Here is a 56788-nt window from a genome sequence, read left to right on the forward strand (position 1 = left end):
CCCCCAGGTCAACAACATGCAGCTGCTGCTCGGCGGCGCCACGGATTTCAGCATGAGCTACAGCCTGCAGGCCCTGAACGCGGTCAAGCAGGGCTTGCCGCTGGTGACCGTGGCGGCTTTCTTTCAGAAAGACCCGCAGTCGCTGATGGTCCACGAAGGGCAGGGCTATGACCAGATAGCCGACCTCAAGGGCGCCGGCATCCGCGTGCCCACCGCCGGCCGGGTGGCCTACTGGCCCTGGCTGAAGGCGGAGTACGGTTTCAGCGACGATCAGCTGCGCCCCTACGACTACACCATCGGCCCGTTCATCGCCGACCCCACCATCGCCCAGCAGGGCTACATCACCAACGACGGTTATTTCCTGGCCAAGGAAAACGTGGCCGCCAAGAGCCTGCTGCTGGCGGACGCCGGTTGGGGGGCCTATTCCGCCACCCTGGTGACCACCCGGGAGATGATCGATGACCACCCGGAGGTGGTGCAGGCCATGGTGGACGCCACCGCCGAAGGTTGGGCCGCTTACTTCGAGAATCCGGCGCCGGCCAATGAACTGATCAAGAAGGACAACCCGGAAATGCAGGACGAGCTGATCGCCTATTCAATCGGGGAGATGAAGGAGCAGGGCATTCTGTTGTCGGATGCCGCCAAGGACGGAGCCTACGGCATGATGACCGATCAGCGCTGGCAGTCGTTTTACCAGGACATGGTCGAGGCCGGCACCCTGCCCGAAGGGCTGGATTACCGGAAGGCCTACGACCTGAGCTTTATTCAGGAAACCTGGGAGGACTGATCGTCCTCTTCCCGGGGCGCCCGGCGCTCCAGGTAGTTCTGTGAGGTGCGGTGGGCGCTGAGCACGTGATCGCGGATCTGTTCCGCGGCGTGCTCGCTCTCGCCGCGCACGATGGCCATGACGATGCCGCTGTGCTCGGCGAAGGACGTGGACAGCCGGTCGCCCACGGTGAACTGCACGCGGCGGTAGGCCAGTACCCGGGAGCGGGCGGCCATGGCGGCCTCGAACAGATAACTGTTGTGGCAGCCGCGGAACAGCCGCTCGTGGAAGCGCAGGTTGGCGGCGTCGTAGGCGTCCACGTCCTCGTTGACCACGTGCACATGGCTGTCCAGATGCACCGCCAGCAACTCCTCGCGCTCCGCCCGGCTCATCTTGGTGGCCGCCATGCGCGCGCACACCGCTTCCATCTCCGCCGCGTACTCGAACATTTCGGTCAGCCGCTGGTCGGGGATTTCGATCACGAACACGCCACGCCGGTGCTGGTGCTCCACCAGGCCGGCGGAGGCCATCTCCCGCAGGGCTTCACGCACCGGGGTGCGCGATACGTCGAAACGACGGGCCAGGGCAATCTCGTCAAGGCGGGTGCCCGGTGGCAGGGCGCCACCGAGAATTTCGTCGGACAGTGCCCGGCGGATCTGTTCCGCCAGGGGGCGGTCGGTGTCCACCGCCATCTGCACGGGAGACGACTGTTCGTTCATTATTTTTAGCCCTCATCCATGAACGATACATGGGCGGCCACGACGCGCCAGCCTTCGGGCCGTCGCGCCCACACCTGGCTCTGGCGCCCGGTGCGGGGGTTCCCCGGCCGGGTGAATTCCGTCCAGACCGTGGCCAGATCACGACCGTGGGTCGTGATACAAGTGTTATGCAGGGTACGGGCCAGATTGTTGCCCGGCCGGGCCGCGCGGAACGCCTGTATCTGATCGTAGCCGTACAGGTTTTCGCCGGCGCCGTAGCGCACCACCCTGGAATCCTCCCAGAATAACCGATCCAGCACCGCCACGTCGTTATTGACCAGCGCGTTTTCGTATTCCTCGAAGGCGGCGCGCACTTCCGCCACCACCTCCGGCAAATCCAGTTCCCGGGTCATTGTGATTGCTCCCATTTGACCGCCAGTTCAAGCAACGCCTGATCACTGCCCGGCGGGCCGATCAGCGACAGCCCCACCGGGCCCCGGGCATCGTGCAGCAGCGGCAGGCTCAACTGCGGCAGGCCTGAGGTGCCGGCCACGGCGGTCATGCACAGGGTGCGCAGGCGCACCTGGTCCACCTCCTGGTCGCTGGCGTTGAGGGGAATCGCCGAGGTGGGCGTGGTGGGCAGGCACAGCACGGTGTGTTCCCCAACCAGCTCCCGGACCCGCTGGCGCAGCGCGTCGCAGGCGGCGCGGGCCTCGGCGGCGCGGGCCGGGGTGATGGCGGCGGCGGCGGCGAAGCGCTCACGGACGCCGGGTCCGAATTGCGGATTATGGGTGGTGATCCAGTCGCCGAAATACTGCCAGGCTTCGAACGCCTGGGCCGGGCGGAACGCCTCGAAAAAAGCGTCCAGCGGGCCCACCGAGGCCTCCTGTTCCAAGGTCAGCCCGGCGAAGCCGTCCCCGGTCAGGGCACGCAGCTGCTCCGCCGGCTCGGCGCCGGCCATGTCCAGGGCTTCGCTCAACCAGCGTATCCCGGTGAGCGCCGGGGCGCTGGCCGCTGGCAGCAGCAGGCGGCCCACCGCCGCCATGGTGGCGGCGTCGCGGGCGAACCAGCCCAGCGTGTCGAAGCTCTTGGCCAGGTGGGCGGTGTGGCGGTCGTCCACCAGGCCGTGGGTGGGGCGCAGGCCGTAGATGCCGCAGTAGCTGGCCGGCACCCGCACCGAGCCGCCGGTGTCGCTGCCCAGGGCGAAGTCCACCAGACCGGCGGCCACCACCGAGGCGGAGCCGCTGGAGGAACCGCCGGGAATGCCGTCCGGCACCGCCGGGTTGGGCGGCGTGCCGTAGTGGGCGTTCTGCCCGGCCAGGCTGTAGGTGAGTTCGTCGGTGTGGGTCTTGCCCACCAGCTCGGCGCCGGCGGCCAGCAGGGTGTCCACCAGCGGCGAGGTATGTTCGGCGGGGGAGTGGGTTTGCCGATAAAGAGGATGACCGATGCCGGTGACGGTGCCGGCGATGTCGTACACGTCCTTGACCGCGAAGCGCAGGCCGTCCAACGGCCCCCGGCCGGTGGGCGCAAGCTGTACGGGGTCGAAATCCAGAAAGCCGTTTTCCAGTGTCACGGGAGTCTCCATTGTCGATTACATGCCCGACACCACGGTGCGGGGCAACCACAGGCTGATTTCCGGGAACAGATTCACGATCAGCAGCGCGATCAGCGCCAGCCATACCAGCGGCAGCGCGCCGCGCACCGCTTCCGAGTAGCGCACCTCGCCCAGGCCGCTGGCCACGAACAGGTTCATGCCGAACGGTGGGGTGAACATGCCGATGGCGCAGTTCACGCACAGGATCACGCCCAGATGCACCAGATCGATGCCCACCGTGCGGGCGACGGTGACGATCAGGGGTACCAGGATAATCACGATCGAGTTGGGGTCCAGGAACATGCCGGCGATCAGCACCACCAGGTTGATCAGCAGCAGCAGGGTCCAGGGGTTGTCGCTGAGCGCCAGCAGACCGCTGGCGATGGTTTCGGTGATGCCGCTGGTGGTCAGGTACCAGGAGAACGCCGCCGCCGCCGAAATGATGATCATCACCTGGGCGGTGACCACGGCGCTGTCCACGCATACCTTCCACAGCGACGACAGGTCCAGCTCCCGGTACACGAACAGGCCGACGAAGGCGGCGTAGGCCACCGCCACCGCCGCCGCCTCGGTGGGCGTGAACACGCCGCCGTAGATGCCGCCCAGGATCAGCACCGGAATCGCCAGCCCCCAGGAAGCTTCGCCCAGGGCGGAAAGAAGTTCTTCCAGGCCCGGCCAGGGCTGCGGCTCCAGGCCATCGCGGCGGGCCCGGTAGAAGCAGTAGCCGAAGAACACCGCGCCATAGACCAGGCCGGCGCCCACCCCGGCCATGAACAGGGCGCCGATGGACACCCCGGCCACGGCGCCGTAGACGATCATGAAGATGCTCGGCGGAATAATGATGCCCAGGGCGCCGGTGGCCATCAGCAGCCCGAGGGTGAATTTCTTATCGTAGCCCTGCGCGGTCATGGTCGGCAGCATCATGCGGCCGATGGACACCACGGTGGCCGGGCTGGAGCCGGAAATGGCGCCGAAGAACATGGAGCCGGTAACGGTGGTCATCGCCAGCCCGCCGCGCATGGGACCCACCAGCAGCATGGCCACGCGCAGAATGCGCTGGGACAGGCCGCCGGTGCTCATCAGGTTGCCGGCCAGAATAAACAGGGGAATGGCCATCAGCGGAAAGCTGTCCAGGCCGGAGAACATGCGCTGGATGATCAGCATCAACGGCGTGCCGTTTTCCAGGTGCAGGCCGATGAACACCGCCAGCAGCAGCGCCACGAAGATCGGCAGGCCCACGGTGAGCAGGCCGGATACCATGAAAAAGAAGCTCGCGCCCATATCGTTACCCCGCCAGCACCGGCGCCGGTTCCCGGACCGGCCGCCGGCGCAGTATGCGCACCAGGGATTCCGCCAGGCGGATCAGCATCAGCACGCCGCTAACCGGAATCGCCAGGTAGAACCAGTACATCGGCGCCTCCATGGCCGGTGACACCTGCCCGAAGCGGTACAGGGTCTGGACCATGGCGGTGCCGTACCACACCAGCAACCCGGCCAGCACCGCGCACACCAGGGTGATCAGCAGTTCCAGGACGGTGCGGGCGCGGCCGGGCAGAATCTGGCGCAGCACATCAATGCTGATATGGGCGTCCTTGCGGAACGCCAGCCCGCAGGACAGGAACACCATCCAGATGATGGCATAGCGCACGCTTTCCTCCGCCCAGCTGAAGGAGGTGTTGAACAGGGCGCGGGCGGTGATCTGCACGCACAGCATACCGGCGGCGAACAGGATCAGACTGCCCACCGCCGCCGCCTCCACCTTGGCCAGCCCGCGGCTGAATCGTTGCCACATGATGATGCTCCCCGGCCGCCGTTACTGGCCGGCGCTCAGACGGTCCAGTTCCTGGCGGGTGGCCTGCATCAGGTCCTCGCCGAGAACGCCGCCGAACTCTTCATAGACCGGCTCCATGGCGTCGCGGAAGTCCTGCTTCTGCGCGTCGCTAAGCTCGATCACCTCGGTGCCGCCGGCGGCCTTGATGCCGTCCAGGTAGCCCTGCTCACGGGCAGCGGAACGCTGGCGCTGGTACTGGCCGGCCTCGCGGGCGGCTTTGGTCAGGATCTGCTGCTGCTCCTTGGGCAGGCCGTCGAACCACACCTTGCTGAAGATAAAGGCGGTGCCCAGGTAGCCGTGGTTGGAGAGCATCAGGTAGTCCTGCACCTCGTAGAACTTCATCTGCGAGATCGACACCAGCGGGTTCTCCTGGCAGTCCACCACGCCCTGCTGCAGGGCGGTGTAGGTTTCGGAGAAGGCGATCGGTACCGGGTTGGCGCCCACCGCCTTGTACTGGGCGATCAGCAGCGGGCTCTCCATGACCCGGAACTTGGTGCCTTTCAGGTCGGCGGGCTCGTGCACCGGCTTGTCGCAGGTCATCTGCTTGAAGCCGCTCTCCCAGAAACCGGCGGGCTCGAAGCCGGCGGCGCGCAGGCCGGCCAGCACCTGTTCGCCCACAGGGCCGTCCAGGAATTCATAGGCCACCTCCCGGGAGGGGAACAGGAACGGCAGGTCGATCAGCTGAAGCTGCTTGTTGAAGCCGCTCAGTTTGGCGGTGGGGATGGGTGCCGCCTGCACCGCGCCGAACTGCATTTGCTGGGCCACCTGCACGTCGTCGCCGAGGGCGTTGTTGGCGTAGATCTTGACCTGGATGGCGCCGCCGCTGCGCTCCTCCACCAGTTCCTTGAAGCGCTCGGCCCCTTCCTGCTGGGCACTGTCCTCGGGGAGGTCATGGTGCAATTTGACGACGGTGGCGGCCTGGGCGCCCAGGCCGAGCAGGCACAGGGCCAGCACGGCGAGCGAACGGGTAACACGGATCATGGAGCGTCTCCTGCCAGAGTGGGATAAGGACAGGAAGGACAGAGCAGGCTTTGTGCCAAAATCGTTTTTTCTTATGCAACAATGGGTTAGGTATTTATTGAAGACAATAAAAGTCCCCAAACGGTGCACGGTGCCCCGAATGTATACACAGCAGTCGGGTGGGGGGTGTTGTAGGAGCGGCTGGGCGGCACTCCGCTTTAGCCGCGATTTCCTCGGGAGCCACCTTCATCGCGACTGAAGTCGCTCCTACATCCAAGGCACGGAAGGCACCCACGCAGAGCTGCGCCCCGGCTGGAGCGAGATTTCCCGCCGAAGCGCGATGGACCAAAAAAAGGCGACGACCGGGGGGCCGGGCCGTCGCCGAGGGGGTTGCTCTTTAAGGCGGGGCGGGGGCGTCAGAGTGTCGCTACCACCCCGTCGCTGCGCGGATCACTGGCGCCCTCGATCACGCCATCCGGGTGCCGCACCACGGCGCCGGCATGGCCCATGGTGTCGCTGAAGTCCTGGTCCAGCACTTCCACCTGGTGGCCGGCGTCGCGCAGTTGCTGAACCAGCCGCGCCTCGAAGCGGGCTTCCAGTTTCAGGCTGGTGCTCTCATCGCCCCAGGTGCGGCCCAGCAGCCAGCGCGGCGCGGTGACCGCCTGCTGCAGGGGTTGATCGAACAGGCCATAGCGGCTGAACACCGCCGCCTGGGTTTGCGGCTGGCCTTCGCCACCCATGGTGCCGTAGACCATGGTGCGGCCATCGTCGAAGCGGGCCATGGCCGGGTTCAGGGTGTGGAACGGCTTGCGACCCGGTTTCAGGGCCTGGGGCGCGTCCGGGTCCAGGGAGAAGCTGATGCCCCGGTTCTGCCACAGCACCCCGGATGAGGGCAGCACCACGCCGGAGCCGAACTCCCAGTAGATGCTCTGGATAAAGCTGGCGCTGCGGCCCTCGCGGTCGATGCAGCCCATCCAGATGGTGTCGCCGGGCAGCGCCGGCTGCGGCCAGGGCAGGGCGGTGGCCGGGTCGATGCGGGCGGCCCGTTCGGCCAGGTCGGCGTCGGTGAGGAAATCCGCCGGGTCCACATCCATGTAGGCCGGGTCGGTGCAGTGCCGGTCGCGGATCAGGAACGCCTGCTTGGTGGCTTCCACCAGACCGTGCAGATGGTCGAAGCCCTCGCCCTTGGTAACGCCCAGGCGGTCGAACAGGCCCAGGATCATCAGCGACGCCATGCCCTGGGTGGGCGGCGGCTGGTTGTAGAGGGTGGCGTTGCGCAGCCGGGTGGAGAGCGGTTCCACCACCCGGGCGTGATAGGCGGCCAGGTCCTCGCGGCTCACCGGGCTGCCCACCCGGGCCAGGTCCTCGGCCATGGCCGAGGCCAGTTCGCCGCGATAGAAATCGTCCAGCCCGGCCTTGCCGAGCCGGGCCAGGGTGTCGGCCAGGGCGGCCTGGCGCAGGATGCGACCCTCGGCGGGGGCCTGGCCGTCCACCAGGTAGCTGTCGGCGAAGCCGGGCACGTTCCCCAGCTCCGGCAGCTTGGCGGCGGTGAGGGCGGCCTGGCTCGGGGTCACGGCGATGCCGTCCCGGGCATGGCGGTGGGCGTCTTCCAGCAGCCGGGTCAGCGGCAGGCGGCCGCCCCACTGGCTGGCGATTTCCCCGGCCCGCTGCCAGCCGCTGATGGTGCCGGCCACGGTGAGGGCGGCCAGCGGGCCCCGGGAGGGGATCACGTCGTGGCCGCGGCTGCGGTAGAAGTCCACGTCGGCGGCGGCGGCCGCCGGGCCGCAGGCCTCGATGGCGCGGGGCGCCTGGCCGGGCTCCGCCAGCAGCCAGAAGCCATCGCCACCGATGGCGTTCATGTGCGGGTAGACCACGGCGATGGCGGCGGCGGCGGCGATCATCGCCTCGGCGGCGTTACCGCCCTCGCGGAGAACGTCCCGCCCGGCCTGGGCGGCCAGGTGGTGCGGTGCGACGAAGACGCCGCCCAGGGCGCGTTTGGTGTGCAGCATGTCGTTTCCTCAGAGCAGCCCGTAGAACATCCGCAGGGATGTGATGAACAGGAACAGCGCGAACGCCTGACGCAGGCGGGTGGCGTTGATGGCGTGGGCCAGGCGTGCGCCCACCGGGGCCATCAGCATGGTCATCGGCACGATCAGGATAAAGCCGATCAGGTTCACATAGCCCACCGTGAACGGCGGCCGTCCCGGATCGTCCATGCCGTGCAGCAGAAAACCGATGGCGCCGGGCACGCTGATAAACAGCCCGATGGCGGCGGCGGTGCCCACCGCCTTGTGAATCGGATAGTTGAACAGGGTCAGAATCGGCACCGTCAGGGTGCCGCCGCCGATGCCCATGAGCGTGGAGAAGCCACCGATCACGGTGCCGATCAACTGCTTGAACGGCGTCGGTGGAAGATGATCGGCCAGGGCCACGCCCTTGGTGCGGAACGCCATGTTGGCCGCCACCAGCAGGGCCACGGCGGCGAAGATGGCGGTCAGGGCGGTGCCCCCCAGGTAGCCGCTCAGCCAGGTGCCGATCAGCACGCCGACCACCAGCGCCGGGCCCAGGGTCTTGAGCAGGGAGAAATCCAGGTTGCCCTTGGACGCGTGGGCCCGGGACGACATGATCGAGGTGGGGATGATGGTGGCCAGGGAGGTGCCCACCGCCACGTGCATTTTCACTGATTCGTCCACGCCCAGCAGAGTGAACAGGTGGTAGAGCACCGGCACGATGACGATGCCGCCGCCGACCCCCAGCAGACCGGCCATGACACCGGCGATAACACCGGTGGCGAGCAGGGCAACCACCAGGCCCGCCAACCAGGCGGCGCTGTATTGATCCAGGAATTCCAAGAGGTGACTCCTCTGACTGCGTGTTGTTGTGCCGCCCGGTGGTGCCCGCGAGAGGGCCTTCCCCAGGTTGCGGTGGGCGGTTTTAGGGCTTGGAGCAAGTTACGTGCCGTTCTTGTATACACGGGTTTTGGTAGGAAAGTGAAGGGTTTGGGGGTATTCAGGGGGTGAATGTTGGGGCTTCATAAGATTGATGCACTTTTTTGGTGCGAGTTTTGGGGTGGGTGGGTGGTTTGGGGGCAGGTTGGGGTGGTGGTTCCATCGCGTCTTTTGGCGTTGGCGTTGGGATCGGGGTCGAGCGAGCGGTTCTATGGGTGGGAGGTGGCGGGCCGGCGGCGGGAAGGTGGCCGGATCGCTTTTGGCGATTCGGCCATCCCGGCCTTTGGCCGGGACCGTCCCCGCGGGGCGGGGACGTCCTGCGCGAAGCGGTGCTTCGCTTGTCGAACCCGGACTTGGCTCCTCAGCCAGCCGCCTCCACCAAACACAAAAAAGGCCAGCCCGTAGGGCCAGCCTTTTTTGTGTTTGGTGGAGGCGGCGGGAATCGAACCCGCGTCCGCCAGCAATCCGCCTGTGGATCTACATGTTTAGTCTAGTCTATTGATTTAAGTGGCTGCGGCCCGACCGACAGGGCGCAGTCACCGAGTCCCTAAGAGTTTTAACAGCGCCGTCCGGGACGGACTTTGCCGCGAGCCTGTGTAGCGATGCTCGCCGCACTTCCCCACAGGCTGGGTCGTTTGGCGATAAGCGGGGTTTAAGCCGCTAGTGCGTAAGTATCGTCGTTTGCGATTACTTTAGTATGCCACAAGGGATTTACGAGCATTGTGACCCTACTCGACATGCACCACAGGTTTCTATACCGGCGTCGAAGCCATGTCGCCCCCTGTGATCGGGCTATTGTAGGAGATGGGGGCGGTGTGGGGAAAGGCAAGGGGGCGCTCGGGAGGTAAAAAGTTTCAGGAAAAAGAGCGGGTTACCGGCTTTTTGAATCCTTTGTCCTACAATCGGACCCGTTTGCCATCCAATGGTCATTACTTGTGCGCATTATCAAGCTACAGCGAGCCCCCATTCCGATGACAAAGCCGGCCGCTGATCCCGATCGTTCAAGGCCCTGTGCAGGCATACCCACGGGCCCTCAAAAGGAGCATGAGACTATGAAAGCGATCTTTCGATCAGTCGTGGAAGTTGTCGAGAAAAGCCTGGCGCCGGTCACCGCCCATCCGTTGCTGGCCCGTAGCCTGGGGTTGATCCTCACGGTGGCGTTGTACGCCGGCGGTATCGCGGCGGTGCTGGCGGTGAGCGGGGAGGCGCGGATTCCGGCGTTGCTGTTCGGGGTCTACTTCCTGCCGGCGGTGTTGCGCGCCTGGCTGCAGCTGTACTGGCTGGTGCGGGATGACCTGCGCGGCTGGCGGCGGCGCCATGGGCGTACCGGTAAGGCGTTTTAATTGGCACTGCTGAATCGCGGCTGAAGCCGCTCCTACGACAGCTCTGTAGGAGCGGCTTCAGCCGCGATCAATGTCCGCGCCTCAGTGCTGGCGCAGAATCCGCTGCTTCTGCCGGTTCCAGTCGCGTTCCCGCTCGGTGGCGCGCTTGTCGTGCTTCTGCTTGCCCTTGGCCAGGGCGATGTCCAGCTTCACCAGACCCCGTTTCCAATGCAGGTTCACCGGCACGCAGGTGAAGCCCTCTTTCTGCACGCCGCTGAAGACCTTGGCCAGTTCCTTGCGGTGCAGCAGCAGCTTGCGGCTGCGCTGCGGGTCCGGCACGAAGTGGGTGCTGGCGGTGGGCAGGGGCTCGAAGCGGGAGCCGAACAGAAACGCCTCGCCGTCCTTGAGCAGGATATAGGACTCCGTCAGGTTGCCTTTGCCGGCACGCAGGGATTTCACTTCCCAGCCTTCCAGCGCCAGACCTGCTTCGAAGAACTCTTCCAGGTGATAGTCGAAACGCGCCTTGCGGTTCTGTGCGATGGCGCTGTTGGTCGACGTTTGTTTTTTCGCTTTGCCCATGGGGCGGCGATTATAGAGAGAGCCAGGCGTTAAGGCGAGCGTAGCGCCGGCGAAGTTGTTAAACCTGGTCAATGGCGCCAGCGCGGGTGAGTGTTCACCGACCTCTCTTGAGGGGGCCGGGGAAAATCAAGACAATGGCGGCACTGCGTCGAGGGGTTATCCGATGAACGAAACGAGCAAGCCGGTCCATGGCATGTGGACCAGCCGGTGGGTCTTTATCCTGGCGGCCACCGGCTCCGCGGTGGGGCTGGGCAATATCTGGCGGTTCCCGTACATCACCGGGGAGTACGGCGGCGGTGCTTTCGTGCTGCTGTATCTGGCGTGCATCGCCCTGATCGGCGTGCCGATCATGATCGCCGAGGTGACCCTGGGTCGCCGGGGCGGCCTGAGCCCGATCCATTCCATGGGGCGGCTGGCGGAACAGAGCAAGGTGAGCCGGCGCTGGAAGGGCATCGGCTATCTGGGGGCGCTGTCCGGCTTTCTGATCCTGTCGTTCTATTCGGTGGTGGCCAGCTGGGCGCTGATCTATGTGTGGGAAGCGGTCCGTGGCCTGTTCCAGGGCATGACCGCCCTGCAGTCCCAGGGCAATTTCGAGGCCATGCAGGCCAACCCCTGGCTGATGCTGGGCTCGCACAGCCTGTTCATGGTGCTGACCATGGGCGTGGTGGCGCTGGGCGTGAAGCGCGGCCTGGAGCGGGCGGTGGAAGTGCTGATGCCGCTGCTGTTCGTGCTGCTGCTGGTGCTGATCGGCTACGCCGCCACCACCCCGGGCTTCGCCCAAGGGGTGGCTTTCCTGTTCGCCTTTGATTTCTCCAAGCTGTCCGGTGAGGCGGTGGTGATCGCCCTGGGGCAGGCGTTCTTTACCCTGAGCCTGGGCATGGGCGCGATCATGGCCTACGGCGCCTACATGCCCCGCGAGATCAAGAACAAGAAGACCGGCCGCTCCCGGCCGGTGTCCATCGCCTCCTCGGTGGCCATCATCGCCTTGCTGGACACCCTGGTGGCGCTGGGCGCGGGCCTGGCCATGTTCCCGCTGCTGTTCACCGGCAACCTGGAGCCGGCCCAGGGGCCGGGCATGATGTTCGTGACCCTGCCGCTGGCGTTCGGCCAGATGCCCGGTGGCGTGCTGTTCGGTTCCCTGTTTTTCGTGCTGGTGGTGTGCGCCGCCTGGACCTCCTCGATCTCCCTGGGCGAGCCCATGGTGGCCTGGCTGGTGGAGCGGGGCAAAAGCCGCTGGGCCGCGTCGCTGCTGGTGGGCGGCGCCGCCTGGGTGCTGGGCGTGGGGTCGGTGCTGTCGTTCAACCTGTGGAAGGAGCACACCTTCCTGATGGGCACCTTCTTCGACAATATCGAATTCCTCTCCACCAGCATCCTGCTGCCCTTGGGCGGCCTGTTGATCGCCCTGTTCGCCGGCTGGGTCATGAAAGAGACCCAGGTGCGCAAGGAGCTGGCCATGAAGAGCTTCGCGCTGTACATGGTGTGGCGAGCGCTGGTGCGGATCTTCTCGCCGCTGGCGATGATCGCGGTGATCGCCTATGCCCTGTGGTCCGCCACCCGTGGCTGACACCATCCGCGTGGAAGTGGTCCATGCGCTGCCGGACCGGCAGCGCCTGATCGCCCTGGACGTGGCGCCGGGCACCACCATGCTGGAGGCGGCCCGTCAGTCCGGTATCGCCGGGCAGGTCGAGGGGCTGGTGCTGGAGACGGCGCCGATGGGCATTTTCGGCAAGGCCGAGCCGGAGCCGGCGCGGCGGGTGCTGGAGGACGGGGAGCGGGTGGAGATTTACCGGCCGCTTACCGTGGACCCGAAAGCCGCGCGGCGGGCCCGCGCCGAACGGGCCCGCAAGGGCCGCTGACGGCGGGGCCCGCTTCAGGAGCGGGGCGGTGTTTTCTGGCGGCGTTCCAGGAGCGAGGCAGCGGCTTTATGAGCGCGGCAGCGGCGTTCTAGGAGCGAGGCAGCGGCACCGTGGTCGCTTCCGGGGTGCTCTGCGGTGCCGCCGGGTCCGGCTCGGGGTCGCTGAGCGGCTCCTGATCGACGGTACCGCCGTCGCGGCGACGGTCCTCGGCGCGCAGTTCCAGCTCCCGGTCGCGGCGGCCGGAGGTGCGCTGGCGCACATCAGGCAGGGCCTCGCCCTCATAGCGGCTGTACTGGCCACCTTCGAAATACACCACCACCTGCTGTTCCACGGTTTCCGCCTTGCCGGGCTGATAGCGCAGCAGGTAGAACCAGGTGTCGGCGGTGAAGGGGTCGGTGAGAGTGGGCGGCCCCAACACGAAACGTACCTGTTCCGGGGTCATGCCGGGCTCCAGCTCGGCCAGCATATCCTGGGTGACCACGTTCCCCTGGGGGATATCGACGCGGTACACCCCGGGGAAGCGCAGGGAGCTGCAGCCGGCCAGAAGGGCGGCGAAAAGCAGGGAAACGAGAATGATCCTTGGCATGATGTTTCGACTTGGCATAATGTCCGGGCGATAATACAGACTTGTCTAAGGGGAACAAGGTTCCTCGTGGAATCGAGAATCCCCGCTGGCGGCATACGGAGCAATTATTTTGGATAATCAGGATCTTAGGAAAGCGGGCTTGAAGGTGACCCTGCCGCGGATGAAAATTCTGCAGCAGCTGGAATCCTCCAAGGAACGGCATCTCAGCGCCGAGGACATCTACAAGGCACTGATGGACGCCGGCGAGGACGTGGGTCTGGCCACGGTGTACCGGGTGCTCACCCAGTTCGAACAGGCCGGCATCGTGCTGCGGCACAACTTCGAGGGCGGTTCGGCGGTGTTCGAGCTGGCCGACGAGGAGCACCACGATCACATGGTGTGCATGGAGTCCGGCGAGGTGATCGAGTTCCTGGACGAGGAAATCGAGAAGCGCCAGCACCGCATCGCCGAGGAGCACGGTTACGAGATCGTCGACCACTCCCTGGTGCTGTACGTGCGCCCCAAAGCCGGTAGCAAGTAAAGCCGGTAACAGTAACACCGCTTCACCCCAGCCAGCCTTTGCCACGGCCTCCGCCGTGGCACGCCGCCAGCCAAGCCCTTGATCGTCAGCCCGGCCCGCCCTCGCGGTGCGCCGGGCGCTCGGCGTTGGCGCGCCGGTTCAGGCCACCTGCTGGCCCTTGTCCAGCATTTCCCGGGCGTGGGCGCGGGTGGAGGCGGTGATCTCCACGCCGCCCAGCATCCGCGCCACCTCTTCCACCCGGGCGCCCTGGTCCAGGGGCTGGATGCGGGTGTGGGTGGTGTCCTTGCCCTGCAGCTTGTGAACCTGCCAGTGCTGGTGCCCCTGGGCGGCCACCTGGGGCTGGTGGGTGATGCACAGCACCTGGGCGTGCTCGCCCAGTTCGCGCAGCAGGCGGCCAACGATTTCCGCCACGCCGCCGCCCACGCCCACGTCCACTTCATCGAACACCAGGCTGGGCACGGTCAGGTTGCGTGCGCAGATCACCTGGATCGCCAGGCTCACCCGGGACAGCTCGCCGCCGGAGGCCACCTTGGCCAGCGCTCTTGGCGGCTGCCCCGGGTTGGCGGAGAAGCGGAATTCCACTTCCTCCAGGCCGTCCGGTCCCGGCTTGCCTTCCTCGACCACGGTTTCCAGGCGGGCGGCCTTCATGCCCAGCGCCTTGAGCTGCTTCTGCACCTCCCGGGTCAGGGTGGTGGCGGCGTCCCTGCGCCGGCGGCCCAGGGTCTGGGCCTTTTCCATATAGGCATCGCGGGCGCTCTGCTCGGCGCTGGCCAGGGCTTCCAGGTGTTCGTCGAAATGCTCCAGGGTGTCGGCCTCGCCGGCCAGCTTTTGGTGGTGTTCCACCAGCTCCTCCGGGCGCAGCCGGTGCTTGCGGGCCAGGCTGTAGGCCTGGCCCAGGCGCTCTTCCACCTGGCTCAGGCGCTGCGGGTCCAGGTCCAGCTTCTCCAGGTAGTGGCGCAGATCCTCGGCGGCGGCTTCCACCTGCAGGCGGGCGGATTCCACGGTATCCAGCACCCCGGCCAGGGCGTCGTCGCTGGCGCGGGCCTCTTCCACCCAGTGGCTGACCTGGCCCAGGTGATCGTTGACGGTGCCGTCGTCGCCGTCATAGAGGGCGGTGACCGCCTGCTGGCACAGCCGGATCAGGGCCTCGGCGTTACCCAGCCGCTGCTGTTCCTGCTCAAGTTCCGCCAGTTCCCCCTCGGCCAGGGCCAGGGCGTCCAGTTCCTCCAGCTGAAAACGCAGCAGTTCCTGGCGCTCGGTTTGTTCCCGGGCGCTGGCCAGGGCGTCGTCGTGGGCGCGCCGGGCGCGCTGCCAGTGGCGCCAGGTCTCGCGCACCTCGCCGGCCAGCTCGCCGGCCTCCGCCAGGCTGTCGAGCAGGGCGCGGTGGGTTTCCTTGCGCAGCAGGGCCTGGTGTTCGTGCTGACTGTGGATGCTGATCAGGTGGTCGCCCAGGTCGCGCACCTCGGTGAGCGGCGTGGGCGTGCCATTGATATAGGCCCGCGAGCGGCCATCGGCGCGCACCGTGCGGCGCAGCAGGCATTCGTCGCCGTCGTCCAGCTCCCGCTCGGCGAGCCAGGCGCGGGCGGCGGCGTTGTCGCCGAGATGGAAGGTGGCCAGCACCTCGGCGCGCTCGCAGCCCGGGCGCACCACGGCGCTGTCCGCCCGTTCGCCCAGGGTCAGCGACAGGGCGTCGATAATCACCGATTTGCCGGCGCCGGTTTCGCCGCTGATCACGGTCAGCCCGGATTCCGGTTCCAGCTCTAGCTGGTCCACGGTGGCGAAATGGCGAACACTGAGATGGGTCAGCATGGACTGTCCTTCTGGCCAGTATTGTCGGGATAGTAGGCGATTCCCGGCGCCAGTGTAAGCCCCCGGCGGCGGATCGACGCTGCCGGGTGCGTAATGCGCGGCGGGTGCGTAGACTGAACGCCGCGTTATACTGAAACGTCTTTCCTGGTATTTGAAGCATGGCCCGGCTGGAACTGAACGAACGCAAACAACGATTGTTGATGGCTCTGGTGGAGCGCCACATCCGCCACGGCCAACCCGTGGGCTCGAAAAGCCTGGCGGGCGGGGGCGGCCTGCAGGTCAGCCCGGCGACCATCCGCAATATCATGGCGGAGCTGGAAGAGATGGGGCTGCTCACCAGCCCGCACACCTCCGCCGGACGCATTCCCACCGAGCGCGGCTACCGCCTGTACGTGGACACCCTGCTGGCTTCCACCGCCATGGAAAGCCCGGACAATGCCCGCCTGCGTGACGAACTGCGCCAGCTGCTGGCGCCGGATCAGTCGCCCCAGGCGCTGGTCTCCCAGGCCTCCCGCACCCTGGCCGAGCTGACCCGCATGGCCGGGCTGGTGGCGGTGCCGCGCCGCGAGGTGACCACTCTGCGTCAGGTGGAATTTCTGCCCCTGTCCGGCCAACGGGTGCTGGTGGTGCTGGTGGTGAACCGCTCCGAAGTGCAGAACCGCATCATCCAGACCGGCCGCGAGTACGGCGAGATCGAGCTGCGCCAGGCCGCCAACTACATCAACCACACCTATGCCGGCTGCGACCTGGACAGCATCTGCGAGGGGCTTTTGAGCACCATGGACGCGGACCGCGCCCAGCTTGATGAGCTGATGCAGACCACCGTGGACATCGCCGGCAAGGCCCTGCGGCCGGAGAACAAGGACTCGGACTACGTGGTGTCCGGGGAATCCAATCTGCTCGACAGCGCCGAAGCCGGCGGTATCGAGAAATTGCGCGATCTGTTCGAGGCCTTCAACCGCAAGCGCGACATCCTTCATCTGCTGGAACGCAGCGTCAAAGCCGACGGCGTGCAGATTTTCATCGGCCGGGAGTCCGGCTATCAGCCGTTCGAGGAATACTCCCTGGTGTCCGCGCCCTACAAGGTCGATAACGGCCCCATGGGCGTGCTCGCCGTGGTCGGCCCCACCCGCATGGACTACGAGCGGGTGATCCCCACCGTGGACATCACCGCCCGCATTCTGTCCGCCGCCCTGACCCAGCTGTAACACCGGCGCCAGCGCCGGTTCCCGCCACGGCCCTTGAATCCCGCCGTGCCGTTCCCATATCTTTGCTCGCTTTCCCGCAACCGGGGACTTTGGAGTGGATATGAGCGATCAGGACAAACAAAAGCAGGGCCACGATCAGCCCGAGGTGAACGAACAGGCTCCCCGCGAGGAGCCGGAGATCGTCGAGGAAGACGCCGAGGCGCCCACCGCCGAGCAGGAACTGGCCGAGGCCCGTGAGCGCGTGGCCCGCCTGGAGAAGGCGCTGGCCGAGGCGGATTTGCGCGCCCAGGCGGAAATGCAGAACGTGCGTCGCCGCGCCGAGCGGGACGTGGAGAGCGCCCACAAGTTCGCGCTGGAGAAGTTCGCCGGTGATCTGTTGCCGGTGGCCGACAGCCTGGAACGGGGCCTGTCCACCCTGGACGCGAACGACCCGACCCTGCAGCCCGCCCGCGAGGGGCTGGAACTGACCCTCAAGGTGCTGCTCGATGTGTTCGCCAAGTACAACCTGGAGCAGATCGATCCCCAGGGCCAGCCGTTCAACCCGGAACACCATGAGGCCATGACCATGGTGCCGGCGCCGGACGCGGAGCCCAACAGCGTGATCGAAGTGCTCGAAAAGGGCTATCAGCTCAACGGTCGTCTGATCCGCCCGGCACGGGTGGTGGTCAGCAAGGCCGGCTAGGTGTCGCGGGTCCGGCCCCGGCCGGTTCGCGGCACTCTTGAAAAGCGCAAGCCAGCCGCCATATAGCTGGCAAGTCAATAAGGTTCAGCTGTCCGGGCGGCCTGAAGGGGTCCGGACCGTGTGAAGGAGAATGGAACATTATGGGTAAGATCATTGGTATCGACCTTGGCACCACCAACAGCTGTGTCGCTGTCATGGAAGGGGACAAAACCAAGGTAATCGAAAACGCGGAAGGCGCGCGTACCACGCCGTCCATCATCGCCTACACCGAGGACAACGAAATCCTCGTCGGTCAGGCCGCCAAGCGTCAGGCGGTGACCAACCCCACCAACACCCTGTACGCGGTCAAGCGTCTGATCGGCCGTCGTTTTGACGACGACGTGGTGCAGAAGGACATCAAGATGGTGCCCTACAAGATCGCCAAGGCCGACAACGGCGACGCCTGGGTGGAAGTGAAAGGCGAGAAGCAGGCGCCGCCGCAGATTTCCGCGCAGGTCCTCAAGAAAATGAAGAAGACCGCGGAAGACTACCTCGGCGAGGAAGTCACCGAGGCGGTGATCACCGTACCCGCCTACTTCAATGACTCCCAGCGTCAGGCCACCAAGGACGCCGGCCGCATCGCCGGTCTCGAGGTCAAGCGCATCATCAACGAGCCCACCGCCGCGGCCCTGGCCTATGGCCTGGACAAGAAAGGCGGCGACCGCACCATCGCGGTCTACGACCTGGGTGGTGGTACCTTCGACATCTCCATCATCGAGATCGCCGAAGTGGACGGTGAGCATCAGTTCGAGGTGCTGGCCACCAACGGCGACACCTTCCTGGGTGGCGAGGACTTCGACCTGGCGATCATCAACTACCTGGCCGACCAGTTCAAAAAGGACTCCGGCATCGATCTGGGTGGTGACGCCCTGGCCATGCAGCGCCTCAAGGAAGCCGCCGAGAAAGCCAAGATCGAGCTGTCCTCCGCCGAGCAGACCGAGGTCAACCTGCCGTACATCACCGCCGACCAGACCGGTCCCAAGCATTTGGTGGTGAAGCTGACCCGCGCCAAGCTGGAATCCCTGGTTGAGCAGCTGGTGACCCGCTCTTTGGAACCGTGCAAGACCGCGCTCAGCGATGCCGGCGTGAAAGCCGCCGACATCACCGACGTGATCCTGGTGGGCGGTCAGACCCGCATGCCGATGGTGCAGAAGAAAGTGGCCGACTTCTTCGGCAAGGAAGCCCGCAAGGACGTTAACCCGGACGAAGCCGTGGCCATCGGCGCCGCCATTCAGGGCGCGGTGTTGTCCGGCGACGTAAAAGACGTGCTGCTGCTGGACGTGACCCCGCTGACCCTGGGCATCGAGACCATGGGTGGCGTGATGACGCCGCTGATCGAGAAGAACACCACCATCCCGACCAATGCGTCGCAGGTGTTCTCCACCGCCGAGGACAACCAGACCGCGGTGACCGTGCACGTGCTGCAGGGTGAGCGTAAGCAGGCCGGGCAGAACAAGTCCCTGGGTCAGTTCAACCTGGAAGACATTCCGCCGGCACCGCGCGGCGTGCCGCAGATCGAAGTGACCTTCGACATCGACGCCAACGGCATCCTGCACGTGGGCGCCAAGGACAAGGCCACCGGCAAGGAACAGACCATTCAGATCAAGGCGTCTTCCGGCCTGTCCGATGACGAAGTCGATCAGATGGTCAAGGACGCGGAAGCCCACGCCGACGAGGACAAGAAGTTCGAGGAGCTGGTGCAGGCGCGTAACCAGGGCGACCACCTGGTGCACGCCACCCGCAAGACCCTGGAAGAGGCCGGCGACAAGGCCACCGAGGAAGAGAAGGAGGCCATCAACAAGGCCATCGGTGAGCTGGAAGAGGCGCTCAAGGGCAGCGACAAGGACGATATCGAGGCCAAGACCAAGGCGCTCACCGAGGTATCCGGTGCCCTGGCGCAGAAAATGTATGCCGAGGCCCAGCAGGCCAGTGACGGTGCCGCCGACGCCGGCCAGCAGCAGGCCGCCGGTGACGACGTGGTCGACGCCGAGTTCGAGGAAGTCGACGACGATAAGAAGAAGTGATTGAGGCCCCACGCCGGGCGCGTGGCCCTGGACGCTGAAAGGCGACTCCGGGGCCGGCGCCGGGCGTGCGGCGTCAGAGCATATGCATCGCCGGCGGGACACCGCCGGCGTTTCTGCTTCACGGCAAGTTGAATGTCTATGTCCAAACGTGATTATTACGAAGTGCTGGGGGTGGGCAAGGACGCCGGCCCGCAGGACCTGAAAAAAGCCTACCGCCGTCTGGCGATGAAATACCATCCGGACCGCAACCCGGATGACCAGGAGGCGGTGGCCCGATTCAAGGAGGCCAAGGAGGCCTACGAAGTGCTCTCCGATGAGCAGAAGCGGGCCGCCTACGACCAGTTCGGCCACGCCGGCGTCAACGGCCAGGGTGGCTTTGGCGGCGGTGGCGCCGGCGGCTTCGGAGGCGGTGGCTTTGGTGACATCTTCGGCGATATCTTCGGTGACATCTTTGGTGGCGGCGGACGCCGTGGTCCGGCCCGCGGCGCCGACCTGCGCTACACCCTGGAGCTGACCCTGGAGCAGGCGGTACGCGGCTGCGAGGAAAAGATCCGGGTGCCCAGCTGGGACAGCTGTGAAGTGTGCGACGGCAGCGGCGCCCAGGCCGGCGAGCAGCCGATCACCTGCCCGACCTGTAACGGCATGGGCCAGGTGCGCATGCAGCAGGGTTTCTTCACCGTGCAGCAGGCCTGCCCCACCTGTCACGGCGAGGGCCGGGTGGTGGAGAACCCCTGTGGCCACTGCGGCGGCCAGGGCCGGGTACAGACCACCCGCACCCTGTCGGTGAAGATTCCCGCCGGCGTCGATACCGGCGACCGCATCCGTCTGGCCGGCAAGGGCGAGGCGGGCATGAGCGGCGCGCCCCCCGGTGATCTGTATGTGCAGGTGGCGGTCCGTGAGCACGACCTGTTCAAGCGCGACGGCGAGAACCTGCACGTGGAAGTGCCGCTCAGTTTCGTGGACGCGGCCCTGGGCGGCGAGCTGGACGTGCCGACCCTGAATGGCCAGGTGAAGCTGAAAGTGCCGCCGGAAACCCAGACCGGCAAGCTGTTCCGCCTGCGCGGCAAGGGCGTGACCCCGGTACGCGGCGGCCCGCCCGGTGACTTGCTGTGCAAGGTGGTGGTGGAAACCCCGGTCAAGCTGTCCGGCGAGCAGAAAGACCTGCTGCGTGGTTTCCAGGAATCCCTGGAGAAGGGCGGGGAGCGTCACAACCCGCGCCGCACCAGCTGGTTCGAGGGCGTCAAACGCTTCTTCGAGGGGCTTTGAACCCTGATATTTCAACCGCACAACGGGCGACAACCATGAAAGTAGGGATTATCGGCGCCGCCGGGCGCATGGGCCGGATTCTGATGGAGGCCACCCTGGCCAATCCGGACACCGAGCTGACCGCCGCGGTGGACGTGCCCGGCTCCAGCCTGATCGGCGTGGACGCCGGTGAGCTGCTGGGCCAGGCCGCCCTGGGCGTGACCCTGGCGGACGACCTGGAAAAGGTGGTGCGGGACGCGGATGTGTTCATCGACTTCACCGTGCCCGAGGCCACCGTCGGCCATCTGGCGGTGTGCCGGGCCGCCGGTACCCGCCTGGTGATCGGCACCACCGGCCTGGATGACGAGCAGAAGGCGGCCCTGCGCGACGCCAGCGAGGACATCGCCATCTGCTTCGCGCCCAACTATTCCATCGGCGTGAACCTGTGCTTCAAGCTGCTGGAGACCGCCGCCGCCGTGCTCGGCGACGAGGTCGATATCGAGGTGATCGAGGCCCACCACCGGCACAAAATCGATGCGCCCTCCGGTACCGCCCTGCGCATGGGCGAGGTGGTGGCCCAGACCCTGGGCCGGGACCTCAAGGACTGCGCGGTCTACGGCCGCGAGGGCCGCACCGGCGAGCGCGACCGGCGCACCATTGGTTTCGAGACCATCCGCGCCGGCGACATCGTCGGGGACCACACGGTGATGTTCGCCGCCGAGGGCGAGCGGGTGGAAATCACCCACAAGGCCTCCAGCCGCATGTCGTTCGGCCGTGGCGCGGTGCGCGCCGCGCTGTGGCTGGGCGGCCACGAGCGCGGCCTGTACGACATGCAGGACGTGCTGGGGCTGGCCGGCGACAGCGCCGGTTGGGGCCGCTGAGGGTCTGATCGCGGCTGAAGCCGCTCCTGCACTCGCCGTAGGAGCGGCTTCAGCCGCGATTACCCGCGAATCCGAGCGTGCGACGTGACACCAGGGCGGTTACGTCCTAAAATACCGCCTGCCCAAGATGGGCGAGCGGGTGGTCGAGTGAAACCGGGTGTTTTTCCCTCAGAACGCGTTTCCTGAAAGCGAGGTGGAGCAATCCATCTCGCTTTTTTGCGAACCTCGCAAGGGGTTCCGACCCCCGCCACCGATCTCCACAAGTCCCTATCCGCCAGGAGGTTGCGTTGACGGTACCCGCCATACTTGCTCTGGAAGACGGTAGTCTCTTTCGGGGTGTCGCGATTGGCGCCACGGGTGAAACCGTGGGTGAAGTGGTGTTCAACACCGCCATGACCGGCTATCAGGAAATTCTCACCGATCCGTCCTATGCCAAGCAGATCGTGACCCTGACCTATCCGCATATCGGCAATACCGGGGTCAATCCGGAGGACGAGGAGTCCGCGCGTGTCTGGGCCGCCGGCCTGGTGATCCGTGATCTGACGCTGACGGTGAGCAGCTGGCGTGCCAGCCAGTCCCTGCCGGACTACCTCAAGGAGCGTGGCATCGTCGCCATCGCCGACATCGACACCCGCCGCCTGACCCGGATTCTGCGCGACAAAGGCGCGCAGAACGGCTGCATCCTGGCCGGCGAGGACGTGGATGAAGAGAAGGCCCTGGCCGCCGCCCGTGCCTTCCCCGGCCTCAAAGGCATGGACCTGGCGCGGGAAGTGAGCGTGCAGGAACGCTACCAATGGTCCGAAGGGACCTGGGAGCGGGCCACCGGCCACCGCCCGGCGGCGCCGAGCCGCTTCAAGGTGGTGGCCTACGATTACGGCTGCAAGCGCAACATTCTGCGTATGCTCGCCGATCGCGGCTGCGACCTCACCGTGGTGCCGGCACAAACCCCGGCCTCGGAAGTGCTGGCGATGAACCCGGACGGCGTGTTCCTGGCTAATGGCCCCGGAGATCCGGAGCCCTGTGATTACGCCATCGACGCGATCCGCGAGATCGTCGCCACCGGCCTGCCCACCTTCGGCATCTGCCTGGGCCACCAATTGCTGGGGCTGGCCAGCGGCGCGCGCACCATGAAGATGAAGAACGGTCACCATGGCGCCAACCACCCGGTCAAGAACCTGGAAGACGGCACCGTGATGATCACCAGCCAGAACCATGGTTTCGCGGTGGACGCCGACACCCTGCCGGACAACGTCAAGGTGACCCACGTGTCCCTGTTCGACGGCACCCTGCAAGGCATCCACCGTACCGACGTGCCGGCCTTCGGCTTCCAGGGTCACCCGGAAGCCAGCCCGGGCCCGCACGATTGCGCGCCGCTGTTCGACCATTTCATCGAACTGATGGAGGCCCACGGGGCCCGCTGAGAGCGTCCGGCGCCACGGCGCCGGACCCCTGGACAGAATCAACGCCTGACGGTTAGCACCTATGCCCAAGAGAACCGATCTAAAGAGCATCCTCATCATCGGCGCCGGCCCCATCGTTATTGGCCAGGCCTGCGAGTTCGATTACTCCGGCGCCCAGGCCTGCAAGGCCCTGCGCGAGGAAGGCTTCCGGGTGATCCTGGTGAATTCCAACCCGGCCACCATCATGACCGACCCGGCCATGGCGGACGCCACCTACATCGAGCCCATTACCTGGGAAACGGTGGCCAAGATCATCGAGAAGGAGCGCCCGGACGCCCTGCTGCCCACCATGGGCGGGCAGACCGCGCTCAACTGTGCCCTGGATCTGGAGCGCCATGGCGTGCTCGCCAAATTCGGCGTGGAAATGATCGGCGCCAACGCCGACACCATCGACAAGGCCGAGAACCGCGACCGCTTCGACAAGGCGATGCGCAACATCGGCCTGGAATGTCCGCGCGCCAAAGTGGCCCGCACCATGGATCAGGCCTGGGAAATTCAGGCCGAGCTGGGCTTCCCGACCATCATCCGGCCGTCCTTCACCATGGGCGGCTCCGGCGGCGGCGTGGCCTATAACAAGGAAGAGTTCGAGGAAATCTGCGGCCGCGGTTTCGAACTCTCGCCCACCCATGAGCTGCTCATCGACGAGTCGCTGCTGGGCTGGAAGGAATACGAGATGGAGGTCGTTCGCGACAAGAACGACAACTGCATCATCGTCTGCGCCATCGAGAACTTCGATCCGATGGGCGTGCACACCGGCGATTCCATCACCGTGGCCCCGGCGCAAACGCTCACCGACAAGGAATACCAGGTGATGCGCGACGCCTCCCTGGCGGTGCTGCGCGAAATCGGCGTGGAAACCGGCGGCTCCAACGTGCAGTTCGGCATGTGCCCGGACACCGGCCGCATGGTGGTGATCGAGATGAACCCGCGGGTATCGCGGTCCTCGGCGCTGGCCTCCAAGGCCACCGGCTTCCCGATCGCCAAGGTGGCCGCCAAGCTGGCGGTGGGCTACACCCTGGACGAGCTGCAGAACGAGATCACCGGTGGTGCCACCCCGGCGTCCTTCGAGCCGTCCATCGATTACGTGGTCACCAAGATTCCGCGCTTCAACTTCGAGAAGTTCGCCGCCGCCGACCCGGTGCTGACCACCCAGATGAAATCCGTGGGTGAGGTGATGGCCATTGGCCGTAACCTGCAGGAGTCTCTGCAAAAGGCACTGCGCGGTCTGGAAACCGATTCCGTGGGCTTCGACCCGAAGGTGGACCTGGCGGCGCCGGATGCCCGCGAGACCATCGCCCGGCAACTTTCCACCCCCGGTCCGGAGCGCATCTGGATCGTCGGTGACGCCTTCCGCTTCGGCATGACCGTGGACGAAGTGTTCCAGATTTCCCAGATCGACCGCTGGTTCCTGGTGCAGATCGAGGACCTGATCCGCGACGAAGAGGCGGTGGCCGCCGGCACCTTCAGCGACCTGACCAAGAGCCGCCTGTACGGGCTCAAACGCAAGGGCTTCTCCGACGCGCGCCTGGCGCAACTGCTGGGCGTCAAGGAACAGGACGTGCGCAGCCGCCGCCGTGAGCTGGACGTGCAGCCGGTGTTCAAGCGCGTGGATACCTGCGCGGCGGAGTTCTCCACCGCCACCGCCTACATGTACTCCAGCTACGACGAGGAGTGCGAGGCCAACCCGTCCGACCGTGAGAAGATCATGGTGATCGGCGGTGGCCCCAACCGTATCGGCCAGGGCATCGAGTTCGACTACTGCTGCGTGCACGCCGCCTTCGCCATGAAGGACGACGGTTACGAGACCATCATGGTCAACTGCAACCCGGAAACCGTGTCCACCGACTACGACACCTCCGACCGGCTGTACTTCGAGCCGGTGACCCTGGAGGACGTGCTCGCCATCGTCGATATGGAAAAACCCAAGGGCGTGATCGTCCAGTACGGCGGCCAGACGCCGCTGAAGCTGGCCCGCGACCTGCAGGCCGCCGGCGTGCCGATCATCGGCACCAGCCCGGACGCCATCGACGAAGCCGAGGACCGGGAACGGTTCCAGCAGATGGTCAACAAGCTTGGCCTCAAGCAGCCGCCCAACCGCACCGCCCGCTCCATGGAAGAGGGCATCAAGCTGGCCGACGAAATCGGTTACCCGCTGGTGGTGCGGCCCTCCTATGTGCTCGGTGGCCGGGCCATGGAGATCGTTTACAACGATGCGGAACTGCGCAGCTACATGAACAACGCGGTGAGCGTTTCCAACGACTCGCCGGTGCTGCTGGACCGCTTCCTGGACGACGCCATCGAAGTGGACGTGGACGCCATCTGCGACGGTAAACAGGTGGTGATCGGCGGCATCATGCAACACATCGAACAGGCCGGCGTGCACTCCGGTGACTCGGCGTGCTCGCTGCCGCCGTATTCCCTGGACGCCGCCGTGCAGGACGTGATGCGTGAGCAGGCCGCCGCCATGGCTCTGGAGCTGGGCGTGATCGGCCTGATGAACGTGCAGTTCGCGGTCAAGGGCGACGACGTTTATGTGCTGGAAGTGAACCCGCGCGCCTCGCGCACGGTCCCTTATGTTTCCAAGTGCATCGGCGTGTCCCTGGCCAAGGTGGCGGCCCGCTGCATGGCCGGCACCACGCTGGAGGAGCAGGGCTTCACCGAGGAAGTGGCGCCGCGCCATTACTTCGTCAAGGAAGCGGTGTTCCCGTTCGCCAAGTTCCCGAAGGTGGACCCGATCCTCGGCCCGGAAATGAAATCCACCGGCGAGGTGATGGGCGTGGGCGAAACCTTCGCCGAAGCCTTCGGCAAGGCCTCGCTGGGCGCCGGCGAGCGCCTGCCCCAGGGCGGCACCGCCTTTATTTCCGTGCGCGACGCGGACAAGGCGGCGGCGGTGGAAGTGGCCCGGTCGTTGATCGAGCATGGCTTCGAGCTGGTGGCCACCCGTGGCACCGCCGCCCATCTGGCCGAGGCCGGGCTGGCGGTGAAAGCGGTGAACAAGGTGCTGGAAGGCCGCCCGCACATCGTTGATATGATCAAGAACGACCAGGTGAAGCTGATCGTGAACACCACCGAGGGCAAGCAGGCGATTCGGGATTCGTTCGCAATCCGCCGCTCCGCCCTGCAGCACAAGGTGTTCTACACCACCACCATCACCGCGGCCTACGCGGTCTGCCAGGCCATGGCCATCAGCGGTGAGCCGCAGGTGCGCCGGCTGCAGGACCTGCACGCCGAGATGCATTAACCGCGCGTCGCCCCGGGTCGCCCCCGGGGCGGCCCATGGACGATAAAGAGGTTACTTTTATGCAACGCGTTCCCATGACGGTCGCCGGCGCCGATGCCCTGCGCAAGGAACTCGATCAGCTCAAGAAAGTGGATCGGCCGCGTATTTCCGCCGCCATCGCCGAAGCCCGTGAGCACGGCGATCTGAAGGAAAACGCCGAATACCATGCCGCCCGTGAGCAGCAGGGGTTCTGCGAAGGCCGGATTCAGGAAATCGAAGGCAAGCTTTCCAACGCCCAGATCATCGACATCACCGGCATCGAGAACACCGGCAAGGTGATTTTCGGGGTCACGGTGACCATTCTTGACGTGGATACCGACGAAGAGAAGGTCTACCAGATCGTCGGTGACGACGAAGCCAACATCAAGAACGGCAAGCTGAGCGTCAACTCACCCATCGCCCGGGGCCTGATCGGCCGCGAGGAAGGGGATGTGGTGCAGATCGAAACGCCGGGCGGGGTCAAGGAATACGAGGTGGATAAGGTCGAGCATCTCTGACGGGGATCGCGGCTGAAGCCGCTCCTACCAGGTTGTGTAGGAGCGGCTTCAGCCGCGATTCGCTTCAGCCGCGATCCGCCCGGATCACTGATCCTGGGCGCGCAGAATGTTGGACAGCTTCGGATTGGGCTTGGCGGCGGCACGGTAGAGCAGGGCGATATTGCCGATCCGTTGCACCAGCTCGGCACCGCTGCGTTCGCACAGCTCGTCGATCATGCGAGCCCGCTCATCCCGGGTCGGCGCGCTGATCTTCACCTTGATCAGCTCATGATCCTCCAGCCGCGCCTGAAGCTCTTCCACGAAGGTGTCGCTGAGGCCCTTGTCGCCGGACAGCAGCACCGGCTTGAGGTGGTGGCCGATACGGCGCAGGCGTTTCTTGTCCAACGGGCTCAGGGGCATGATCTTCTCCAAAAACGGGGGCGCTATTCTAGACGCCGAAACCCACCGATGCGAGGGGCGCTGATCCATGGCCCGATCAAAAAGCAGCCAGCGCTGGCTCAGGGAGCACTTCGACGACCACTGGGTGGCCAAGGCCCAGGCCGAAGGGTACCGCTCCCGGGCCAGTTTCAAGCTGCTGGAAATCCATGAAAAGGACAAGCTGTTCCGCCCCGGCATACGGGTGCTGGACCTGGGCGCCGCCCCCGGTGGCTGGTCCCAGGTGGCGGCCCGGCTGGTGGGTTCACGGGGCACTGTCGTGGCCAGCGATATTCTGCCCATGGACGCGATCCCGGATGTCACCTTCGTGGAAGGGGATTTCCGGGAAGAAGCGGTCTATGAGCAGATAATTTCATTACTGGGTGAGCAGAAGGTCGACCTTGTAATGTCGGACATGGCCCCCAATATGAGTGGTAACAAGGCCGTGGACCTGCCACGGGCGATGTATCTGGCCGAACTGGCGCTGGATATGGCGGTCAATGTGTTGCAGCCGCGCGGCCAGTTTCTGGTCAAGGTGTTTCAGGGCGAGGGGTTCGAAGAGTATCGACGTACCCTGCAGGGCGCCTTCAAGAAGGTGGTCAGCCGTAAACCGGCGGCCAGCCGGCCGCGCTCCACCGAGGTGTACCAATTGGGGTCACACCTGAAGTAGTGTAGAGTTGCAAGTCTGTCAGTACGCGCTATTGCGCTCAGTAAGTCGAGGTCTCCCTTGAACGACATGACCAAGAATATCGTGCTGTGGCTGGTGATTGCCGGTGTGCTCTATGTAGTCGCCTCCAGCATCAACCCGCAGCCTTCCCAGCAAATGCTGAACTACTCCTCGTTTATCCATAGCGTGGAGAGTGGCAACGTCGATCAGGTCACCATCGGCGACACCCGGATCTCCGGGCAAATGAAGGACGGCAGCCGCTTCGAAACGGTCAAGCCGCCGGCCATGGACACCAACCTGATCCCCACCCTGATCCAGAACAAGGTGCAGGTCACCGGCAAGGAGCCGGAGCGTCAGGGTTTCCTGACCCAGCTGTTCCTGTCCGTGCTGCCGATTCTGCTGATCCTGGCCATCTTCATCTTCTTCATGCGGCAGATGCAGGGCGGCGGCAAGGGCGGCGGTGGCCCGATGACGTTCGGCAAGTCCAAGGCCCGGCTGATGGGCGAGGACCAGATCAAGACCACCTTCGCCGATGTGGCCGGCGTGGAAGAAGCCAAGGAAGAAGTGCAGGAGCTGGTGGAGTTTCTGCGCGACCCGGCCAAATTCCAGCGCCTGGGCGGCAAGATTCCCCGTGGCGTGCTGATGGTGGGCTCACCGGGTACCGGTAAAACCCTGCTCGCCAAGGCCATCGCCGGCGAAGCCAAGGTGCCGTTCTTCAGCATTTCCGGTTCCGACTTCGTGGAAATGTTCGTCGGCGTGGGCGCCTCCCGGGTGCGCGACATGTTCGACCAGGCCAAGAAACACGCCCCCTGCATCATCTTTATCGATGAGATCGACGCGGTGGGCCGCTCCCGGGGCGCCGGTCTCGGCGGCGGTCACGACGAGCGCGAACAGACCCTGAACCAGCTGCTGGTGGAAATGGACGGCTTTGATGCCAACGACGGTATTATCGTGATCGCCGCCACCAACCGCCCGGACGTGCTCGACCCGGCGCTGCTGCGCCCGGGCCGTTTCGACCGCCAGGTGACCGTGCCGCTGCCGGATATCCGTGGCCGCGAGCAGGTGCTCAAGGTGCACATGCGCCCGGTGCCGGTGGCCGAGGACGTGGAGCCCGGTGTGATTGCCCGTGGTACCCCCGGTTTCTCCGGCGCCGATCTGGCCAACCTGGTCAACGAGGCCGCCCTGTTCGCCGCCCGCGCCAACAAGCGCATGGTGAGCATGGAGGATTTCGAGAAGGCCAAGGACAAGATCCTGATGGGCGCGGAACGCCGCTCCATGGTGATGAGCGAGAAAGAGAAGCTGAACACCGCCTATCACGAATCCGGCCACGCCATCGTCGGCCGCCTGGTGCCGGACCACGATCCGGTCTACAAGGTCAGCATCATTCCCCGTGGCCGTGCCCTGGGCGTGACCATGTACCTCCCGGAGGAGGACAAGTACTCCCAGTCCAAGCGCGCCATCGAATCGGCGATCTGTTCGCTGTACGGCGGCCGGCTGGCCGAGGAAATGACCCTGGGCTTCGACGGTGTCACCACCGGTGCCTCCAACGACATCGAGCGCGCCACCAAGATGGCCCGCGCCATGGTCACCAAGTGGGGCCTGAGCGAGAAGATGGGGCCGCTGGCCTATGAGGAAGACGAGGGCGAGGTGTTCCTCGGCAAGCAGATGTCCCAGCGCAAGCACGTGTCCGAGCAGACCTCCGAGGAGATCGACCGGGAAGTGCGCGCCATCATCGACAGCTGCTACTCCCGGGCCAAGACCATTCTCGAAGAGAACCGGGACAAGCTGGACCTGATGGCGGAAGCGCTGATGCAGTACGAAACCATCGACGCTGCGCAGATCGAGGACATCATGTCCGGTCACAAGCCGCGGCCGCCCCGTGACTGGCGCGACCAGGGCCCGGGCAACGGTACCTCCGCGTCCTCGGACAGCGAGGCCGCCGGTGATGCCAAGCCCGGTGACGATGCCATCGGCGGGCCGGCCAACACGCACTGACCGGGTTCCGATGAGCGAAACTGCCAGCCTGAACCGAGGGGCGCGGACACTGAACCTGTCCGCGCCCCTCGTTATGGGGGTCCTGAATGTGACCCCCGATTCCTTTTCCGACGGTGGCCGCTATACCACGCGGGACGCCGCCCTGCGCCAGGCACGACAGCTGCTGGACGAGGGCGCGGCGATCATCGACGTGGGCGGTGAATCCACCCGCCCCGGCGCCACGCCGGTTGCCGAGCAGGAAGAACTGGACCGGGTGGTGCCGGTGGTGGAAGCCCTGAGCCGCGAGCTGGGCGCGCTGGTGTCGGTGGATACCAGCACGCCGGCGGTGATCCGGGAAACCGCCGCCGTCGGCGCCGGCCTGATCAATGACGTGCGCTCCCTGCGCCGCCCCGGCGCCCTGGAGGCGGCGGCGGCCACCGGCCTGCCGGTGTGCGTCATGCATATGGTCGGCGAGCCCGGCAACATGCAGGATAATCCCCGTTACGATGACGTGACCGCCGAGGTGGTGGCGTTTCTGCGTGAGCGGGTGGCGGCCTGCGTGGCCGCCGGCATTCCCCGTGAGCGGCTTCTGGTGGACCCGGGCTTCGGCTTCGCCAAGACCCTGGACCACAATCTGCGCCTGCTGGCGGAACTGGAGCAGCTGCGTGCCCTGGACCTGCCGATCCTGGTGGGCCTGTCGCGCAAGGGCATGATCGGCCAGATTCTCGGGCGCCCGGTGGAAGAACGTCTGCCCGGCTCCCTGGCGGCGGCGGTAATGTGCGTGGAGCGCGGCGCCAGCATCGTGCGCGCCCACGATGTGAAAGCGACCGTGGACGCCGTGCGCCTGACCCACGCGGTGATGAACGAAAAAAAACGCTGACCCCTGGGCCCCGGGCCCGTGCATTCAGCGCAGGAGACAATGGATGAGTCGCAAGTATTTTGGCACCGATGGCATTCGCGGTACCGTCGGGGAACCGCCGATCACACCGGATTTCGTGCTCAAGCTGGGCTGGGCCGCCGGCCGCGTGCTGGCCGCCCATGGCGGCAGCAAGATCCTGATCGGCAAGGACACCCGCATCTCCGGCTACATGTTCGAGTCAGCGCTGGAAGCCGGTATTTCCGCCGCCGGCGTGGATGTGCGCCTGCTGGGCCCGATGCCGACGCCGGCCATCGCTTACCTGACGCGCACCCTGCACGCCCAGGCCGGCATCGTGATTTCCGCCTCCCACAACGCCTACACCGACAACGGCATCAAGTTCTTCGGCGGCGACGGGCGCAAGCTCAACGATCAGATCGAGCTGGAAATCGAACGCATGCTCGACGAGCCGATCTCGGTGGTGGCCACCGACCGGCTCGGCAAGGTACGGCGCATCGACGATGCCCGCGGCCGCTATATCGAATTCTGCAAAAGCACGGCGCCGGGGCTGACCCTGCACGGCCTCAAGATCGTGGTGGACACCGCCAACGGCGCCGCCTACCACATCACCCCGGACGTGCTTGAGGAACTGGGCGCCACGGTGGTGCCCATGGCCAACCAGCCCAACGGTTTCAATATCAACCGCGACTGCGGCTCCACCCGGCCGGAGGCGCTGTGCCAGCGGGTGCTGGACGAGCAGGCCGACCTGGGCCTGGCCCTGGACGGCGATGCGGACCGGCTGATCATGGTGGACGACCGGGGCCAGCTGGTGGACGGTGACCAGCTGCTTTATATCATCGCCCGTGATCGCCGCCTCCACGGCGCCCTGAAGGGCGGGGTGGTGGGCACCCTGATGTCCAACCTGGGCCTGGAGCTGGCCCTGGGCGCCCTGGAGATTCCGTTTGTGCGCGCCAAGGTGGGCGACCGTTATGTAATGGAACAGCTGGACGAGCGCGGCTGGTTGCTGGGCGGTGAAAATTCCGGTCACCTGGTGTGTCTGGACCGGACTTCCACCGGTGACGGCACCGTGGCCGCCCTGCAGGTGCTCGACGCCCTGCGCCGCGAGCAGCGCACGCTCCGCGAAGTGGCCGCCGAAGCGCCGTTATTACCGCAGACGTTGATCAATGTGCGCGGCGCCCGGCGCGACGGCTACCAGGACGACGCCCATCTGCGCGAGGAGCTGGCGGCGGTGGAGCGGGAACTGGGCAAGAACGGTCGGGTGTTGCTGCGCCCCTCCGGCACCGAGCCGCTGGTACGGGTGATGGTGGAAGGCAAGGACGAAGAGCAGGTCACGCGGCTGTGCCAGCGCCTGGCCGACGCCGTGGAAGCGGCGATCGCCTGAGGCGGGCGCGGCCCGATGGCAAGCGCGGACCAATAAAAAGAGGAAGGGTTTGATGACAAGAGCACCGCTGGTGGCGGGGAACTGGAAGATGAACGGGCGCCTGGCCATGGTTCAGGAGCTGGCCACGGCGCTGCGGCCGGCCGTGCCGGAGCGGGTGGAGGTGGCCCTGTGCCCGCCTTATCCCTATCTGCCGGCGCTGGGCGAGGCCCTGGCGGGCTCCGCCCTGGCGCTGGGCGCTCAGGACCTGTGTGACCATGAGGACGGTGCCTTCACCGGCGAGGTGTCGGCGGAAATGCTGCTGGAATTCGGCTGCCGCTTCGTCATCGTCGGCCACTCCGAACGCCGTGAGCACTACGGCGAGGACGACGATCAGGTGGCCAGCAAGTTCCTGCGCGCCCGGCAGGCCGGCCTCACCCCGATCCTGTGCCTGGGCGAAAGCCTGCGCCAGCGGGAAGCGGAGGAGACCGACCAGGTGGTGGTGCGCCAGTTGATGGCGGTGGTCGAGGCGGCGGGCGTGGAGGCGCTGGGCCACGCGGTGCTGGCCTACGAGCCGGTCTGGGCCATCGGTACCGGCCTTACCGCCACCCCGGAACAGGCCCAGGCGGTGCACGCCGGGCTGCGCGCGGCGGTGGCGGATCACGACGCGGACATCGCCGCGCGGCTGCGTATCCTTTACGGCGGCAGTGTAAAGGCGGATAATGCCGCCCCTCTGTTTGCCCAGCCGGATATCGACGGTGGTCTGATCGGCGGGGCTTCCCTGAAAGCAGAAGAATTTATCGCCATTTGTCGGGCGGCAGGTTGATTATGGATATTGTGCTTCATGTGGTGCACGTGCTGGCGGCGTTGGGTCTTATCGGCCTGATCCTGATTCAGCACGGCAAGGGTGCCGACGCCGGCGCCTCGTTTGGTGGTGGTGGTTCGCAGACCGTATTCGGCAGCGCCGGCTCCGCCAATTTCCTGACCCGGTCCACGGCCGTGCTCGCGGTGGTGTTCTTTATCACCAGCCTGGGGCTGGCCTGGATGGCTCGCCAGGAAGTATCCGGTGGTGGCAGCATTCTGCCGGCGCTGGAATCAGTGGATGAGCAGGACGTTCCGGCCATGGATCAGCAGGGCGGCGACGTGCCCGGTGCCGGTGAGGCCCGGGGTGATGTGCCCGCCATGGACTCCGGTGATGCCGGGGACGTGCCCGGTGCGTCGGAATCCGAAAAAGGGTCTTTAGATGTGCCGGCGGCTGAGTTAGAATCCCCGGCCCCGGATGAGACGCCGTCTCAGTCGGAGCAGTAAGCGAGTTCTTTGCCGAAGTGGTGGAATTGGTAGACACGCTATCTTGAGGGGGTAGTGACCTTACGGTCGTGCCGGTTCAAGTCCGGCCTTCGGCACCAAAATGCGGATGGGTTCCTGGCGGAATCCTCTTATGTTTCTCGGCCGGCCTGCCAGCCAGCGCCGAGACGCGGCGGGCGGTATCCCGCCGCTGCGCTGGCGCGGAAAGCGGTGCTTTCCGCCCAGCCTTCGGCACCAAAATTTGGACGGATTCCTGTTAGAATCCGCTTGTGATTTCTGGTCGCGGCAGCGGCCAGCGCCGAGAAGCGGCGGGCCTGGTCCCGTCACTGCGTTGGCGCGGGAAGCGGGGCTTTCCGTGAGACGTTCGGCAACGGAACTGAAAGGGTTTTGTTTTCGTTAAGGTTCGGAAAAATAAATACTTTTTTCTCGAATCGCATTGACAAGACCCGCGCGAATCCTTAGTATTTGCGCTCGATTTCAAGTGCGGGGTGGAGCAGTCTGGTAGCTCGTCGGGCTCATAACCCGAAGGTCGTAGGTTCAAATCCTGCCCCCGCTACCACTTGTCGGAACCGATCCGGTTCTGAACAACAAAAAGCCCCTCTAGAGGGGCTTTTTGCTATACAGCCGGGTCGATAGTGGGAAATGGGCGTTAGGCCCATTTTTTGTTTGTGATGCCGGTAAAGAACACCGGTTATGAAGACCGCGACGCAGAGGTTAGATGTCGAAACGCACCGAGCAACTCAAGGAGCTGTTGGCTCCACTGGTGGAAGACCTGGGTTACACGCTTTGGGGTATCCAGTACCTCCAGGGGCGCGGTGCGGTATTGCGTCTTTTTATTGATCACGAAGACGGCATCAGCGTTGATGATTGCGCGCGAGTGAGCAACGAAGTCAGCGGTCTTCTCGACGTGGAAGATCCGATCCCCGGCGAATACAACCTGGAAGTATCCTCTCCAGGTCTGGATCGCCCACTCTTCGAACTTTCCCAATTTGACCGTTATCAGGGCGAGGACGTGCAACTCACGTTGCTGGCTCCGATCGCGGGCAAGCGTAAAATAACGGCGACCCTGGTTGCCGTGGATGGCGATACGCTGGAGGTGACGCTTGATGGCGAAACCCTGCGTGTTCCCTACAGTCAGGTGGACCGTGCCCGATTGAAGCCCCGCTTCGACTGAGCGCGCCCCGGAGACATAGGTAAAGGCCTGGCCATGAACAAAGAGATCCTGCTGGTAGCGGAAACCGTTTCCAACGAGAAGGGCGTCAGCCGCGATGTGATTTTCGAGGCCATCGAATCGGCCCTGGCGGCGGCGACCAAGAAACGCTTCAAGGAAGAAGACGTGGAAATCCGCGTGGAGATCGACCGCATCAGCGGCGATTACCGCACGTTCCGCGTCTGGCATGTGGTGCCCGACGAAGAGCTGTTCGAATTCGGCCGCCAGCTTACGCTGGACGAAGCCCATGAAGAGAACGAAAGCCTTCAGATCGGCGATATCCACGAACAGGAAATCGAGTCCGAGGCGTTCGGCCGCATCGCCGCCCAGACCGCCAAGCAGGTGATCGTGCAGAAGGTGCGCGAAGCCGAGCGCCGGCAGATCATCGAGGAATACCGGGACCGCATCGGCGAGCTGATCAGCGGCGTGGTGAAAAAATCCAGCCGCGACGCCATCGTGCTCGACCTGGGCGGCAATGCCGAGGCATTGATCACCCGGGAGCATATGATCACCCGCGAGAGCGTGCGCCAGAATGATCGGGTGCGCGCCTATCTGCTGGGCGTCAACGAAGAGAACCGGGGCCCGCAGCTGTTCGCCAGCCGCGCCTGCCCGGAAATGCTCATCGAACTGTTCAAGATCGAGGTGCCGGAGATCGGCGAAGAGCTGATCGAGATCAAGGGCGCCGCCCGTGATCCGGGCTCCCGCGCCAAGATCGCCGTCAAGACCAACGACCAGCGCATCGACCCGGTGGGCGCCTGTGTCGGCATGCGCGGCGCGCGCGTGCAGGCGGTGTCCAACGAGCTGGCCGGTGAGCGTATCGACATCGTTCTGTGGGACGACAACCCGGCGCAGCTGGTGATCAACGCCATGCAGCCGGCGGAAGTGGCGTCCATCGTGGTGGACGAGGAAAGCCACACCATGGACATCGCGGTGGAAGATGAATCGGCGCTGGCCCAGGCCATCGGCCGCAGCGGCCAGAACATCCGTCTCGCCTCCGAGCTGACCGGCTGGGAGCTGAACGTGATGACCATCGATGAAGCGGAGAACAAGCAGCAGCAGGAAGCCGAGCAGGCACTGCAGAGCTTCATCGAGTACCTGGATGTGGACGAAGACATGGCCGCGGTCCTGGTGGAGGAAGGTTTCTCCACCCTGGAGGAAGTGGCCTACGTTCCCACCGAGGAAATGCTCGCCATCGAGGGCTTCGACGAGGATATCGTCGAGGCGCTGCGCCAGCGCGCCAAGGATGCGCTGCTGACTCGGGCCCTGGTGTCCGAGGAGAAATTCGGACAGGCCGAACCCGCTGATGATCTGCTCAATATGGAAGGCATGGATCGTGACCTGGCGGTGGAACTGGCCTCAAAAGGCATCGTCACCATGGAAGACCTTGCCGAACAAGCGGTGGACGACCTGCTCGACATCGAGGGGATGAGTGAAGAGCGCGCGGCTGAATTGATCATGGCCGCCCGCGCCCCCTGGTTTGCAGGCGAGGAAGCCGGCGAGTAATTCTCGCCGGGATTAGCAGGGCGCCACCCAGACGCGGACAGGAGAGTGTTGCTGACATGGCAGAAACGACCGTAAAGAAACTGGCCGATGTGGTAGGTATTCCGGTGGACACGCTGCTCACGCAGATGAAGGAAGCCGGCCTGCCCCACACCGATGCCGGTGAAGGGGTCTCCGATGAACAGAAGCAGCAGCTGCTGGCGCATCTGCGCAAGTCCCATGGTGCCCAGTCTTCGGAACCCAGCAAGATCACCCTGAAACGCCGCTCCACGAGCACCATCAAGACCACCGGCGCGGCGGGCAAGGCCAAGACCGTGAACGTGGAAGTGCGCAAGAAGCGCACCTATGTGAAGCGCGCCGCCGTCGAGGAAGAAGAGCGCCTTGAAGCCGAGCGCAAGGCGGCCGAGGAAGAAGCGGCGCGTCTGGCGGAGGAAGAGGCCAAGCGCAAGGCCGAGGAAGAAGAAGCCAAGCGCAAGGCGGAGGAAGAAGACGCCCTGCGCCGCGAGCAGGAGGCCAAGGCCCGCGCCGAGAAAGAGCGCGCCGCCGAAGAGGAAAAGGCCTCCCAGGAGAAATCCAAGCGCGCCAGTGTGCCCAAGGCCGCCAAGAAAGCGCAGAAGGAAGAAACCGAGGAAGAGCGCAAACAGCGCGAAGCCGAGGAGCGCAAGCAACGCGAAGCCGAGGAAGTACGCCGCAAGCAGGAAGCCGAGCAGCGCAAGAAGGCCGAGGAAGAGGCCGCCCGGCGTACCGCCGAGGAAGCCAAGCGCATTGCCGAAGAGCTGGAAAAGCGCGGTGGCGAAGCCCAGGAACAGCCACGGGAAGAGGAAGAAGACAAGAGTTCCTCCATCGTCCGTGATGCTGTCGAGGCCGGCTACCGCACCGAGGAGCGCCAATCCCGTCGTCGTCGCCGCAAGCCGAAAAGTGCCGGCGTGGCCCACGGCCAGATGAAGAGCTCCATGAACAAACAGCACGGGTTCAAGAGCCCCACGGAGAAAATGGTATACGACGTCGAGATTCCCGAGACCATCACCGTGGCCGAGCTGGCCCAGCGCATGAACATCAAAGCCAAGGAACTGATCAAGGCGATGATGAAGATGGGCGAGATGGCGACTGTGAACCAGTACATCGACCAGGAAACGGCGGTACTGCTCACCGAGGAAATGGGGCATACGCCCAAACTGGTGAAGGGCGAGGAAGAGGCCCTGGAAGACGATCTGGCCACCCTGGCGGACTACAGCGGTATCGACAGCGAGAACCGCGCGCCGGTAGTGACCATCATGGGCCACGTCGACCACGGCAAGACCTCGCTGCTCGACTACATTCGTAAGGCCAAGGTGGCCGCCGGCGAAGCCGGGGGCATTACCCAGCACATCGGCGCGTACCACGTGCCGCATGAGAAGGGCATGATCACCTTCCTGGATACCCCGGGCCACGCGGCGTTCACCGCCATGCGCGCCCGTGGCGCCAAGGCCACCGACATCGTCATCATCGTGGTGGCGGCGGACGACGGCGTGATGCCGCAGACCGAGGAAGCGATCAACCACGCCAAGGCGGCTGGTGTTCCGCTGATTATCGCGATCAACAAGGTCGACAAGGAAGGCGCCGATCCGGACCGGGTCAAGAACGAGCTGGCCACCAAGGACGTGATCCCCGAAGCCTGGGGTGGCGAATACCAGTTCATCAATGTGTCCGCCCATTCCGGCGAAGGCATCGACGACCTGCTCGACGCGATCCTGCTGCAGTCTGAACTGCTGGAACTGAAAGCCCCGGCCACCGGCCCCGCCAGCGGCGTGGTGATCGAGTCCCGGGTCGAGAAGGGCCGCGGTACCGTGGCATCGATCCTGGTGCAGTCCGGCGAACTGAACGTGGGCGACATGCTGCTGGCCGGCGCCCATTACGGCCGGGTACGCGCCCTGGTGGACGAGACCGGCCAACAGGTCAAGAAAGCCGGCCCCTCCATTCCGGTGGAAGTGCTGGGCCTGGACGGCGCGCCGGAAGCCGGTGAGCAGGTTCAGGTGCTGCCCGACGAGAAGAAAGCCCGGGAAGTGGCGGAATTCCGTCAGGAGCGCGACCGCGACGTCAAGCTCAAGCGGCAGCAGGCCTCCAAGCTGGAGAACCTGTTCGAGAACATGGGCAGTGCCGAGGCCAGCCAGGTCAACATCGTGCTCAAGACCGACGTGCGCGGGTCCCTGGAAGCGCTGATCGGTGCGCTCAACGACCTGTCCACCGACGAAGTGAAGGTGAGCCTGGTGTCCGCCGGCGTGGGCGCGATCAACGAGTCCGACGTCAACCTGGCGATGACCAGCGAGGCGGTACTGCTGGGCTTCAACGTGCGCGCCGACTCCAAGGCCAAGCGTCTGTGCGAGCAGGAAGGCATTGACCTGCGCTACTACAGCGTGATCTACGAGCTGATCGACGACGTCAAACAGGCCATGAGCGGTCTGCTGGCACCGGAGAAACGCGAGGAAATCCTGGGCACCGCGGAAGTGCGCGATGTGTTCCGGTCCTCCAAGTTCGGCGCCGTGGCCGGCTGTATGGTGGTGGAGGGGACCCTCTACCGGAACCGGCCGATCCGCGTGCTGCGCGACGACGTGGTGGTGTTCGAAGGCGAGCTGGAATCCCTGCGCCGCTTCAAGGACGACGTTCAGGAAGTTCGCAACGGCATGGAATGTGGTATCGCCGTGAAGAGCTACAACGACGTGAAGGAAGGCGACAAGATCGAGGTGTTCGAAGTGAAGGAGGTGGCGCGCAGCCTGTAGGCGCGCCCAATCATGAGCCGTCACCGTCGCCCCAGCGGTTTCCAGCGTACCGACCGCATCGCCGACCAGATCCAGCGCGAGCTGTCGCGGGTGCTTCAGTTTGAACTGAAGGACCCGCGCATCGGGCTGGTGACGGTGCAGGACGTGACCGTCGCCCGGGACCTGGCCTACGCCGATGTCTACTTCACCCTGCTGGGTGAGGGCGAGGACGCCGGCCGGGAAGCGGAGCAGGTGCTGACCGGCGCCGCCGGTTTCCTGCGCTCTTCGCTGGCCCAGTCGCTGAACACCCGCACCACGCCGCGTCTGCGGTTTCACTACGATAAAACCCCGGAGCGGGCGTCGGAGCTGTCCAAGCTGATCGACGAAGCCCGCGCCGAGGACCGGGAACTGCGCCCGGAAGACGACACCGATAACGATTGATCACGGAGCAAAGACAGTGGGAAAACGGCGCCGTGGAGGTCGTAATCTCAATGGCATTCTGTTGCTCGACAAGAGCCAGGGCGTAACCAGCAACGGTGCCCTGCAGATGGCCAAGAAAATGTTCGCCGCCGCCAAGGCCGGCCATACCGGCAGCCTTGATCCGCTGGCCACCGGCATGCTGCCGATCTGTTTTGGCGAGGCGACCAAGTTCAGCCAGTTTCTGCTGGATGCGGACAAGCGCTACCAGGTTACCGCCCAACTGGGGGTGACCACCGAGACCGGCGACGCCGATGGCGAGGTGCGTGACACCCGCCCGGTGGACGTCAGCGAGGCGCGGGCACTGGAAGCCCTGGACCGGTTCCTGGGCCACATCGAACAGGTGCCCAGCATGTACTCGGCGATCAAGCACAACGGCACGCCGCTCTACAAGCTGGCCCGGGAAGGCATCACCGTGGAGCGCAAGCCACGGGCGGTGACCATCCACGAAATCCTCGGCGCCCGTCTGCTGGACGGCGACCGGCTGGAGTTCGAAGTGGCCTGCTCCAAGGGCACCTACGTGCGCTCCCTGGTGGAGGACGTGGGTGAGGTGCTGGGCTGCGGCGCCCACGTGATCGGCCTGCGGCGGCTTTCCGCCGGGCCCTATCCGGCGGAGCGCATGATGACCCTGGAGCAGCTGGGGAATATCAAGGCGGAGGGCGGCTTCGAGGCGCTCGATGAATACCTCTTGCCTTTATCCACCAGCGTGGCAGACTGGCCGCGCGTCGCCCTGGGCGACAATGCGGCCTATTACCTGCGCCAGGGGCAGCCGGTAATGGCCGGTGACCGGCCGCTGGACGGCTGGGTCAGTATTTATGAAGCTTCCACCGACACCTTCATGGGGGTTGGTGAAGTGCTGGAGGACGGGCGCATCGCGCCGCGTCGTCTGGTTTCCTGAGGACGGCGGCTGTAAATATGCACGGCCGGTCGTGACATCCATTGCATATTGGAGCAATAAAGATGGCTTTGAGCACTGAACAGAAAGCACAGATCCTGAAGGATTTCGGCGTTAAGGAAGGCGACACCGGGTCCCCGGAAGTACAGGTTGCCCTGCTGACCGAGAACATCAACCAGCTGCAGGGTCACTTCAAGGATCACAGCAAGGATCACCATAGCCGCCGCGGCCTGATCCGCATGGTTAACCAGCGCCGCAAGCTGCTGGACTACCTGGCCGGCAAGAACCGCGACCGCTATCTGAAGCTGATCGAACGTCTGGGTCTGCGCCGCTAAGCGAGCCCCCCGACCGCGATACGATGGAAGCTCGGCCCCGGCGCCGGGCTTCTGTTGTTTTGGGCCACCGGAATTTGCCCGCTCCAGGCGTGATGCGGGTCGTGCGGACCGGCCCTAAAAGGCTTCGGTGCCAGCCGGTGCCGGGTTATCATGCCCCGGCAGAAAGGATAGAGACGCAGAGCAAGCGACGAACGAGAGAAGAGACGCGATATGTTCAATACAGTACGCAAGGAAATTCAATACGGCGACCACACCGTGGTGCTGGAGACGGGCCGCATTGCCCGCCAGGCCACCGCCGCCGTGATGGTGACCATCGGTAACACCCAGGTGCTGGTGACCGTGGTTGGCAAGAAAGAAGCGGACCCCGGCAAACCGTTTTTCCCCCTGACCGTGAACTACCAGGAAAAAACCTACTCCACCGGCCGTATCCCGGGTGGCTTCCTCAAGCGTGAGGGCCGGCCCAGCGAGAAGGAAACCCTGACCTGCCGCCTGATCGACCGGCCCATCCGTCCGCTGTTCCCCAACGGCTTCATGAACGAAGTGCAGGTGGTGGCCACGGTGATGTCCTCGGACAAGAACCAGGACCCGGATATCGCCGCCATGATCGGCACCTCCGCCGCCCTGGCGATCTCCGGCATCCCCTTCAGCGGCCCCATCGGCGCCGCCCGGGTGGGCTTCAAGGACGGCTTCTACCTGCTCAACCCGAGCTACACCGAACTGGAATCCTCCAACCTGAACCTGGTAGTGGCCGGCACCGACGCCGCCGTGCTGATGGTGGAATCCGAAGCCGAGGAACTCAGCGAAGACCAGATGCTGGGCGCGGTGCTGTTCGGTCACCAGGAAATGCAGGCGGTGATCAGCGGCATCAAGGAATTCGCCGCCGAAGCCGGCAAGCCGGCCTGGGACTGGCAGGCTCCCCAGGACAACGATGCCCTGAAGAGCGCCATCAAGGCCAAATACGAAGGCTCCCTGGCGGAGGCTTACACCATCACCGAGAAGATGGCCCGCTACCAGAAGGTCGGCGAGCTGCGTGACGCCTGCGTGGCCGAGTTCGCCACCGGCGAGGAAGGCGCGCCGGAAGCCGGTGAGGTGAAGGACCTGTTCGGCAAGATCGAGAAGAGCGTGGTGCGCGAAGCCGTGGTTTCCGGCAAGCCGCGTATCGACGGCCGTGCCCTGAACGCGGTGCGCGCCATCGACTGCCAGGTGGGCGTGCTCAAGAAAACCCACGGTTCCGCCCTGTTCACCCGTGGCGAAACCCAGGCCATCGTCACCGCCACCCTGGGCGGTATGCGCGACGCGCAGCTGATCGATGCCCTGGAAGGTTCCCGCCAGGACCACTTCATGCTGCAGTACAACTTCCCCCCGTACTGCGTGGGCGAAACCGGCATGATCGGCTCTCCCAAGCGGCGTGAGATCGGCCACGGCCGTCTGGCCCGCCGCGGCGTGGAAGCGGTGGTGCCCAACGAGAAGGACTTCCCCTACACCATCCGCGTGGTGTCCGAGATCACCGAGTCCAACGGTTCCTCCTCCATGGCGTCCGTGTGCGGCACCTCCATGGCGCTGATGGACGCTGGTGTGCCGCTGAGCGCGCCGGTGGCCGGTATCGCCATGGGCCTGGTCAAGGAAGAAGACGGCCGCTACGCGGTGCTGTCCGACATCCTCGGTGACGAAGACCACCTGGGCGACATGGACTTCAAGGTGGCCGGCACCGAGCGCGGCGTCACCGCCCTGCAGATGGACATCAAGATCGAGGGCATCACCGAGGAAATCATGGAGAAGGCCCTGGGCCAGGCCCGCGAAGGCCGCCTCCACATCCTCGGCGAAATGAGCAAGGCGATCAGCGAATCGCGCAGCCAGGTGTCCGAGAACGCGCCCACCCTGATCACCCTGAAGATCAACCCGGAGAAAATCCGCGACGTGATCGGCAAGGGCGGCGCCACCATCCGTGCGCTCACCGAAGAAACCAAGTGCACCATCGACATCGAAGACGATGGCAGCGTCAAGATCTACGGTGAAACCCGTGAAGCCGCTGGCGAAGCTCAGCGCCGGGTGGAGGAGATCACCGCCGAGGCCGAGATCGACAAGATCTACGAAGGCAAGGTCATGCGCGTGGTGGACTTCGGTGCTTTCGTGCAGATCATGCCGGGCACCGAAGGCCTGCTGCACATCTCCCAGATCGCCGAGGAGCGGGTGGAGAAGGTCACCGACTACGTCAACGAGGGCGACATCATCAAGGTGAAAGTCCTGGACGTGGATCAACGCGGCCGCATCAAGCTGTCCATGAAGGAAGCCAAGGAAGTTTAAGGGGTATTACATTCCTTTTACATTTGGCTAAAATAAAAAGCCCGCCCGTATCGGCGGGCTTTTTTTTGCCTAATGGAAGGGAATATAAAATGAAAGTAATAACCAGCGCGGTCGCCCTGGCCGTCGCCATTCAAATATCGGGTTGCGCGTCCATCGTTTCTGATTCCTCCTACGCCGTGAGCCTGCAGAGTTCGCCGGAGCGGGCCGAGTACGTGGTAACCAATCAGCGTTCCGGCAAGCGCATCGCCGCCGGCGTCACGCCCTCCATGGTCAGCCTGCCGGCCAAAAACGGGTTTTTCTCCGCGGCGAAATATCAGGTCACCTTTGAACATAATGGGTATAACAGCACCACGGTGCCGCTTAATGCCTCCATGGACGGTTGGTACTGGGGCAATCTGATTTTCGGTGGTCTTCTGGGGGTACTGATTGTGGACCCGGCCACCGGCGCCATGTGGAAACTGGACGACCAGCTGCTGGTCGGGCTGGAGGAAGCGCCGGTTGTCGAGCCGCCGCTGGCTCCGGCGGCGCCGGAGCCGGCCGTGGAAGCGCCGGCCGAGGAAGGGGAGCAGGCCGCCACCCCGGCGGCTGACCAGGTTTCCGTGAACACCGTGACGGCGCCCGCCGCCACCCGCTGATCCTTGCCTGCCCCGGCTTCCACCTTGGGGTGGAAGCCATTGCCCTTGAGATCCTCTCCGCCATAAACATAAGGCAACTTGCCTTACTCTTTATCTCATTATAAGCTTCCTTACCATAAGTTGGCTTACGAATGAGGCCGTGATGAACAAGGACACCACAGTGGGGCTGGGGCTGCATGACGTGGCGCGCATGCTGCGCCGCGACTTCGACCGCCGGGCCCGCGAGCAGGGGCTTACCCGGGCCCGCTGGCAGGTGCTGTGGAACCTGACCCGGCGGGAGGGCATTCACCAGGCCGCCCTGGCCGAAATCCTGGACGTGGCCCCCATTTCCCTGAGCCGCCAGCTGGAAAGGCTGGAAGAGGAAGGGCTGGTGGAGCGGCGGGCCGACCCCACCGACCGGCGCCGCCGCCGGGTCTACCTCACCGACCGGGCCGCTCCGGCCCTGGCCGGTTTGCGCGAGCTGGCCATGGCCACCCGGCGTCAGGCGCTGGCCGGCATCGGCGCCGACGACATCGAAACCTTCACCCGGGTGCTGGAGCGCATGCGCGCCAATCTGTGCCAGCGCGCCGACCACACCGAGCAGGGGGAATAACCACGTGACCACCACGCAACGCAATCGTCGCCTCGCCATGGGCCTGGGGCTGATCATCGCCCTGGCGGTGGGGCTCTGGCTGGCCCTGGGCGGCGGCCGCTATATCAGCACCGAAAACGCCTATGTGAAGGTGGATATGATTTCGCTCACCGCCGACGTGAGCGGGCCGCTGACGCGGGTGGAGGTGGAGCGCAACCAGGCGGTCAAACAGGGGCAGGTGCTCGCCGAAGTGGACCCGGAGCCGTATCGCATGGCGCTGCAGGAGGCCCGCGCCGACCAGCAAGCGGTGCGCAACCGCATTCTTTCCGAGCGCGCCGACTACGCCCGGCTGCAGGCCCAGCTGGACCAGTCGGAGCGCGATCTGGCCTACCACCAGCGTGAGCTGCAACGCTTCCAGGGTCTGGACCGGGTGGCGGTGTCCCGGTCGCAACTGGACGGCGTGCGCCAGAAGCGTGATCAGGCGCGCTCCGGCAAGGCGGTGATCGAGCAGGAACTGGCCAGCCTCAAGGCGAAGCTGGCCGGTGGCCCCGACGTGGCGGTGGAGGAGCATCCGGACTACCAGGCGGCCACCGCCAAGCTGGACCGGGCCCGCTATGACCTGGCCCACACCCGCATCGTGGCGCCGGCGGACGGCGTTATCGGTGGCGCCACGCCGATGGTCGGCGAGCGGGTCAACGCCGGCGTGCCGGTGTTCACCCTGGCGCGCAGCCATTCCGCCTGGGTGGAAGCCAACCTCAAGGAGACCCAGCTGACCGACGTCCGCGAAGGCCAGAGCGTGGAGGTGGAAGTGGACAGCTATCCGGGGGTGGTGTGGAAGGCCCGGGTGCAGAGCCTGAGCCCGGCCACCGGCTCTGAATACGCCCTGATCCCGCCGCAGAACGCCAGCGGTAACTGGGTCAAGGTGGTGCAGCGGGTACCGGTGAAACTGAGCCTGGAAGACCCGGACGGCAAGCCGCCCCTGCGCGCCGGGATGAGCGCGGAAATCACCATCGACACCGGCGCCTCCCTGTTCGACCGCGCCGGCCAGCCGGACCGCACCGTCGATGCCGCGCATTAACGACCAGCGCCTGGTCACCGCCAGCATCATGCTGGCCACGGTGATGCAGGTGCTCGACACCACCATCGCCAATGTGGCGTTGCCGCATATGCAGGGCAGCCTGTCGGCGAGCACCGACCAGATCACCTGGGTGCTCACGTCCTATATCGTTTCGGCGGCGATCATGACCCCGGCGGTGGGCTTTTTCGCCGGGCGCCTGGGCCGGCGCCGCCTGTTTCTGTGGTCGGTGGCCGGGTTCACGGTGGCCTCCGGGCTGTGCGGGCTGTCCGCCAACCTGGATCAGATGGTGATGTTCCGCATTCTGCAGGGCATCTTCGGCGCCGCCCTGGTGCCGCTGTCCCAGTCGGTCCTGTTGGACACCTACCCGGTGGAGAAACACGGCCAGGCCATGGCGATCTGGGGCATGGGCGTGATGGTGGGGCCGATTCTCGGGCCCACCCTGGGGGGCTGGCTCACCGAGTGGTACAGCTGGCGCTGGGTGTTCTATATCAATCTGCCGTTCGGCCTGCTGGCCTTCGCCGGCATCTGGATCAGCGTGGCGGAAAGCGAAACCCGCAAGGTACGCTTCGACACCCTGGGCTTCGCCTTTCTCGGCCTGGCCATCGGCGCGTTCCAGCTGATGCTGGACCGGGGCGAGCAGGAGAAGTGGTTCGAGAGCTTCGAAATCCAGATCGAGGCGCTGCTGGCGGTGCTCGGCTTCTACCTGTTCGTGGTGCACTCGCTGACCCGGAAAGATCCGTTTATCAATCTGAGCCTGTTCAAGGACCGCAACTTCGTCACCGGCGTGGTGTTTATCTTCGTGGTCGGCATCATTCTGCTCGCCACCATGGCCCTGCTGCCGCCGTTCCTGCAGCAATGGAAGGACTACCCGGCGGTGACCACCGGCCTGGTGCTGGCGCCAAGGGGGCTGGGCTCCATGTTCTCGATGATGCTGGTGGGCCGGCTGATGCGCACCCGGCTGGACCCGCGGGTGCTGGTGGTCACCGGCCTGGTGCTGATCTCCGTGTCGCTGCACCAGATGGCCGGCTTCACCCTGGAAGTCAGCCGTCAGACCCTGGTGTGGACCGGGGTGCTGCAGGGGCTGGGGCTGGGCCTGGTGTTCGTGCCCGCCAGCACGCTTACCTACGCCACCCTGAAACCGGCGCTGCGCACCGAAGGCGCCTCCCTGTTTTCGCTGTCGCGCAACCTGGGCTCCAGCGTGGGCATCTCGATCATGACCGCCATGCTGTCGCGCAATATGTGGATCAACCAGCAGCAGCTCGGTGAGCATATGCACCTGCGGGCCTGGATCGCCCAGGGGCTGCCGATGAAGGATATGGTGGGCGGGGTGCCGGCGGCGGTCTACCAGACATTGATGGCGCAGGCGGCGGAGATCAGTTACATGAACGATTTCCGGCTGCTTATGTGGATCAATATGGCGGCCATCCCGTTGGTGCTGCTGTTGCGTCACCAACAACGCCGTCCCGCGTCGGAGGCGGGCGCGTAGGAGCGGCTTCAGCCGCGATCAACCGGCGGTGCCATCAGCATCGCGACTGAAGTCGCTCCTACACCCGATCCGAATCCCGGTGGCCAGGGACGTATGTAGGAGCGGCTTCAGCCGCGATCAAACGGCGGTGCCATCGGCATCGCGACTGAAGTCGCTCCTACACTCCGATCCGAATCCCGGTGCCCGGGGGCGTATGTAGGAGCGGCTTCAGCCGCGATCAAACGGCGGTGCCACTGGCATCGCGACTGAAGTCGCTCCTACATCCGATCCGGGGCCCGGTGGCCGGGGACGTGTGTAGGAGCGGCTTCAGCCGCGATCAACGGCGGTGCCATCGGCATCGCGACTGAAGTCGCTCCTACACTCCGATCCGGGGCCCGGTGGCCGGGGGGGTATGTAGGAGCGGCTTTAGCCGCGATCAACGGCGGTGCCATCGGCATCGCGACTGAAGCCGCTCCTACACTCCGATCCGGGGCCCGGTGGCTGGGGGCGTGTGTAGGAGCGGCTTCAGCCGCGATCAGCGGCGGTGCCATCGGCATCGCGACTGAAGTCGCTCCTACATTTCCGATCCCGGTTCGGGTCAGTCGTTGCCGTTCTTGCGGGTTTTGATCAGCTCATCCACCACCGCCGGGTCGGCCAGGGTGGAGGTGTCGCCCAGGGAGTCCAGTTCATCGGCGGCGATCTTGCGCAGGATACGGCGCATGATCTTGCCGGAGCGGGTCTTGGGCAGGCCCGGGGCGAAGTGGATCAGGTCGGGCTTGGCGATGGGGCCGATTTCCTGGGTGACCAGTTCGCGCAGCTCGGTGATCAGTTCGTCGCTGCCCTCGGAGCCGCTCATCAGCGACACATAGGCATAGATCCCCTGACCCTTGACCTCGTGCTGGTAGCCCACCACGGCGGCCTCGGAGATGCTCTTGTGCAGCACCAGCGCGGACTCGATCTCGGCGGTGCCCAGCCGGTGGCCGGACACATTGAGCACGTCGTCCACCCGGCCGGTGATCCAGTAGTAGCCGTCCTCGTCCCGGCGGGCGCCGTCGCCGGTGAAGTAGTAGCCCGGGTAGGCGCTGAAGTAGGTGTCGATCATGCGCTGGTGGTCGCCGTAGACGGTGCGGATCTGGCTTGGCCAGCTGGCCTTGATCACCAGGTTACCGGAGGTAGCGCCCTCCAGTTCCTTGCCGTCCGGGTCCATCAGCCCCGGCTGCACGCCGAACATGGGCAGGGTGGCGGAGCCGGGCTTGAGGTCCACGGCGCCGGGCAGCGGGGCGATCATGATGGCGCCGGTTTCGGTCTGCCACCAGGTGTCCACGATCGGGCAGCGCTCCTCGCCCACCACCCGGTAATACCACTCCCAGGCCTCCGGATTGATCGGTTCCCCCACCGTGCCCAGCAGCCGCAGGCTCTTGCGTGAGGTTTGTTTGACCGGGCCGTCGCCCTGGCCCATCAGGGCGCGGATGGCGGTGGGGGCGGTGTAGTAGATGTTCACCTTGTGCTTGTCCACCACCTGCCAGTGGCGGGAGGCGTCCGGGTAGGTGGGCACGCCCTCGAACATCAGGGTGGTGGCGCCGTTGGCCAGGGGGCCGTAGACGATGTAGCTGTGGCCGGTGATCCAGCCCACGTCGGCGGTACACCAGTAGATGTCACCGTCGTGATAGTCGAACACGTATTTGTGGGTCAGCGCCGCCTGCAGCATGTAGCCGGCGGTGCTGTGCAGCACGCCCTTGGGCTTGCCGGTGGAGCCGGAGGTGTAGAGGGTGAACAGCGGGTCCTCGGCCTCCATCCATTCCGGTTCGCACTGGTCGGAGACCTGCTCCATGGCTTCGTGGTACCAGACATCGCGGCCGTCATCCCAGTCCACCTTGTTGCCGGTGCGGCGCACCACCACGCAGGTATGCACGTCATGGCCGCCGTCGTTCATGGCCTTGTCGGTGTTGGCCTTGAGAGGAATCAGTTTGCCGCCGCGCACGCCCTCATCGGCGGTGATCACCGCGCTGGCGCCGGCGTCCTGGATACGGTCCTTGAGCGCTTCCGGCGAGAAGCCGCCGAACACCACCGAGTGGATGGCGCCGATGCGCGCGCAGGCGAGCATGGCATAGGCCGCTTCCGGGATCATCGGCATGTAGATCACCACCCGGTCGCCCTTTTTCACGCCCCGGTCCTTGAGCACGTTGCCCAGCCGGGAGACCTGCTCGAACAGTTCCTGATAGCTGATGCGCTTGTCCTGGCCCGGGTCGTCGCCTTCCCAGATGATGGCGGTCTGGTTGGCGCGCGCCGGCAGGTGCCGGTCCACGCAGTTGTAGCAGGCGTTGAGGGTGGCGCCCTGGAACCAGGCGGCGCGGCCCTCCTTGAAATCCCAGTCGCTGACCGTGTCCCAGCGGGTTTTCCAATCAAGCAGCTCATCGGCGCGGTCGGCCCAGAAGGTGTCCGGGTCACTGACCGATTGCTGATACCAGCGATCGTAGGTTTCCCGATCCATCAGAGTCTGGCGTTTGAACGCCTCCGGTACCGGGTGAATCTTTTGTTCTGACATGGCTGTCTCCTTGATACTGCCCGCTGGTCTGTTGTTATTCCCGTGCGAGACGGGAGCCCGTGGCGCCACGGCAGGGCCGGGCCTTACCGGAAGGCGCATGGCCACGCATTATCCCGCCGTGGCCGCGTCGGCTGAATTCCACCATGGTCTATGACCGTGATGCTTTCCGGCCGGCGCGCGGGCTGATGAAACCTTATTGTCCGGTCCTACTGTAGAGCGGAACAGGGGGCGGTGCACCCTTAAGACCAAAGGCGAATGGCGGGGCGGCGGAGCCGCTGTCAGGCTGGAGCACGGTATAGGGCGAGGCATAAAAAACGCCGGCGCGGGGCCGGCGTTTCATGAGGGCGAAAACGGGGTGGCGGGTCAGGCCACCTGGACCGGAATGGCGTTGCTGGTGCCTTTCACGGCGTTGCCTTCGCCCATGTAAATCAGACGCGGCTTGTAATTGATCAGCTCGGAGCTGGAGTAGTTGGCGTAGGCGCAAATGATCACCCGGTGGCCGGGCTGCGCTTTGTGCGCGGCGGCGCCATTGACGGAGATAATCTTGGAACCCTCTTCGCCACGAATGGCGTAGGTTTCAAAGCGCTCGCCGTTGTCCAGGTTGTAAATCTGGATTTGCTCGTACTCAAGAATGCCGGCCATGTCCATCAACTCGCCGTCGATGGCGCAGGAGCCTTCATACTCGAGTTCCGCGTGGGTCACGCGGGCCTGGTGCAACTTGGCTTTCAGCATGGTGCACTGCATGTCGGGTACCTCTCTGAACAACCCCTGGAACGGCCCCTGGGGCCGGCCTCTGCGAGGGGCCGGCAGTATGCATGAACCCCCGGTCACATACAAGAAAGGGGATACAGCCTGTATGGGGGCCTTTTTGGTAAGCCTTTTCGGTAAAACAGCCTATCAGGACGCCGGCAGCGTCAGCGCCAGATTGTCGATCAATCTGGGCTTGCCAAGCCGGGCGGCGGCGGCGATCACCAGGTCCCGGTCGCCGGCGTCGGCCGGGGCCAGGGTGCGAGCGTTGGCCACGGTCACGTAATCCACCTCGAAGCCCTCCGCGGAGAGGGCGGCGGCGGTGCGCGCCTCCAGCTCCCGGAAGTCCCGTTCACCGGTTTCCAGGGCCCGGCGGGCCTGGTCCAGGTGATGCTGGAGGCGGGGCGCGCGGGCGCGCTCCTGGTCGCTCAGGTAGCCGTTGCGGGAGCTCATCGCCAGGCCGTCCGCGTCACGGGCGATGGGGGCGCCGACGATGCGGATCGGAAACAGCAATTCCTCGGTCATGCGGCGCAGAATCGCCAACTGCTGGAAATCCTTCTCGCCAAACACCGCCACGTCCGGCTGGACGATATGGAACAGCTTGCTCACCACCGTGGCCACGCCTCGGAAATGGCCGGGCCGGTCGGCGCCGCACAGGTAGTCGCCCAGGCCGTCCACGTCCACCCAGGTGTGGTTGGCGCCGAGCGGGTACATCTCGTCCACCGACGGCGCGAACAGCACCTCCACCCCGGCGTCCCGCAGCCGGTCGGCGTCCGCGTCCAGGGTGCGCGGGTAGGCGTCAAAATCCTCGCCGGGGCCGAATTGGGTGGGGTTGACGAACACCGACACCACCACCGCGTCGCAGTGGTCCCGGGCGGTGTGCACCAGGCTCAGGTGGCCGTCGTGGAGATTGCCCATGGTGGGCACCAGGCCGACGCTGAGGCCGTCGCGGCGCCATTGCGCCACCCGCGCCCGCACGTCGGCGACGCTATGCAGGATGTCCATGGTCAGAAACAGTGTTCGTCGGTGGGGAAGCGGCCGCTTTTGACCGCTTCATGGTAGGCGCGGAAGGCACCCGCCACGCCGCCGTCGGATTCCGCCATGAAATCCTTCACGAAGCGCGCCGGGCGCGGGTTCAGGCCCAGCATGTCGTGCAGCACCAGCACCTGGCCGTCGCATTCCGGGGCGGCGCCGATGCCGATCACCGGGGCCTCCACGGCGGCGGTGATTTCCGCGCTCAGGGTGCGCGGCACGCATTCCAGCACGAACAGGGCGGCGCCGGCCCGGTCCAGGGTAAAGGCGGCGTCCAGCAACTCCCGGGCGCCGGCCTCGTCCTTGCCCTGTACCCGGTAGCCGCCGAAGGCGTTCACCGCCTGCGGGGTCAGCCCCAGGTGCGCGCACACCGGCACGCCGTTGCGCTTGAGCACGGTGACCGCCTCGGCCAGCCAGGCGCCGCCTTCCAGCTTGATCACGTTGGCGCCGGCTTGCATCAGGGCGGTGGCCGCGTCCAGGGTGCTCTCCAGGGTGGCGGCGCCCATGAACGGCACATCGGCGATGATCAGGCTGCCCTGATTGCCGCGCGCCACGCATTCGGTGTGGTAGACCATCTGTTCCAGGGTCACCGGCACGGTGCTTTCCTGGCCCTGGATCACATTGCCGAGGGAATCGCCGATCAGCATGGCGTCCACGCCGGCTTCACTGATCAGGCGTGAGAAAGTGGCGTCGTAGGCGGTCAGGACGGAGAATTTTTCGCCGTCGTCCTTGCGTTTCTTGAGGGTGCGGATGGTAACGGGCATGGGTAGCTCCCTGGGGCCGGTTCACGCCGCTGTCGGGTGTTACACCAGCGGGCGGGGATTAAAATAGTGGCGGCCCGTGCGGATGTCCAGCAACTCGCCCACCAGTTGCTGATAGTCCGCTTCGCCGCTGACCAGATCGATTTCGGCGGCGTTGACGATCAGCAGCGGTGCCGCGTCATAGAAGTGGAAGAAGCGGGTGTAGGCGTCGTTGAGGCGGCCCAGGTAGTCCGGGTCGATGCGCTGCTCGATGTCGTGGCCCCGTTTCTGGACCCGCTGGCGCAGCACCCCGGTGGGGGCCTGCAGATAGATCACCAGGTCCGGCGCCGGGGCGTCCAGCAGCATGTGCCGGAACACATTGTCGTAGAGGGCGAATTCGTCCTCGTCCAGGTTCACTTCGGCGAACAGCCGGTTCTTGTCGACCAGAAAGTCCGCCACCTTGGGGCCGGTGAACAGATCCTGCTGCTGCAACTGGCGCAGCTGGTCGGCACGCTGGAACAGGAAGAACAGTTCGGTCTGCAGGGCATAGCGTGCCGGGTCCTGGTAGAAGCGGCCCAGGAACGGGTTGTCCTCGGCCTGCTCCAGCAGGGTGTCGAAGCCGAAGGTGTCCGCCAGCCGGCGGGTCAGGGTGGTCTTGCCGACACCAATGGGGCCTTCCACGGCGATAAAGCGGGGCAGTTCGCCGGTGGCGCGCAGTTTGTTGATGCGTTCAGTCAGCAAACCGGTCCTCCTCCAGACGGTGCAGGCGATGCAGGGGCTGATCGGCCACCGCCGACCAATGGTCCGCCAGGGCGGTGCCATCCGGCAAGCGGCAATCCGGCAGGCGGTCGAGCAGCGGGCGCAGCACGAAGGCGCGGCGGGTCATTTCCGGGTGCGGGATACGCAGGCGCGGCAGGCGCACGCTGGCCTGATCCCACAGCAGAATATCCAGGTCCAGGGTGCGCTCCCCCCAGTGGCGGCGGCGCTGGCGGCCGGCGGCCTGTTCCAGCCCCTGCAGGGCATCGAGCAGCGCCAGCGGGTCCAGATCGGTGTCCAGCAGCGCCACCGCGTTAACGTAGTCGGGCTGGTCCTGGGGGCCCACCGGGGCGGTGCTGTACAGGTCCGAATGGCCCAGCAGGCGGGTCTCCGGCAGCGTCGCCAGGGCGCCCAGGGCGCGGGTCACCTGTTGCTCCGGGTCGTTCAGGTTGCTGCCCAGGCCGATTACCACCACGGGCTTACCCCTGATTGGAGGAGGAGGAACGTCCGCCGCGGCGCCGCCGGCGACGGCGACCGCCCCCGTTGTTGCCGCCGCCGCCATCACCGCCGGCGCCCTGGTTGGGCCCCAGGGCCTGGGTCATGGCGTAGCGTTCCTGCTCGTCGACCTGCTGATAGCGGGTCCACCAGGCGCCCAGGCCGGCACGGATCTCGCCGGCCTGCTCGCGGAGCAGCAGAAAATCGTAGGCGGCGCGGAAGCGCGGGTGCTGCAGCAGGGTGTCCGCCCGTTTGCCGCCCCGGCGGGGCAGCCGTTGCTGCAGGTCCCACATTTCCCGCATCACCGTGGAGAAGCGGCGCGGCACGGCGGTGTGCTGGATCTGCTGATCCAGCGCCCAGCTGGCGGCCTTGTGCAGGGCCGGCGCCGGCGGCACGCCATCGGCCCGGTACTTGTCCAGGCGCGCGGTCACCACCGGCCACAGCAGCACCGCCAGGATAAAGGCGGGGGTCACCGGCTTGTCTTCCGCCAGGCGCGCGTCGGTATTGTCCATGGCCGCCAGAATCATCGCTTCCCAGGTCTCGCCCTGATCGCCTTGCAGGCAGAGGTCGGTCTCCGGGAACAGGAAGGGAAACAGCCCCAGCTCGCGCAGTTCCTGGTAGGAGGCGCGGGCATGGCCGCTGAGGAACAGCTTGAGGACCTCGTCGAACAGCCGTGCCGGCGGCACCTGCAGCAGCAGCTCGGCGAGGCGCGGGATCGGCTCGGCGGTGGCCCGGTCCGGCTCGAAGCCCAGCTTGGCGGCGAAGCGCGCCGCCCGCAGCATGCGCACCGGATCTTCCCGGTAGCGCTGTTCCGGGTCGCCGATCAACCGCAGCACGCCGCGCTCGATGTCCCGGCGGCTCTGCACGAAGTCGTACAGGGCGAAATCGGCGATGTTGTAGTAGAGCGCATTGACGGTGAAATCCCGGCGCAGCGCGTCTTCCTCGATGCTGCCCCAGGCATTGTCACGCAGTACCAGGCCGGTTTCCTCATGGGCCAGGTGCTGGTCGTCGTTCATGTCGTCGCGCTGGAAGGCGCGGAAGGTGGAGACTTCGATGATCTCGCGGCCGAAGCGCACATGCACGATCTGGAAGCGCCGGCCGATGATGCGGCTGCGCTTGAACAGACGATGCACCTCATCCGGCGTGGCGTCGGTGACCACGTCGAAGTCCTTGGGCTGGCGCCCGCACAGCAGGTCTCGCAGGCAGCCGCCCACCAGATAGGCCTCGAAGCCGCCTTTGTGCAACCCGTACAGTACGTTCAGCGCGGCACGGGAAATGTCCTTGCGCGAGATCGTGTGCTGATCGCGGGGAATCACCCGCGCTTCGGGAAGTCGGGGCGAGTCAAAGGAACCTTTGCGCAGGAGTCGGGTCCAGAGGAATAGGAATGGTCTTGAAATGAGAGTCCAAAGGTGCGGAAAAAATGCCGCTGAACGCTCTACGAATCTGGATGCCATTGAGCAAAAAACGTCCTGACGAGATGAAAGGCGGCATGGTAGCACTTTTTCGCCGCCACCGGTCATCCGATATGGAGAAAGGTCTGGAGAGTGAGTTACACTTCCGCTCTGGTGCGCCGGGGCCGAAAAGTAAAAAGGGACCACAACCTTGGTCGTGGTCCCCTATGCGCTGATTCTGTTGTTGTTATTTTTTATTTTGTTTTCTGCCTTGCGCCGTAATCAATTTTCGCTACGGCATGTTATTTCGGCTCAAGCTTTTTTCTTCTTCTTTTCTTGTTCTTATTCTGAGCCTCGTCGCCGTTGTTGTTTTCCTTATGTGGCGTGGGATTCATAGTGCATGGATGGATTTTTCATTGCAACAGCTTGTTAAATCCTTAAAAAACAATGACTTATGGAAATTTTGAAAAATCAGGGTGTAAAGGTGACCGACACCGGTAACGCACTTGTTACCGTGCTGTGTAGTAAGGTAACACTTCTGAGGGGCGGCACGACGCCCCGCCCCTGACCCGCCAGAAGCAAGCACGGAAACCGGAAAAAAAATCCACATCGATGCGAATCATCCGATGGTCAAGCGGCGGGAGGAATGTAAAACCGGCCGGGTTGAAGCCGGCCGGAGGCGGGTGGTCAGCCGGGCAGGCTAGCGGCGGGAGCCCCGTTTCGGGCGCTGGATGCTGAGGCGCTGGCGGCGCTCCCAGAGGCTCTTGCGGCTGATGCCGAGCTTCTGGGCCAGCTCGGTTTCCGTCATGTTGTCCTGGTTCTCCAGCACGAAACGGGTGAAATAGTCTTCCAGGGACAGGTCCTCGGAGGGGTCCAGGCTGGCGCGGCTCTGCCGCTGCGGGGTGCGGTTCGGGTTGAGGCCCAGCTGGGCCGGGCCGATACCGTCTTCCTCGGAGAGGATCACCGCCCGCTCGATCACGTTTTCCAGCTCCCTGACGTTGCCCGGCCAGGCATAGCGCCGCATGGCGGCGAGCGCCTCCTCGGTGAAGAACAGCTCGCCCCGGCGCATTTTCTCGCGGCTGCGGGCCAGCAGGGCCCGGGCCAGCTCCTCCACATCCTCATCGCGCTCGCGCAACGGCGGCAATTCCAGCTCCATTACATTGAGCCGGTAGTAGAGATCGTCGCGGAAACGGCCGTCGCTGACCCGGGCCGGCAATTCGGTCTGGCTGCTGGCGATCACGCGCACGTCCACCCGCCGCGCCGCCAGCGATTCCTGGCGATGGATCTCGCCCTGCTCCAGCAGCGTGAGCAGCCGGCTTTGCGCCTCCGGGGTCAATTCCCCCACCTCATCCAGAAACAGGGTGCCGCCGTCCGCCTCCTCGATGCGGCCGGCCCGTTCCTCGTCGCCGAACAGTTCCTGCAGTTGCAGTGCCTTGGGCAGGGCGGCGCAGTGCACGGTGACCAGCGGCGCGCCGGCACGCTCACTGTGCTCGTGCAGGGCGCGGGCGGTGAGTTCCTTGCCGGTGCCGGCCTCGCCGAGAATCAGCACCGGGGTATGGGTGGGCCCAACCCGGCTGATACGGTGCTTGAGCTCCCGCATCGCCTCGCATTCGCCGATCATGGCGTGCACCGGGTAGCTGCGCTCCAGGTCCCGGCGCAGCACCCGGTTGCCCCGGTTGATACGGCCTTCCTTGAGCACCCGCTCCACCGCCAGCAGCATTTCATCGTGGTCGAACGGTTTGGGGATGTAGTCCACCGCGCCCTGGCGCATGGCGTCCACCGCCGAGCGCAGGCTGGCATAGCTGGTCATGATCAGTACCGGCACCGAACCGGCCATTTCGATCAGCGCGGTGCCCGGCTCACCGGGCAGGCGCAGGTCGCTGATGATCAGGTCGCACTGGCCGAGGCCCTGTTCGCGGGCCTGTTCCACGGACTCCGCTTCCGTCACTGAATGATCGTGGCGCTCCAGCAGTTTACGCAGCGCGCCCCGGATAACGGGTTCATCCTCGACGATCAGGATATGGCTCATGGTGCCGTTCCTTCTTCTTTATGTCGCTGGCGACCGGTCATCGGCGAACGCCGGCAACTCGATCACGAAGCGGGTACCCCGGCCGTTGTCGATGGGGCTTTCCACCCGCACCGTGCCGCGATGGTCCTCGATAATACTGTAAACCAGCGCCAGACCCAGCCCCGTGCCGCGGCCGGGCGGTTTGCTGGTCACGAAAGGTTCGAACAGGGCATCGCGCAGTTCTTCCGGCACCCCGTGGCCCCGATCTTCCACGGTAATGCGCAGATGCTGGTGCTGGCGCTCGCTGCGCACCACGATGGGCTGATCGTCCGGGCTGGCATCGGCGGCGTTGCCGAGCAGGTTGACGAACACCTGCAGCAAACGTTGCGGATCGCCCACCACTTCCTGATCGCCCGGGCACAGATTATCAAATTGCTGGCGCCGATGGTCCGGGTCCAGCAGCAGCAGGGCGATGGCTTCCGCCACGGTG

General features: G+C 65.3%; 51 protein-coding genes, 2 tRNA genes and 1 other RNA gene (2 of these 54 only partly in view). 32 read left to right on the plus strand and 22 right to left on the minus strand.

Going from position 1 to position 56788, the window contains the following annotated elements; translation table 11 throughout:
- A protein-coding gene (locus FGS76_RS00525) for an ABC transporter substrate-binding protein (RefSeq protein ID WP_138770676.1) crosses the window boundary here: on the plus strand, nt 1–787 show its 3' portion. 200 nt of this gene lie to the left of the window's left edge; 787 of the gene's 987 nt are visible here — the last part of the coding sequence; the start codon falls outside the window, past its left edge; its stop codon occupies nt 785–787.
- Here FGS76_RS00525 and FGS76_RS00530 read toward each other — a convergent pair.
- From FGS76_RS00530 to ssrA, 9 genes are all read right to left on the minus strand, one after another.
- A complete protein-coding gene (locus FGS76_RS00530) occupies nt 766–1485 on the minus strand; it encodes a GntR family transcriptional regulator (RefSeq protein WP_240692332.1) in 720 nt (239 codons plus the stop codon). The genes FGS76_RS00525 and FGS76_RS00530 overlap by 22 nt on opposite strands.
- Nucleotides 1486–1490: 5 nt before the next feature.
- Entirely contained in the window at nt 1491–1877 is a 387-nt protein-coding gene (hpxZ, locus tag FGS76_RS00535; protein ID WP_138770677.1) for an oxalurate catabolism protein HpxZ, read from the minus strand.
- A complete protein-coding gene (locus tag FGS76_RS00540) occupies nt 1874–3037 on the minus strand; it encodes an amidase (protein WP_205717135.1) in 1164 nt (387 codons plus the stop codon). The genes hpxZ and FGS76_RS00540 overlap by 4 nt, the downstream gene beginning before the upstream one ends.
- 18 nt (nt 3038–3055) lie before the next feature.
- On the minus strand, nt 3056–4339 hold the full coding sequence (locus tag FGS76_RS00545) for a TRAP transporter large permease (RefSeq protein WP_138770679.1): 1284 nt from the start codon (nt 4337–4339) through the stop codon (nt 3056–3058).
- 4 nt (nt 4340–4343) lie between these two features.
- A complete protein-coding gene (locus FGS76_RS00550; RefSeq protein WP_138770680.1) occupies nt 4344–4850 on the minus strand; it encodes a TRAP transporter small permease in 507 nt (168 codons plus the stop codon).
- 21 nt (nt 4851–4871) lie between these two features.
- Entirely contained in the window at nt 4872–5870 is a 999-nt protein-coding gene (locus FGS76_RS00555; protein ID WP_138770681.1) for a TRAP transporter substrate-binding protein, read from the minus strand.
- Between the two features lie 395 nt (nt 5871–6265).
- Nucleotides 6266–7858: a gamma-glutamyltransferase family protein gene (locus FGS76_RS00560; protein ID WP_138770682.1), complete on the minus strand. Its 1593-nt coding sequence runs from the start codon at nt 7856–7858 to the stop codon at nt 6266–6268.
- A 9-nt stretch (nt 7859–7867) separates the two neighbouring features.
- Nucleotides 7868–8701 carry a sulfite exporter TauE/SafE family protein gene (locus FGS76_RS00565; protein WP_138770683.1) on the minus strand — a complete coding sequence of 278 codons (834 nt, stop codon included), beginning with the start codon at nt 8699–8701 and terminating at the stop codon, nt 7868–7870.
- A gap of 520 nt (nt 8702–9221) precedes the next feature.
- Nucleotides 9222–9579: a transfer-messenger RNA gene (gene ssrA / locus FGS76_RS00570) on the minus strand.
- Between the two features lie 270 nt (nt 9580–9849).
- On the opposite strand from ssrA, the gene FGS76_RS00575 reads away from it, so the two are divergent.
- Nucleotides 9850–10140, plus strand: coding sequence for a hypothetical protein (locus tag FGS76_RS00575; RefSeq protein ID WP_138770684.1), 291 nt, complete (start codon nt 9850–9852; stop codon nt 10138–10140).
- 81 nt (nt 10141–10221) lie between these two features.
- Here the strand turns inward: FGS76_RS00575 and smpB are convergent, their stop codons facing one another.
- Entirely contained in the window at nt 10222–10698 is a 477-nt protein-coding gene (gene smpB / locus FGS76_RS00580) for an SsrA-binding protein SmpB (protein ID WP_138770685.1), read from the minus strand.
- A 163-nt stretch (nt 10699–10861) separates the two neighbouring features.
- Between smpB and FGS76_RS00585 the strand changes: the two genes are divergently transcribed.
- Nucleotides 10862–12262 carry a sodium-dependent transporter gene (locus tag FGS76_RS00585; protein ID WP_138770686.1) on the plus strand — a complete coding sequence of 467 codons (1401 nt, stop codon included), beginning with the start codon at nt 10862–10864 and terminating at the stop codon, nt 12260–12262.
- Nucleotides 12255–12554 (plus strand): RnfH family protein, encoded by a 300-nt coding sequence (locus FGS76_RS00590; protein ID WP_205717136.1) that lies wholly within the window; start codon nt 12255–12257, stop codon nt 12552–12554. The genes FGS76_RS00585 and FGS76_RS00590 overlap by 8 nt, the downstream gene beginning before the upstream one ends.
- Nucleotides 12555–12642: 88 nt before the next feature.
- On the opposite strand, the gene FGS76_RS00595 is transcribed toward FGS76_RS00590, so the two are convergent.
- Entirely contained in the window at nt 12643–13140 is a 498-nt protein-coding gene (locus tag FGS76_RS00595) for an outer membrane protein assembly factor BamE (RefSeq protein WP_138770688.1), read from the minus strand.
- Between the two features lie 109 nt (nt 13141–13249).
- Between FGS76_RS00595 and fur the strand changes: the two genes are divergently transcribed.
- The gene (fur, locus tag FGS76_RS00600) at nt 13250–13660 is read left to right on the plus strand and encodes a ferric iron uptake transcriptional regulator (RefSeq protein WP_138770689.1); all 411 of its coding nucleotides are present in this window, start codon (nt 13250–13252) and stop codon (nt 13658–13660) included.
- A gap of 138 nt (nt 13661–13798) precedes the next feature.
- On the opposite strand, the gene recN is transcribed toward fur, so the two are convergent.
- Entirely contained in the window at nt 13799–15469 is a 1671-nt protein-coding gene (recN, locus tag FGS76_RS00605; RefSeq protein WP_138770690.1) for a DNA repair protein RecN, read from the minus strand.
- A 158-nt stretch (nt 15470–15627) separates the two neighbouring features.
- On the opposite strand from recN, the gene hrcA reads away from it, so the two are divergent.
- From hrcA to greA, 8 genes are all read left to right on the plus strand, one after another.
- Nucleotides 15628–16677 carry a heat-inducible transcriptional repressor HrcA gene (gene hrcA, locus FGS76_RS00610; RefSeq protein WP_138770691.1) on the plus strand — a complete coding sequence of 350 codons (1050 nt, stop codon included), beginning with the start codon at nt 15628–15630 and terminating at the stop codon, nt 16675–16677.
- 100 nt (nt 16678–16777) lie between these two features.
- Nucleotides 16778–17359 (plus strand): nucleotide exchange factor GrpE, encoded by a 582-nt coding sequence (grpE, locus tag FGS76_RS00615; RefSeq protein ID WP_138770692.1) that lies wholly within the window; start codon nt 16778–16780, stop codon nt 17357–17359.
- A 140-nt stretch (nt 17360–17499) separates the two neighbouring features.
- Nucleotides 17500–19422, plus strand: coding sequence for a molecular chaperone DnaK (gene dnaK / locus FGS76_RS00620; RefSeq protein ID WP_138770693.1), 1923 nt, complete (start codon nt 17500–17502; stop codon nt 19420–19422).
- Between the two features lie 138 nt (nt 19423–19560).
- Nucleotides 19561–20688 carry a molecular chaperone DnaJ gene (dnaJ, locus tag FGS76_RS00625; RefSeq protein ID WP_138770694.1) on the plus strand — a complete coding sequence of 376 codons (1128 nt, stop codon included), beginning with the start codon at nt 19561–19563 and terminating at the stop codon, nt 20686–20688.
- Between the two features lie 35 nt (nt 20689–20723).
- Nucleotides 20724–21548, plus strand: coding sequence for a 4-hydroxy-tetrahydrodipicolinate reductase (gene dapB, locus FGS76_RS00630; RefSeq protein WP_138770695.1), 825 nt, complete (start codon nt 20724–20726; stop codon nt 21546–21548).
- Between the two features lie 287 nt (nt 21549–21835).
- Nucleotides 21836–22969, plus strand: coding sequence for a glutamine-hydrolyzing carbamoyl-phosphate synthase small subunit (carA, locus tag FGS76_RS00635; RefSeq protein WP_138770696.1), 1134 nt, complete (start codon nt 21836–21838; stop codon nt 22967–22969).
- A 61-nt stretch (nt 22970–23030) separates the two neighbouring features.
- Nucleotides 23031–26249 (plus strand): carbamoyl-phosphate synthase large subunit, encoded by a 3219-nt coding sequence (carB, locus tag FGS76_RS00640; protein ID WP_138770697.1) that lies wholly within the window; start codon nt 23031–23033, stop codon nt 26247–26249.
- 59 nt (nt 26250–26308) lie between these two features.
- Nucleotides 26309–26785 carry a transcription elongation factor GreA gene (gene greA, locus FGS76_RS00645; RefSeq protein ID WP_138770698.1) on the plus strand — a complete coding sequence of 159 codons (477 nt, stop codon included), beginning with the start codon at nt 26309–26311 and terminating at the stop codon, nt 26783–26785.
- 84 nt (nt 26786–26869) lie between these two features.
- On the opposite strand, the gene FGS76_RS00650 is transcribed toward greA, so the two are convergent.
- Nucleotides 26870–27184, minus strand: a complete 315-nt coding sequence (locus tag FGS76_RS00650; protein WP_138770699.1) for a YhbY family RNA-binding protein — start codon at nt 27182–27184, stop codon at nt 26870–26872.
- A gap of 67 nt (nt 27185–27251) precedes the next feature.
- Between FGS76_RS00650 and rlmE the strand changes: the two genes are divergently transcribed.
- The 19 genes from rlmE (at nt 27252) to FGS76_RS00745 (ending at nt 46605) form a co-directional block, all read left to right on the plus strand.
- The gene (gene rlmE / locus FGS76_RS00655) at nt 27252–27869 is read left to right on the plus strand and encodes a 23S rRNA (uridine(2552)-2'-O)-methyltransferase RlmE (RefSeq protein WP_138770700.1); all 618 of its coding nucleotides are present in this window, start codon (nt 27252–27254) and stop codon (nt 27867–27869) included.
- Nucleotides 27870–27935: 66 nt separating this feature from the next.
- Nucleotides 27936–29861 carry an ATP-dependent zinc metalloprotease FtsH gene (gene ftsH / locus FGS76_RS00660; protein ID WP_205717137.1) on the plus strand — a complete coding sequence of 642 codons (1926 nt, stop codon included), beginning with the start codon at nt 27936–27938 and terminating at the stop codon, nt 29859–29861.
- A gap of 10 nt (nt 29862–29871) precedes the next feature.
- The gene (folP, locus tag FGS76_RS00665) at nt 29872–30720 is read left to right on the plus strand and encodes a dihydropteroate synthase (protein WP_138770702.1); all 849 of its coding nucleotides are present in this window, start codon (nt 29872–29874) and stop codon (nt 30718–30720) included.
- A gap of 43 nt (nt 30721–30763) precedes the next feature.
- On the plus strand, nt 30764–32098 hold the full coding sequence (gene glmM / locus FGS76_RS00670) for a phosphoglucosamine mutase (protein WP_138770703.1): 1335 nt from the start codon (nt 30764–30766) through the stop codon (nt 32096–32098).
- 52 nt (nt 32099–32150) lie between these two features.
- Nucleotides 32151–32900: a triose-phosphate isomerase gene (tpiA, locus tag FGS76_RS00675; RefSeq protein WP_138770704.1), complete on the plus strand. Its 750-nt coding sequence runs from the start codon at nt 32151–32153 to the stop codon at nt 32898–32900.
- A 2-nt stretch (nt 32901–32902) separates the two neighbouring features.
- Entirely contained in the window at nt 32903–33382 is a 480-nt protein-coding gene (gene secG, locus FGS76_RS00680) for a preprotein translocase subunit SecG (RefSeq protein WP_138770705.1), read from the plus strand.
- Nucleotides 33383–33393: 11 nt separating this feature from the next.
- Nucleotides 33394–33480 (plus strand) — tRNA-Leu (locus FGS76_RS00685).
- Between the two features lie 381 nt (nt 33481–33861).
- Nucleotides 33862–33938 (plus strand) — tRNA-Met (locus FGS76_RS00690).
- A 159-nt stretch (nt 33939–34097) separates the two neighbouring features.
- Nucleotides 34098–34553, plus strand: a complete 456-nt coding sequence (rimP, locus tag FGS76_RS00695; protein WP_138770706.1) for a ribosome maturation factor RimP — start codon at nt 34098–34100, stop codon at nt 34551–34553.
- Nucleotides 34554–34586: 33 nt separating this feature from the next.
- The gene (gene nusA / locus FGS76_RS00700) at nt 34587–36092 is read left to right on the plus strand and encodes a transcription termination factor NusA (protein WP_138770707.1); all 1506 of its coding nucleotides are present in this window, start codon (nt 34587–34589) and stop codon (nt 36090–36092) included.
- 56 nt (nt 36093–36148) lie between these two features.
- Nucleotides 36149–38845 (plus strand): translation initiation factor IF-2, encoded by a 2697-nt coding sequence (gene infB, locus FGS76_RS00705; RefSeq protein WP_138770708.1) that lies wholly within the window; start codon nt 36149–36151, stop codon nt 38843–38845.
- 12 nt (nt 38846–38857) lie between these two features.
- Entirely contained in the window at nt 38858–39265 is a 408-nt protein-coding gene (gene rbfA / locus FGS76_RS00710) for a 30S ribosome-binding factor RbfA (RefSeq protein WP_138770709.1), read from the plus strand.
- Between the two features lie 16 nt (nt 39266–39281).
- Nucleotides 39282–40199, plus strand: coding sequence for a tRNA pseudouridine(55) synthase TruB (truB, locus tag FGS76_RS00715; protein ID WP_138770710.1), 918 nt, complete (start codon nt 39282–39284; stop codon nt 40197–40199).
- A gap of 62 nt (nt 40200–40261) precedes the next feature.
- Nucleotides 40262–40531: a 30S ribosomal protein S15 gene (gene rpsO, locus FGS76_RS00720; RefSeq protein ID WP_138770711.1), complete on the plus strand. Its 270-nt coding sequence runs from the start codon at nt 40262–40264 to the stop codon at nt 40529–40531.
- A gap of 210 nt (nt 40532–40741) precedes the next feature.
- On the plus strand, nt 40742–42835 hold the full coding sequence (gene pnp / locus FGS76_RS00725; protein WP_138770712.1) for a polyribonucleotide nucleotidyltransferase: 2094 nt from the start codon (nt 40742–40744) through the stop codon (nt 42833–42835).
- Nucleotides 42836–42924: 89 nt separating this feature from the next.
- Nucleotides 42925–43470, plus strand: a complete 546-nt coding sequence (locus FGS76_RS00730; protein ID WP_138770713.1) for a hypothetical protein — start codon at nt 42925–42927, stop codon at nt 43468–43470.
- Nucleotides 43471–43612: 142 nt separating this feature from the next.
- Complete coding sequence (locus FGS76_RS00735; protein WP_138770714.1) at nt 43613–44062, plus strand: MarR family winged helix-turn-helix transcriptional regulator; 450 nt, start codon at nt 43613–43615, stop codon at nt 44060–44062.
- A 4-nt stretch (nt 44063–44066) separates the two neighbouring features.
- Nucleotides 44067–45119, plus strand: coding sequence for an HlyD family secretion protein (locus FGS76_RS00740; protein WP_240692333.1), 1053 nt, complete (start codon nt 44067–44069; stop codon nt 45117–45119).
- Entirely contained in the window at nt 45106–46605 is a 1500-nt protein-coding gene (locus FGS76_RS00745; RefSeq protein WP_138770715.1) for a DHA2 family efflux MFS transporter permease subunit, read from the plus strand. Before FGS76_RS00740 ends, FGS76_RS00745 begins: the two co-directional genes overlap by 14 nt.
- Before the next feature lie 577 nt (nt 46606–47182).
- Here FGS76_RS00745 and acs read toward each other — a convergent pair.
- From acs to FGS76_RS00790, 9 genes are all read right to left on the minus strand, one after another.
- Entirely contained in the window at nt 47183–49129 is a 1947-nt protein-coding gene (acs, locus tag FGS76_RS00750; RefSeq protein ID WP_138770716.1) for an acetate--CoA ligase, read from the minus strand.
- A gap of 363 nt (nt 49130–49492) precedes the next feature.
- Nucleotides 49493–49873 carry an aspartate 1-decarboxylase gene (panD, locus tag FGS76_RS00755; protein WP_138770717.1) on the minus strand — a complete coding sequence of 127 codons (381 nt, stop codon included), beginning with the start codon at nt 49871–49873 and terminating at the stop codon, nt 49493–49495.
- 153 nt (nt 49874–50026) lie between these two features.
- On the minus strand, nt 50027–50881 hold the full coding sequence (gene panC, locus FGS76_RS00760) for a pantoate--beta-alanine ligase (protein WP_138770718.1): 855 nt from the start codon (nt 50879–50881) through the stop codon (nt 50027–50029).
- 2 nt (nt 50882–50883) lie between these two features.
- Nucleotides 50884–51672: a 3-methyl-2-oxobutanoate hydroxymethyltransferase gene (gene panB / locus FGS76_RS00765; protein ID WP_138770719.1), complete on the minus strand. Its 789-nt coding sequence runs from the start codon at nt 51670–51672 to the stop codon at nt 50884–50886.
- 39 nt (nt 51673–51711) lie between these two features.
- The gene (locus FGS76_RS00770; protein WP_377899103.1) at nt 51712–52389 is read right to left on the minus strand and encodes a deoxynucleoside kinase; all 678 of its coding nucleotides are present in this window, start codon (nt 52387–52389) and stop codon (nt 51712–51714) included.
- Nucleotides 52379–52879, minus strand: a complete 501-nt coding sequence (gene folK, locus FGS76_RS00775) for a 2-amino-4-hydroxy-6-hydroxymethyldihydropteridine diphosphokinase (protein ID WP_240692334.1) — start codon at nt 52877–52879, stop codon at nt 52379–52381. Before folK ends, FGS76_RS00770 begins: the two co-directional genes overlap by 11 nt.
- Before the next feature lie 4 nt (nt 52880–52883).
- A complete protein-coding gene (pcnB, locus tag FGS76_RS00780; RefSeq protein ID WP_338081319.1) occupies nt 52884–54215 on the minus strand; it encodes a polynucleotide adenylyltransferase PcnB in 1332 nt (443 codons plus the stop codon).
- Between the two features lie 775 nt (nt 54216–54990).
- Nucleotides 54991–56319 (minus strand): sigma-54-dependent transcriptional regulator, encoded by a 1329-nt coding sequence (locus tag FGS76_RS00785; RefSeq protein ID WP_138770723.1) that lies wholly within the window; start codon nt 56317–56319, stop codon nt 54991–54993.
- Nucleotides 56320–56337: 18 nt separating this feature from the next.
- Nucleotides 56338–56788, minus strand: partial view of a sensor histidine kinase gene (locus FGS76_RS00790; protein ID WP_138770724.1) — the 3' end only. Its footprint extends 2489 nt past the window's final position; only the last 451 of its 2940 coding nucleotides appear in the window; its start codon lies beyond the right edge, outside the window; it ends in the stop codon at nt 56338–56340.

This window comes from Alloalcanivorax gelatiniphagus (genome assembly GCF_005938655.1).
GTDB lineage: Bacteria > Pseudomonadota > Gammaproteobacteria > Pseudomonadales > Alcanivoracaceae > Alloalcanivorax > Alloalcanivorax gelatiniphagus.

What these genes read in the sequence shown, in the direction of transcription:
- FGS76_RS00530 (WP_240692332.1), bottom strand. Translation starts at nt 1,485, where the DNA reads ATGAACGAACAGTCGTCTCCCGTGCAGATGGCGGTGGACACCGACCGC.
- hpxZ (WP_138770677.1), bottom strand. Translation starts at nt 1,877, where the DNA reads ATGACCCGGGAACTGGATTTGCCGGAGGTGGTGGCGGAAGTGCGCGCC.
- FGS76_RS00545 (WP_138770679.1), bottom strand. Translation starts at nt 4,339, where the DNA reads ATGGGCGCGAGCTTCTTTTTCATGGTATCCGGCCTGCTCACCGTGGGC.
- FGS76_RS00550 (WP_138770680.1), bottom strand. Translation starts at nt 4,850, where the DNA reads ATGTGGCAACGATTCAGCCGCGGGCTGGCCAAGGTGGAGGCGGCGGCG.
- FGS76_RS00555 (WP_138770681.1), bottom strand. Translation starts at nt 5,870, where the DNA reads ATGATCCGTGTTACCCGTTCGCTCGCCGTGCTGGCCCTGTGCCTGCTC.
- FGS76_RS00560 (WP_138770682.1), bottom strand. Translation starts at nt 7,858, where the DNA reads ATGCTGCACACCAAACGCGCCCTGGGCGGCGTCTTCGTCGCACCGCAC.
- FGS76_RS00575 (WP_138770684.1), top strand. Translation starts at nt 9,850, where the DNA reads ATGAAAGCGATCTTTCGATCAGTCGTGGAAGTTGTCGAGAAAAGCCTG.
- smpB (WP_138770685.1), bottom strand. Translation starts at nt 10,698, where the DNA reads ATGGGCAAAGCGAAAAAACAAACGTCGACCAACAGCGCCATCGCACAG.
- FGS76_RS00585 (WP_138770686.1), top strand. Translation starts at nt 10,862, where the DNA reads ATGAACGAAACGAGCAAGCCGGTCCATGGCATGTGGACCAGCCGGTGG.
- FGS76_RS00595 (WP_138770688.1), bottom strand. Translation starts at nt 13,140, where the DNA reads ATGCCAAGGATCATTCTCGTTTCCCTGCTTTTCGCCGCCCTTCTGGCC.
- recN (WP_138770690.1), bottom strand. Translation starts at nt 15,469, where the DNA reads ATGCTGACCCATCTCAGTGTTCGCCATTTCGCCACCGTGGACCAGCTA.
- hrcA (WP_138770691.1), top strand. Translation starts at nt 15,628, where the DNA reads ATGGCCCGGCTGGAACTGAACGAACGCAAACAACGATTGTTGATGGCT.
- grpE (WP_138770692.1), top strand. Translation starts at nt 16,778, where the DNA reads ATGAGCGATCAGGACAAACAAAAGCAGGGCCACGATCAGCCCGAGGTG.
- dnaK (WP_138770693.1), top strand. Translation starts at nt 17,500, where the DNA reads ATGGGTAAGATCATTGGTATCGACCTTGGCACCACCAACAGCTGTGTC.
- dnaJ (WP_138770694.1), top strand. Translation starts at nt 19,561, where the DNA reads ATGTCCAAACGTGATTATTACGAAGTGCTGGGGGTGGGCAAGGACGCC.
- dapB (WP_138770695.1), top strand. Translation starts at nt 20,724, where the DNA reads ATGAAAGTAGGGATTATCGGCGCCGCCGGGCGCATGGGCCGGATTCTG.
- carB (WP_138770697.1), top strand. Translation starts at nt 23,031, where the DNA reads ATGCCCAAGAGAACCGATCTAAAGAGCATCCTCATCATCGGCGCCGGC.
- greA (WP_138770698.1), top strand. Translation starts at nt 26,309, where the DNA reads ATGCAACGCGTTCCCATGACGGTCGCCGGCGCCGATGCCCTGCGCAAG.
- FGS76_RS00650 (WP_138770699.1), bottom strand. Translation starts at nt 27,184, where the DNA reads ATGCCCCTGAGCCCGTTGGACAAGAAACGCCTGCGCCGTATCGGCCAC.
- rlmE (WP_138770700.1), top strand. Translation starts at nt 27,252, where the DNA reads ATGGCCCGATCAAAAAGCAGCCAGCGCTGGCTCAGGGAGCACTTCGAC.
- ftsH (WP_205717137.1), top strand. Translation starts at nt 27,936, where the DNA reads ATGACCAAGAATATCGTGCTGTGGCTGGTGATTGCCGGTGTGCTCTAT.
- folP (WP_138770702.1), top strand. Translation starts at nt 29,872, where the DNA reads ATGAGCGAAACTGCCAGCCTGAACCGAGGGGCGCGGACACTGAACCTG.
- glmM (WP_138770703.1), top strand. Translation starts at nt 30,764, where the DNA reads ATGAGTCGCAAGTATTTTGGCACCGATGGCATTCGCGGTACCGTCGGG.
- tpiA (WP_138770704.1), top strand. Translation starts at nt 32,151, where the DNA reads ATGACAAGAGCACCGCTGGTGGCGGGGAACTGGAAGATGAACGGGCGC.
- secG (WP_138770705.1), top strand. Translation starts at nt 32,903, where the DNA reads ATGGATATTGTGCTTCATGTGGTGCACGTGCTGGCGGCGTTGGGTCTT.
- rimP (WP_138770706.1), top strand. Translation starts at nt 34,098, where the DNA reads ATGTCGAAACGCACCGAGCAACTCAAGGAGCTGTTGGCTCCACTGGTG.
- nusA (WP_138770707.1), top strand. Translation starts at nt 34,587, where the DNA reads ATGAACAAAGAGATCCTGCTGGTAGCGGAAACCGTTTCCAACGAGAAG.
- infB (WP_138770708.1), top strand. Translation starts at nt 36,149, where the DNA reads ATGGCAGAAACGACCGTAAAGAAACTGGCCGATGTGGTAGGTATTCCG.
- rbfA (WP_138770709.1), top strand. Translation starts at nt 38,858, where the DNA reads ATGAGCCGTCACCGTCGCCCCAGCGGTTTCCAGCGTACCGACCGCATC.
- rpsO (WP_138770711.1), top strand. Translation starts at nt 40,262, where the DNA reads ATGGCTTTGAGCACTGAACAGAAAGCACAGATCCTGAAGGATTTCGGC.
- pnp (WP_138770712.1), top strand. Translation starts at nt 40,742, where the DNA reads ATGTTCAATACAGTACGCAAGGAAATTCAATACGGCGACCACACCGTG.
- FGS76_RS00730 (WP_138770713.1), top strand. Translation starts at nt 42,925, where the DNA reads ATGAAAGTAATAACCAGCGCGGTCGCCCTGGCCGTCGCCATTCAAATA.
- FGS76_RS00735 (WP_138770714.1), top strand. Translation starts at nt 43,613, where the DNA reads ATGAACAAGGACACCACAGTGGGGCTGGGGCTGCATGACGTGGCGCGC.
- FGS76_RS00745 (WP_138770715.1), top strand. Translation starts at nt 45,106, where the DNA reads ATGCCGCGCATTAACGACCAGCGCCTGGTCACCGCCAGCATCATGCTG.
- acs (WP_138770716.1), bottom strand. Translation starts at nt 49,129, where the DNA reads ATGTCAGAACAAAAGATTCACCCGGTACCGGAGGCGTTCAAACGCCAG.
- panD (WP_138770717.1), bottom strand. Translation starts at nt 49,873, where the DNA reads ATGCAGTGCACCATGCTGAAAGCCAAGTTGCACCAGGCCCGCGTGACC.
- panC (WP_138770718.1), bottom strand. Translation starts at nt 50,881, where the DNA reads ATGGACATCCTGCATAGCGTCGCCGACGTGCGGGCGCGGGTGGCGCAA.
- panB (WP_138770719.1), bottom strand. Translation starts at nt 51,672, where the DNA reads ATGCCCGTTACCATCCGCACCCTCAAGAAACGCAAGGACGACGGCGAA.
- FGS76_RS00785 (WP_138770723.1), bottom strand. Translation starts at nt 56,319, where the DNA reads ATGAGCCATATCCTGATCGTCGAGGATGAACCCGTTATCCGGGGCGCG.